We start from the raw sequence: 55609 nt of genomic DNA on the forward strand, positions 1-55609 counted from the left end.
CCTTCGCCAGCGACGTCTTGCCCTTCGGCCCGAACCCGCCGCCGACCTTTTTCGAGCATTTGCCGCAAACCAGAACCGTCGCTTCCCAGTCCGCCTTGGCGCGACGGATCATTCGGGCTTCCAGCTGCGCCGCTCCTCGGCGGCGCGCAGAACCTCATAGGCCGCCTGCACCTGCTGGAACTTGGTCGCCGCATCCGGATCGTTGGGGCGGATATCGGGATGGTTCGCCTTGGCCAGGCCACGCCAAGTCGCGCGAATCAGGTCGAACTCGGCATCCGGCTCCAACCCCAGTGCGTCGAGCGCGCGCATCTCGTCGCGCGATCGGCTGCCGTCGCCCGGCCCGGCCCAGGCTTGGTGCTTGGACTGGGCATAGCCTGCGCTGGTCTGCCGTTCCGAGGCTTCGCGCGCGGCGGCTTCCTCCGCGCTCAGGCCCTGAAAATAATCCCAGCCGCGATTATACTCGGCCGCATGCGCCTCGCAGAAATACCAGCGGTCGGGGCTGTTGGGGGACTTGGGGGCCGGGCAATTGCCCGGTTGGTCGCAACCATGCCGGTCACAGATACGCACCGGCTCGGCCTCCCGCGACGCGCCATAGCTGCGCCAGCGGGGGAAGCCCCAGTCGTTGGATCGGGTAGAAGAACGCGCCACGCCGGCCGATTTAAGCGACTTGCGCGCCGGTGCAAGCGTCCGCACCGCGCTTTGCGGGACAGAGCCTTCAAATGCCCGCTGAATCGCTTGACCGACAATGGTTCCCTCGGTCATGAATTATCCGTCATCATATATTCATGTCCGTACCGGGCATATGCGGACGCCCAGTTTTGACAGGAGCCAGCGTGGCCCAAAGTCGTTCCTTCCTGGCCACCGCAAGAGCGGACATACCGGCCTCCATCGTGGTGGCGCTGGTCGCCCTGCCCCTCTGCCTCGGTGTCGCGGTCGCGTCGGGCGCCCCGCCCTTTGCGGGCATGATCGCCGGAATCGCGGGCGGTCTGGTCGTCGGCTTCCTCTCCAAATCGCCTTTATCGGTCGCGGGTCCTGCCGCCGGTCTGACCGTCATCGTGTTCGAGGCGATCGAGCGGCTGCCCAGTTTCCAGGTCTTCCTGCTGGCCGTGATGCTGGCGGGCATCCTCCAGCTGGCTTTCTCCTTCACCCGCGCGGGCGTGCTGGCAGAGTTCGTCCCTTCTTCAGTCATCACCGGCATGCTGGCAGCGATCGGCCTGATCCTGATCCTCAAGCAGATCCCCCATGCCATCGGCTATGACGGCGATTTCGAGGGCAGCTTCGAATATGCCAACCGGGCGGGCGGCAACACCTTCACCGACCTGTGGACCAGCGTCAGCAACGATATCGCGCCGGGCGCGGTGCTGATCGGCGCGGTGTCGCTGGCCTTCCTGTTCTGGTGGGATCACGCCAAGCCCAAGCAGGGCCCGCTGCGGCTGCTGCCCGGGCCGCTGGTCGTCGTCGTCATCGGCGTGGTCGGCAACATGATCCTGGGCGCGACGCGGCCCGACTGGCAGCTGGCGGGCGCGCATCTGGTCCGCGTGCCGGTCGCTGGCAGCGCATCGCAGTTCCTCGGCCAGTTCCAGCTTCCCGACTTTTCGGCGATCGGCATGGGCGCGGTATGGACCACCGCGATCACGCTCGCCATCGTCGCCAGCCTGGAATCGCTGCTGAGCGTCAAGGCGGTCGACGAGCTCGATCCGCGCCGCCGCACCACCGACAAGAATTGGGAGCTGATGGCGCAGGGCGGCGGCAATATCGTCTCCGGTCTGCTCGGCGGCCTGCCCGTCACCTCGGTGATCGTGCGGTCTTCGGCCAATGTCGATGCGGGCGCGGAGAGCAAGCTGTCGACCATGCTGCACGCCACCTGGCTGCTGATCTCGGTCGCGCTGATCCCGGTCGTGCTGAACCAGATCCCGCTGGCCGCGCTGGCGGCCGTGCTGATCGCCACCGGCTACAAGCTGTGCAAGCCCAAGCTGTTCACCGAGCGGTACAAGCAGGGGTGGAGCCAGTTCATCCCCTTCATCGTCACCATCCTGGCGATCCTGCGCACCGACCTGCTGATCGGCATCCTGGTCGGGCTGGTCGTGGGCTTCGTCTTCGTCGTGGCGCGCAATTTCCGCCCCGCGCTGACCTATGCCTATGACGATGGCGACTGCCTGATCCGGGCGCGGCGCAACCTGTACTTCATCCACAAGTACGAATTGCAGAAGTCGCTCGCCAAGGTGCCGGACGGTGCCAATCTGCTGATCGACCTGTCCTCGACCTCCTATGTCGACCTGGACAATGTCGACATCATCAACGCCTTCATCAAGGGCGCCGACTTCCGGGGCATCAGTGTGATCGTGCGCGGCGACATCGCCGAGCGGACTGCCCCGCTCATCAATGCCCCATCGACGGGAGTGCGCTACGCATGAGGGAATATAAGCAGCTCCTGCTCGCCAATAAGGCATGGGCCACCGAACTCCTCGAGGAGAAGACCGACTTTTTTCAGCGGCAGACGGTGGGGCAGAAGCCCGACTTTCTGTGGATCGGTTGCTCCGACAGCCGGGTGACGCCCGAGCAGATGACCATGACGCCGCCGGGCGGCATGTTCCTGCACCGCAACATCGCCAATCTGGTGCATGACGATGACCTGAACCTGTTGTCGGTCGTGCAATATGCGGTCGACGTACTGAAGGTCCGCCACGTCATCCTGTGCGGCCATCATGGCTGCGGCGGCGTGCTGGCGACGCTGGAGGGCGGCACGCAGGGAGCGGTCGACCAGTGGCTGGGCAATGCCCGCGACGTGCTGCACCGCCACCGGGACGAGATCGACGCCCAGCCGGACCAGGCGTCGAAGGTCAACCGGCTGGTCGAGGTGAACGTGATGGAGCAGTTGCGTCACCTCGCCCGGCTCGACACCATCCAGAAGGCGTTTGCCGAGAAGCGCGAGCTATGGCTTCACGGCTGGGTCTATGACATGCGCGACGGGCATATCAAAACCCTGCTGGAGATCGATGCGGACACCGATCTCGACGCACTGGCGCGGCCCGACAAGGTATTGGTGTAGGGTTGATCGACACTACCGCCGGCTCCCTCCTCCCTGGACAGGGGAGAGGGTTGGCGAAGCTTGCCAGCGTGCTGGCCGAAGCGGGATGGCATGGATCACCCCACCCCTCCCCTTCAGGGGAGGGGCCGGGGATGGGGCGCTTCCGCAAGCGCGGCGCTCGCGGAAAGGCCCCACCCCAACCCCTCCCCTGAAGGGGAGGGGCTCATGTTGACTCAATGCAATGTCATATCGCTCTAGCGCAGCTCCAGTGAGGGATTGAACAAACCGAAAGCCCGCGCTGTGCTCGAGAGGGCGAGGGAAGAACAGAACTTCCGATCGCCCTCAGCCCAATCACTTCGGCAATTGGAACCGGATACCGCTCACGCTGGCCCCACAACCCAGCCCGCCGTCGGGGCGGTAGGTCTTTTCATAGCGCATCGTGGTGAATGTCTTCTCGGCGGCCTGTGAGAAGATGAAGGGCGGATAGCTGACCAGCGTGCGGACATTGGCGACCCGGCCATCGGCACCGATGTCGAACTGGTTGCGGGCCCAGCCCTCGAACCCCCAGCGCTGCGCCTCCTGCGGAAAGGCACTGCTACCGGGAGAAGATACCGCCTTGGGCGTCGCATCCAGCGTCGCGCATTGCGAGGCGGCCAGTCCGCTCTTCTCGAAGGTCTGGCGCGCCAGGGCCAGATCGCCCTGCCGCTTGGCCGCCGAGGCCAGCCGGATCAGCGCACCCACGCGCAGCGGATCGCGCGGGTCCAGGCCCTTGTCGTCGGCGACCTGTTGCAGATAGGGCCCCGCATATTTCTCGCCGGTCCGGTCCGCGATCCACAAACGCAGCGCTGCGCGTGCCTGCGGGTCTTCGGCAAAGGGCTTTTGCGCGAGCAGCGGGCTCATGACGGCGGCATAACGCCCTGCCCCGCGCCAGTCGCGGTTGCGCCCCTCCTGCGCCGGAATGGCAAAGACCAGTTGCGCGATGGCGGGCATGTCCGATGCGGCGGCCAGCGGCTGGGCCTTCGCGATCAGGGCGGCGCGGTCATCGCTGCCCAGCGTCGGGTTTTCGAGCATCTGCGCGGCGGCGGCCAGGATGGCGGGCGCCTGCCCCTGGGCCTCGGCCGCGGCGAGCACGGCGCGCTGTCGGGTCAGCGCATCGGCACCGACCGCACCGGACTTTGCCGGGGCCGCCACGCCCTTCTTCTCCAACCATTCGGCAAAGCTGGCATTGACCGCATCGCCGATCGCGGGACGGCTATAGGCGGTCGAACAGCGCATTTCCAACCGGACATTGTACCGGAAGAAGGGCGGCAATTCCTTCAACTCCTCGGGCAACCAGAACCATTCCCGGACCGCGCGGGCAAAGGCCAGTCCCTTGGCACCACCGCCGGAGGAATAGATGGGCTCGACGCCGAACACCGTTCCGTCGTCACCGACGCTGAACTGGATCACGGCGACGTCTTCGGGCTTCAGGTCGGTCTCGCCGCCGCATTCGGGCGGGGCCATCATGCTGGCGGCCCTGAAGCTGCCCTTGGTCGAGCGACCCGCGCCCGTATAGGCCATATATTCGCGGGCGCTGTCCTCGTGATGGGTCAGCAGCGCGGCGATGGCAGCATCCGAACGGGCGGCGACGTCGCGGAGGTCGACCTTGTTCAGCGTCATGCCACCCAGCAGCGTCACGATCTTGGGCGCCATCCTGTTGGCTTCGTCCAGCCGCCCGGTATTCATCGCCAGACGCAGACGTGCCTGCTCCAGCGCGGCCTGGTCGCCCTTGCTGAGCGTGAGCTTCGGCGCCAGCGCATCGGCCTGGGCAAGCGTGGCCTGCGCCTCGCCCGGATCGGTGAAGGTCTGGGTGCGTACGGTCGCCAGCAGCGCGGCCATCCGCCCGATATCGTCGGGGGACTCCGCCGCCGCCTTGCGATACTCGGCCGTGGCATCGGCATAGTCGAGCGATGCGGTCGCGATGCCGCCCAGCTTCATGTGTGCGGCGAACCGGTCCTCGGCCAGCGAGGGGTCCTTGGCAGGCAGCACGGCCAGACCGGCGCGAATCGCCGCCGCCGCGTCGTCGATCTGCCCCAACCGGAACTGCGCGCCGCCCTTGCGGACCATCGCGATCGCCCAGGTCCGGCTGCCCGGCTTGACCTGCGCGACGATGCGGTTCCAGGCGGCCAGCGCCGCCGCCGGGTCCTGGCCCGCGTCCAAGGCGGTCGCGGCGTCATATTGCTGCTGCATGGTCTGGGCCGGAGCCGGAGCCGGAGCCGGAGCCGCCTGCTGCGCCATGGCGGCGGCGCCCGTCGCGACGATCAGTCCCGCCAACGTGGCCGTTACAAAATTCGTGCTAGTCTTCATGTCCCCGCGCCCTCCCAAGCCGAGTTTCGCGGGACGCTGCCCGAATTCGCGGGCGAAAGCCAGAGGGCCTGTAAGCCGGGTTCTGTCCACCGGCCGAAGCCGGATGGGCGACCATTCTTCTAGGACGATGCTTGCACATCGCCTCAAGCAACCAACCCGGATAGCGGGCGGGAACGCGCCCCGACGCCTTGCGGCGTCATGCCATCCCTATTCGGTCTTGCTCCCGGTGGGGTTTGCCATGCCGTTTCCGTTACCGGACCCGCGGTGCGCTTTTACCGCACCCTTTCACCCTGACCTGGCCGAAGCCGTGGCCGTCTGCTCTCTGTGGCACTGTCCCTGGGGTCGCCCCCGCCGGGCGTTACCCGGCACCGTTATTCCGTGGAGCCCGGACTTTCCTCGCCCCCGGTTACCCGAGGCCGCGGCCGCCCGGCCCTCTGACTGGGGGTGCGTGTAGCGGGAATGGGCGGGAGGGCAAGGGGTTTGTGGTTGAGGTCACGGCGTGGCCTTCGACTTCGCTCAGGCGGAACGGAGGTTGGGGATCAGCCCCATTTCCCCGCCCCGTTCGGGCCGAGCGAAGTCGAAGCCCACGCCCCTCCCCCTCAATCATCCCCCTGCGGACGCGGCAGCAGCAGCGCCAGCAGGATCATCCGGCACTCCGCATCGATCTCGCCATCGATCAACTCGGGCCGGAACCGCCGCTGGAACGCCATGATCGCCGCCATCCGGTCGGTCACGTCATAGCCGAACCGCTCCAGTGCCAGACAGAAGCCCGCCTCGGTCCACATCGGGTCCATCAGGTTCTTGGTCGGGCGGGGCAGCGCCAGACGCCGCCGGGCCAGCGTCCCCCAGGGGAACAGTTCGCCCGGATCGCGCTTGCGGGCGGGCGCGATGTCGGAATGGCCGACGATGTTGCCGCGCGTGATGCCGTGCCGCTTCTGGATATCGGCGACCAGTTCCATCACCGCCGCGATCTGTTCATCGGGAAACGGACGATAGCCCCAGTCATGGCCGGGATTGACGATCTCGATCCCGATGCTCGCGGAATTCACATCCTCGATCGACCGCCAGTGCGACCGGCCCGCATGCCAGGCCCGCTCCGCCTCGTCGACCATGCGCAGCACGGTGCCGTCCTCGGCGACGAGATAATGGCATGATACCTTGGCCTCCGGATCGCGCAGTCGGGCGATAGCCGACTCCGCATCCTGCATCCCCGTATAGTGCAATACGATCATGCTGATCGGCAGGCTACGCGCGTCGAAATTGGGTGACGGCGTGTCGACGATCGTCATGCAACCTCCTGAACGACCCCGGTTCGTCCGCCCCTATTAGCGGCAAGCCTCGCTCAAGGATATGGATTCATGCACCGATCGGCGGATCCGTTACGTCGCTTTTCTGATAGACACCGCGCCCGACCGAGGCGAGCTGGAACAGGTCGGTCTGGCCGATTACCGTTTCACCAGCGCCCAGGACCAGCAGGCCGGTGGGCCGCATCGCGGATGCGATGGTGCGAAAGGCGCGCTTTTTCGGCTCGGCCGCGAAATAGAGCATGACGTTGCGGCACAGCACCAGGTCGAACGATCCGCAGGGCGCCGGATCGACCGTCAGGTTCATCTGGCGGAACGAGATGTGGCGCAGCAGCTCCGACCGCACCACCCATTCGTTGTTCGGACGCCCGTCGAACCAGCGGACCATCTGGCGGATGGGCAGGCCGCGCTGCACCTCGAACTGGGTGTAGCAGCCGCTGCGCGCGCGGGCGATGGCGGCTTCGGATACGTCGGTCGCGATGATCTCGGGCACCGGCGTGCCTTGCGCCTGTTGCCGCTCGGCGAACATCATCGCCAGCGACAAGGGCTCCTGCCCGGTCGAGCAGCCCGCGCTCCAGATGCGGGCGCGGCGCCCGTCGCGCTCCACCTCGGCGACCGTTTCGAGGATATGCTCGAAGACATGCGGATCGCGGAAGAACGAGGTTTCGCCATTTACCAGCGCGTCGATCACGCGGCCCGCCAGCTGGGGATCGCGCCCGTCGAGGACGGCACAGACCAGCTGGTCCAGCGTTTCCATGCGCCGTTCGCGCATTAGGGGCAGGAGTACCGTGTCGACACGGGTCGACCGATGGCTGGCGATCTGCTGGCCGGTCCGGGCCTCCAGCAGCGCACTGAGGACGGCGAGCGACTGGCCCGACATGGGGGACTGCGCCATCGCCATGCTCCCGGGTCGGACGGGGGGCGCAGGCGTCCAGCTTGAGGCCAGGACCATCAGCAGGATCCTCCCGCCGCGATCATCGCGCCGACCGCGTCCGGGGTCATCACCAGATCGGCCAGACCGTCGGTGACGATCGCGCCGGGCATGCCCCAGACGACGGCGCTGTCCCGATCCTGTGCAACGATAGTCCCCCCTGCGGCCTTCAACATCCTGGCTCCCTCCAGTCCGTCACGCCCCATGCCCGTCAGCACGATACCCCAGGCCCGCTCGCCCCATAGCTCGGCCATCGAGGCGAACATCGGATCGACCGAAGGCAGGCAGCCGCTGCGTGCGCGCTCATGCTTCAGCCGAATCGCCGCGCTGCCATCGGTCAGCCGGACGAAGGTGACGTGTGCATCGCCGGGAGCGACGAGGATTTCGCCGGGCCGCACGCGCATCCGGTCCTGCGCCATGATGCACGGACGGTGCGCGACGGCGGTCAGCTGCGCCGCAAAAAAGGGGATGAAGGTGGCGGGCAGATGCTGCGTCACCACGATCGGCACCGTCATCGTTGCCGGAATGGGCGCCAGCAGCTTGGCGAGCGCATGGATACCGCCGGTCGAGGCACCGATGCCGATAATGTCGGGCAAGGAACGCTGGACGGCCGGGCGCGTCCGGCTGCCCAGCGGCGAAACCGGCGCGGGGGCGGCTTGCACGGGGCGGTCCATCGATTGGGCAAGCCCGTCGAGCTTCTGCAACAGGATGTCGCCGAACTCGGCCAGTCCCTGCGGCCGGGGCTTGTCGAGCGTATCGGCCGCGCCGTGCGCCAGCGCCTGCACCGCCGCCGCGCCCCCCGCCGGAGTCGACGCCGAGACGATGATGACGCGGGCGCCGCGCCCCGCCGTGATCAGTCGGGGCAGCGCGGTGATACCGTCGACCCCCGGCATCTCGACGTCGAGCAGGATGATATCGGCCGCATGGTCGTTCAGAAAGGTAAGGGCCGCCTCGACATGGGTGACGGCGCCGATCACACGAAACCGCTCATGCGGCTCGATCTGGCGCGCGATCAACGCCCGGGCGACCGCCGAATCGTCGACGATCAGCACCCGCGTCGGCCCATCCTGCTCATGGGTGGACGGCGAGGCCTGAAGGGCAGTCAAGGGATTGGAGCTCATGGCGCGGTCCCAGGCGCAGGTCCTGCCGGATCAGATCATGCCGACGAGCTGGAGCTTGCTTTCCAGCGTGTCGCGGTCGAACGGCTTCATGATATATTCGTCGGCCCCGGCATCGATCGCCGCGCGGATATGGGCCATGCCGTTTTCGGTGGTGCAGAAGACGATCCGTGGCCGCCGCGCCAGATTGGCGTCGCGCAGCGCCCGCAGGAAATCCATGCCGCTCATCACCGGCATGTTCCAGTCGAGCAGGATGACATCGGGAACCTCCTCCAGACACGCCTCCAGCGCCTCGCGGCCGTCCCCCGCCTCGCGAACCTGCAGGTCTAGCGTTTCCAATATGTGGCGCGCCACCTTGCGGATCACCTTGGAGTCATCGACGACGAGACAGGTTTTCATTCGGTACGCCCTATTCCTACCCGGATCCCAGCGGGACCTGACGTCCGAAATAGCCCCGATAAGTAACGGCCGGGTTAACTGGTCAGGCGACCAGCGCGACCGGCTGCGGCACGAGCTTCGCCAGGTCGAGGACCAGCAGAGGCTCTCCGTTGCGAAACACCATGCCGTTGGCGGCGCGGGACCAGCGCCCGTCCTTGGGCGCGACATGCGGCATCGGGCGCATGTCGAACGTCTCGATATCCTCCAGCGCGTCGACCAGCATGGCATAATAATGCCCGTCCTGCCGGGTGATGACGGCGCGGCGGACATGCGAAGCGGTCGGCTCCAGCCCCAGCGCCCGGCGGGTATCGACGACGGTGATGACCCGGCTGCGCAGCGCGGTCAGCCCGCGCACCGACGGCTCGGCGCGCGGCACGGCCACGACCTCGCCGATATCGACGACCGAATCGACCTGGTCGGCGTCGAAGACCACGCCCTGCCCGGCGATACAGGCGATCAGGAACAACGGCATCAGCGGCCTCCCCGACGTGCATGACCCGCCAGCGCCGCGATCAGGGCGGAGCGGTCATAACGATAGATGCTGTCGGGATCGGCCAACCCCTCCCGGTCGCGGCGCAGGCGCACCACGGGCGCCCCCGACGGCACGGCGGCGACGGCATCCTCCTCCATCATCAGGCGGACGGACGGGGCCTCCTCGCCATCCGGGCTGAGGGTGCAGCGATAGCCGTGCGCCTCCAGCACGGGGCGCAGGAACCGGTCCATCCACGCCGCGCCCGCACCGTCGAGCAGACAGAGCGGCGCGACCGGGCCGGTATCCGCGACGCCGGAGTCGAGGAAGAAGACCAGCGGGTCGAGGATCTCCAGCGCGCGGCCTTCCCATACGGCGATGCCCAGCACCGGGCCGCTGGTGGCGGGCGCGATCTCGGCGGGCAGATGGATGATCTCCAGCGCGCCGCCGATCGCATAGGCGCATTCGGTCTCGCCATCGGTCAGGCGCAGCACCTCGACCTCGCCATGCGCCAGCGCGTCATCGAGCGCGGCCGACTCGACATGATGAAGCGGCATGGTCGCGCCGTCGACGATCAGACGCGTGCGACCGCCCGAGCGGTGGACGGCCTCGGCCGTCGCCTTTTCGACGCGGTCGATCGCGCCCAGAGGGATGGCGCGGCGCGCGCCGTCCAGATCGTCGAACAACAGCGCGGGATTGGCGGTTTCCTGTGCGGCAGTTTCATCGGCGGCGATGATATCACGCTGGAAGCGAAGCCCGGCCGCCTGCGCCAGGCCGCCGCTGTCAAGCAGCAGCATCGGCAGGCCGCTGTCGGGCAGCGTCTGTCCGGCATAGAGGCCGGAACCCATCACCGCCGGTGCGGCGGGCTTGACCACCACTTCCTCGGTGTCGAGTACATCGTCGACCCCCAGAGCGTAATCCCCGTCCCGCGTGGATACGATCACCAGCGTCGACGGATCGCCCTGCCCGATCTCCAGGAACGACCCGAGCGGCAGCATCGGCAAGCGACGGCCGCGAACGGTCGCGACCCGGATGTCACCGACCGGATCGATGCGCACCTGTTCGCCGCGCACCTTGACGATCTCTTCGATCGCCTGGCGGGCGATGGCGAAACGCTGATCGGCGACCGCAACGATCAAGGTCGACATGATCGACAGGGTCAGCGGAACCTGGATGGTAATGACAAGGCCCCGGCCCGGCCGGTTGTCCAGTGCGATGCGGCCACCGACATGCTCGATATTGGCGCGCACCACGTCCATGCCGACGCCGCGTCCCGACACCGCCGACACCGTGTCACGGCTCGACAGGCCGGGCTCGAACACCAGCTTCAACTTTTCGGCGGGGCTCATGCCGGCGACTTCGGCGACGGAGCGGACGTCGTTCTCGATCGCCTTGGCGGCGATGCGTGCGACATCGATGCCCGCGCCGTCATCCTCGATCTCGATCAGGATCTGGTTGCCCGACTGGCGCGCGGTGACGCAGATCTGCCCGGTCGGCGGCTTGCCCAGGCTGCGGCGCCGGGCGGGTGATTCGATGCCATGGTCGATCGCGTTGCGGATGATGTGGACCAGCGGGTCGCGCATCATCTCGATCATCTCGCGGTCGAGGTCGACGTCCGATCCCTCGATACGCAGGCTGACCGCCTTGCCCAGTTCGGCCGCCGTGTCGCGAACCATGCGGGGCAGCGCGGAGAACAGCCCGTCGATCTTCTGCATCCGCGTCCGCGTCACCGTGTCGCGCATATCGGCAACCGTCAGCGACAGCTGGTCGAGCGCGGCCTCGACACGCGGGTCGAGCACATCGTCGCGCAGCCGCCGGGCCAGCTCGTTGCGGGCCAGCACCATGTCGGACATGCCGCTCATCATCCGGTCGAGCAGATCGACGTTCAGCCGGATACTGCGCGGCGCGGCGCGAGGGGCGACCGCGACGCGGGCCGCCGGAGCGGGGACGGCCACCTCTTCCACACGGGTCAGCGCGGCGATCAGTGCGTCGTCATCCGAATCATCGACCACGACGTCGGCCGCAATCCCCTCGACCACCGCGCCGATCCGGTCGACGATGGCCAGCACCGCATCGACGAGCGCGGTGTCGGGCATCCGCTTGCCGTCGCGCGCGGCGGCCAGCACATCCTCGGCGGCGTGGCTCAGCTTGGCGAGGCGCGGCAGGTCCAGAAAGCCGCAGCTGCCCTTGACGGTGTGAACGAAGCGAAAAATCGCATCCAGCCGCGCACGGTCGCCGGGCGCCGCTTCCCACGCGACGATCTCGCTGGACAAAGCCTCCAGCGTTTCGCGTGTCTCGGCAATGAATTCCTGTAGCAGGTCGTCCATAAATCCCCGAGGGAGCCCCCAGCTTCCCCGCTGAAGTCCGCTCCCTCTTGCCGCCACAAGATTAAAAGGGTGTTTACCCCGCGCGGATCGCCGCGCCCAGGATCATGGTGTTGGGCGCGGGCTCCGTCACCAGCGTCATGCCGCCCAGCTCGGTGGTCAGGGTGTGGATCAGGAAGGCAGGCGCGGTCCGCGACGCCAGCGGCTCGGTGCCTTGCCCCTCCATCAGGGTGCGGCGGATTTCGGGATCGAGCAGGATGCGCGGCCCCTCGATCCGGATCGCGATCTCGATCGCCTCCCGGCCCGCCTCGGCACCGATGTCGATCGTGCCGCCGCGCGCCAGCGCCTCGGTCGCGATCAGCGCCAGGTTCATCAGGATGCGCACCGCGGGCTTGGGCAGCGCAGGCGATTCGACCAGCCAGCCCAGCGTGGTGCGGCGATTGTCGACCAGCAGCCCCTCGATCGCGGCCTTCGCCTCGCTCATGTCCACCCGGTCGGCAAAGCCGCCGCCCGCGCCGAACGCCAGGCGAAAGAATTTCAGCTTGTTGGCCGAGGCGCGCGCGCTGTCCGCCAGCAATTCCATGCACCGCTCACGCATCGCCGGGTCGGTTTCGTCGGCCAGCAGCTCCAGCCCGTTATTGAGCGCCCCCACCGGCGACAGGAGATCGTGGCACAATCGCGAACACAACAGGCTCGCGAAATCCACCGGGCTGATGGTCATGAAAAATCCCTCGACAAACTAGCCCTTTCTGACGCGGGCGTGCCTTCTGTGCAAGCAAGGCGAAGCGGATCGAAGCGCCCATGACGCTCACCCGCCGCCACCGCGCGCCAGGCGGTGACCGCTCCACCCCCGGCGATCAGCCAGATATTGCCGTCGGGCGCGGCGTCGGCGGCGTCGCGCGGCGAGGGTTCGGCAAGCCCCGTGGGATGCGAATGATAATGGCCGATCACCGCCGGGCCGCCATTCCGCGCGGCCCGGTGCGCGGCGATCAGCACGGCGGGATCGATCTCGAAACGATGGCTCGGTTCGGTCGCGACATTGGCGCAGGGGACCGCTTGCGCAACGTGATCGTCCTGCCCCAGCAACAATCCGCACACCTCATAATCGGGTGAAGCGGCCGCGCTTTTGCAAATCAGGTCCAGCGCATCGCTTGAAATCGTTACGGTCATGCCCAATTACCTAAGCTATGGACCGGGGGGTTTCCATCATCGATGCGCGGATCGCGCCCACAGCGGACGGCTGGCGGTTGGACCGCGCGCTGGCCGATGCGGTGCCGACTCTGTCGCGCGAACGGCTGAAGGTGTTGATCGCCAGCGGCGCGGTGACGCGCGACGGCGTGATGGCGCGCGACCCCGCCAAGCGGGCGGCTGGCGGCGATCTGTTCCAGGTCGCCGTGCCCGCCCCCCTGCCCGCGCATAACGAGCCGCAGGATATCCCGCTCGTCATCGCCTATGAGGACGAGCATCTGATCGTGCTCGACAAGCCCGCCGGGCTGGTCGTGCATCCGGCGGCCGGGAATTTCGACGGGACTTTGGTCAACGCGCTGCTCCATCATTGCGGCGGGTCGCTGTCGGGCATCGGCGGCGTCGCGCGGCCGGGGATCGTCCACCGGATCGACAAGGACACGTCGGGCCTGATGGTCGCGGCGAAGACCGACCGCACGCATGAGGGGCTGGCCAAGCAGTTCGCGGCGCACTCGATCGACCGCCGCTATCGCGCGATCACCGGCGGCATCCCGCGCCCTGCCGACGGCACGGTCGACGCGCCCCTCGCGCGCAGCCCGCAGAACCGCAAGAAGGTGGCGATCGTGCAGGGCGGTAAGCGGGCCGTGACGCATTACCGCACCATCGAAAAGCTGAACAACGCCGCGCTGGTCGAATGCCGTCTGGAGACGGGGCGCACGCATCAGGTGCGCGTGCATATGCAATCGCTGGGTCACGCCTTGCTGGGCGACCCGGTTTATGGTAGAACAAAGGGTGCTCAAAAAGCCCTGCTCGATGAACTCGATTTCCGGCGCCAAGCCCTGCACGCGGCGCATCTGGGCTTTATTCATCCCATAAGCGGCAACGCTTTGGCGTTTGAGAGCCCGATGCCGCCCGACATGCAGGAACTGTTCAGTCGGCTTCACGTATAGCAGAAGACCGCCTCGCGCCCGCGATGGGCCGGACGGAATGACGCTCCAGAAAGGGAGATAAGGATCATGGCAAAAGGCAGCAACGTCCCGGCGACGATTCCTGCACTGGGCGGGGAGCAGTCGCTCAACCGCTACCTCGCCGAGATCAAGAAATTCCCGATCCTTGCCCCGGAGCAGGAATATATGCTCGCCAAGCGCTTTCAGGAGCATGGCGACCCCGAGGCGGCGGCCCAGCTCGTCACCTCGCACCTGCGTCTCGTGGCGAAGATCGCGATGGGTTATCGCGGCTATGGCCTGCCCACCTCCGAACTGATCTCGGAGGGCAATATCGGCCTGATGCAGGGCGTGAAGAAGTTCGAGCCGGATCGCGGCTTCCGCCTGGCGACCTATGCGATGTGGTGGATCCGCGCCTCGATCCAGGAATATATCCTGCGTTCGTGGAGCCTAGTGAAGATGGGCACCACCGCAGCCCAGAAGAAGCTGTTCTTCAACCTGCGCCGGATGAAGTCGAAGCTCGACGCGTTCGAGGACGGCGACCTGCGGCCCGAGGACGTGACCAAGATCGCCACCGATCTGGGCGTCAACGAGGACGAGGTCATCAGCATGAACCGCCGCATGGCGATGGGGGGCGACACGTCGCTCAACGTCTCGATGCGCGAGGATGGCGAGGGCCAGTGGCAGGACTGGCTGGCCGATGACGCACCGCTCCAGGACAGTGTCGTCGCCGAGCAGCAGGAGGCGGACGTCCGCCATGATATGCTGGTCAGCGCGATGGACGATCTGAACGATCGCGAGAAGCATATCCTGACCGAGCGTCGCCTGACCGACGATCCCAAGACGCTGGAAGAGCTGAGCCAGGTCTACGGCGTCAGCCGCGAGCGCGTCCGCCAGATCGAGGTGCGCGCGTTCGAGAAGCTGCAAAAGGCGATGATGCGCATCGCCGGTGAAAAGCGGCTGTTGGCGGCCGCCTGAGCATGACCGGCCGCACCGTCGTCATCGGCGGCGGCGCGGCCGGGATCGCGGCGGCGCGCACGCTGCATGACGCGGGGCGAGAGGTCCTGCTGATCGAAGCGGCGGACCGGCTGGGTGGGCGGGCGCATAGTGTGCGTTTGCCGACTGGCCATGTCGTCGACCATGGCTGCGGGTGGCTCCACTCGGCAAAGCGCAACCCCTGGACCCGCATCGGCGAGCAAGCGGGCTTTACCATCGATCGCCGCCGACCCAATTGGGACGGCCAATGGCGCGATCTCGGCTTTCCACCGGAAGATCAAGAAGCCGCCGATGCCGCCTTCGCCGGGTTCGAGACGGCGGCACTGGCGGCGGTTGACGGCCCCGACCGGCCGCTCTCCGATTTCGTGGAGGCGAACAATCACTGGCGACCGATGATCGAGGCGGTTTCCGGCTATGTAAACGGTGCAGCGCTCGACCAAGTGTCGCTGCATGACTGGGCCGCTTACGAACAGACCGCGACCGACGACAATTGGGCCGTGGTCGAGGGTTATGGCACGGTCATCGTGAACCATGCCGCCGGACTGGTCGTGCGCACCGGCATAACGGCGAACCGAATCGATCATCGCGGGGGCGTCCTTCGCATCGACACCTCGGACGGCACGATCGAGTGCGACCATGTCGTCATCGCCGTGCCTACGAGTGTGTTGGCGGCGGGTAAGCTGATCTTCGATCCCCCGCTCCCCGCCAAAACGGATGCCGCCGCCGCACTACCGCTTGGTATCGCCGACAAGGTCTTCCTATTGGTCGAGGGACCAGTGCCCTGGCCCGCCCATCAGCATATGACCGGCAACCCTCACGACAGCTGCACTGCCAGCCACCGCCTCTCCCCCTTTGGCTGGCCAATCATCGAAAGTTTCTTCGGCGGCCCCTGCGCCGAGGCGCTGGAGGAAGACGGCGCGGCGGCGGCCTTCGCCATCGACGAACTGGTGGCGCTGTTGGGCAGCGACTGGCGGCGACGCTTCACGCCACTGGACGCGACGCGCTGGCGGCATGTGCCGCTGATCGGCGGCAGCTACAGCCACGCGAGGGTCGGCCACGCCAGTGCGCGCCAGACGCTGGCCGAGCCCGTCGAAAATCGAATTCTCTTCGCGGGCGAGGCCTGCTCGCGCGAGGATTTCTCGACCGCGCATGGGGCTTATCAAACGGGTGTCGACGCTGCACAATGGATCATGCAGCCGACACCCGTGAGTTGACGCCGCTACCTCGCCCGGAATTTCAACCGATAGGGCGTCGCTGGAACACCGTCTTCGCTCATGAAATTTCTGTAGGCCGAACTGTTCAGCAAGACTTCGTATCTTTGGCCGGACCGTACCGAACAGGCCAGCGTAAAGGTCCGTCCATCCGCCGACTGAACCGGCATATTGTCGCCGCATTCGGGATAGGTGTCGGGCGAGGCATAGACGAAGGAATAGCTTGCGTGCCGCATCGGGCGGTCAAAAGTGACGGTCAGGCTTACTGGCCCGGCTGGCACCACCGAGACCGCAGCCGGACGTGTCGACACCACATGCGGCGCATCGACAGGTTTTGTGGCCGAGCCTGAGCCGATATGTGCCACCGCCAGGATCGCTACCGTCGTCATCGCAGAAATCATCACTGGTGCTCCCCATCGGCCCCAGAAGCGGGGGCCATCCGACGCCCCGTGGCGGGGCTGAGCCGAGGCATGATCGACGATCGGGACCATCGGCACCCCGGATTTTGGAGGTCCTGAAAAATTGGGAGCGGCCGCTTCGGTCAGAAGACGCGCTGCGCCGCGGCTGCTGCTCGCGCCAGTCTTGCGTCGCGCCTCGCGAAGACGCTCATGAACGGTGTGGACCGACAGGCCGAGTTCGACCGCCGCACTCTTCACGTCATGCCCCCGTGCCAGCAGGTGCAGGACAACGACTTCCTTCTCGGTCAGGTCATATGGCGTATCGGGCATAACGACATCATGTCCCAGCCGCCCCATACAAAAAAGGCCCCGGCTTTCGCCGAGGCCCTTTTCCATTCCGTATTCCCGCAAACTCACCGGATCGGCGAGTTCGGGTCCAGGCGCATATCCAGATACCGGTCCACCGATCCCATCAGCTCGGGCATTTCATGCTCGAAGAAGTGGTTGGCCTTGGGGATGGTGTCGTGATGGATGGTGATGTGCTTCTGGGTGCGCAGCTTGTCGACCAGCTTCTGGGTCGCCGCCGGGGTCGCGACCTCGTCGGCCTCGCCCTGGATGATGATACCCGAGGAGGGGCACGGCGCCAGGAAGGTGAAGTCGTACATGTTGGCGGGCGGCGCGACCGAGATGAAGCCGCGAATTTCCGGGCGGCGCATCAGCAACTGCATGCCGATCCACGCACCGAAGCTGACGCCCGCGATCCAGGTGGTCGAGGCCTCGGGGTGGAAGCTCTGCACCCAGTCCAGCGCCGAGGCGGCGTCGGACAGTTCGCCGATGCCGTTGTCGAACACGCCCTGGCTCTTGCCCACGCCGCGAAAGTTGAAGCGCAACGTGGCGAAGCCGCGCCGCTGGAAGGTCTTGTAGAGTTCCTGCACGATCCGGTTGTTCATCGTGCCGCCCGCATTGGGATGCGGGTGCAGGATCATGGCGACGGGCGCGCGCGGACGCGGAGCGGGAGCGAAACGGCCTTCGAGGCGGCCTTCGGGGCCAGGAAAAATGACTTCAGGCATCAAAACTCGCCGATCTGGATCGCGCTGGTGGAGCGCCGGGAACGTTGCGCTATATAGGCCGACACGCCATTTTCGCAATTGTTCGATCATTTCAGCGACGGAACAAGCCCTGCCCCCGCTTATGCAACGCCTCTATCTGGACCACGCCGCCACGACCCCGATGACCGAGGCGGCACGCGCGGCACTGACCCAGGCTTGCGCGATCTGGGCCAACCCCTCCTCCCCGCATGCTGAGGGGCGCGCCGCCAGGCGCGCGCTGGAGGATGCCCGCGCCGCCGTCGCCCGGTCGCTCGGCTGGAGCCACGAGGTCCTGTTCACCAGTGGGGCCAGCGAATCGCTGTCTATCGCACTGACCCGCGCCATGGCCGAGCGACGCTTCGTCGGGGCCATCGACCATGACGCGGTCCTGCGCGCGGCACCCGACGCCATCGTGATGCCGGTCGGGCCGGACGGCGTGCTGCGCCTGCCCGATCTGACCGGCGGCCGCGCGATCGTCACGGTGCAATGGGCGAACAGCGAAACGGGCGTGCGCCAGCCGATCGCGCAACTGGCCGAGGCCATTCATGCCGCCGGGCATATCATGCTGGTCGACGCAGCGCAGATGCCCGCTGGCGCCGATCCGGAGGTGATCGAGCATGCCGATCTGGTCGCCCTGTCGGCGCATAAGCGCGGCGGGCCGCCGGGGATCGGTGCGCTGCTCGTCCGCGATCTCGCACTGCTGGAGCCCACCGGCGGGCAGGAGCGCGGCTATCGCCCCGGCACCGAGAATATGCCAGGCGTGCTCGCCTATGCCGCTGCGCTGGCGGAACCGGAACCGGACCATGAAGAGCTTCGCGCGCATCTGGACGATGCGATCCGCCGCTCGGGCGGAACAGTGGTGGCAGACGAAAGCCGCCGCCACCCGGCCATCGCCAGCTATCGCATGCCCGGCAAGCCCTCCGCCGCGCAGTTGATCCAATTCGACCTCGCGCAGATTTCGGTTTCGGCGGGCAGCGCCTGCGCCAGCGGCAGCCTGAAGCCCAGCCATGTGCTGGCCGCTCTCGGCTGGGACGTGGAGGCGGGTCGCGAGGTGGTGCGGGTCAGTTTCGGCCGGACGACGACGCGCGAGGATGTCGACCGCTTCGTCACCGCCTGGCGGGCGATCGCACGGGGGGGGCGGGTCGCATGATCTATCTGGATTATCAGGCGACGACCCCGCTCGCGCCCGAGGCGTTGAAAGCGATGCTCCCCTGGCTGGAGCAGGGCCATGCCAACCCCCATTCCCCCCACCGCGCCGGGCGACAGGCGCGCGCGGCCGTCGAAGTGGCGCGCGATCAGATTGCGGCGCTGCTGCCCTCCGGCGGGCGGGTGGTGTTCACCAGCGGCGCGACCGAAGCGCTGAACTGGGCGATCAAGGGCACCGGCGGCGGCATCGTCACGACCGCGATCGAACATGCCGCCGTGCTCGACACCGCCGCCGCGACGGGGCGACCGCTGACCCTATTGCCGGTCGACGGCGAGGGTCTGGTTGCAGCAGGCCCTGACAACATCGACAAGCCCCTCCCCTCCAGGGGAGGGGTTGGGGTGGGGCCTCGCCACGGGCCTCACGCTTGTGGAGGCGCCCCACCTCTAAAGGAGAGGGGTGAGCACAACTCCTGTCATCGTGCTATAAACTTTCTCCAGAAAGGCACGGGCCTGGTTGCCGCGATGCTGGTCAACAATGAGGTGGGCACGATCCAGCCCATCGCCGCGCTGGCCGAGCGGGCCCATCAAGCAGACGCGCTGATCCTGTGCGATGCCGTGCAGGGTTATGGCCGGGTCGCCATTCCCGATACGGTCGATCTGGTCGCCATCTCGGCCCACAAGATCCACGGCCCCAAGGGCGTGGGGGCGCTGTGGATCCGCGACGGCATCACCCTGCCCCCGCTGCTGCATGGCGGCGATCAGGAGGGCGGGCGTTCGGGTACGCTCAGCCCCGCGCTATGCGCTGGGTTCGGGGCGGCGGCGCGACTGATGGCGGTGCGAGCCGAAGAGGATAGCGCGCATGTCGAACGGCTCTGGTCGCTCACCGTCGAAAGACTGGGTCGCGGATGGTCGATCAACGGATCGGTGGAGCAGCGCTATCACGGCAACCTCAATGTCCGCCGCGAGGGGCTGGACGTCGCGCGGCTGATATCCGACTGCCGCGACATCGCCTTCTCGGCGGGAAGCGCCTGCGCCAGCGGATCGGGGCGACCGAGCCATGTGCTCACCGCACTGGGACTGAGCGACCGCGGCGCCAAATCCTCGATCCGCATCGGCTTCGGCCGCTACACTACCGAGGCGGAACTGGTTGAAGCGATCGACCGGATCAACACCGCCACCAAGGCGCAGGGCCTATGATGACGCTGACCTTTCAAGCCCCCGACGGCAGCACGACCTTGGCCGACGCCCAGCCGGGCGAGACGCTGCTCCGCGTCGGGCAGCGTGCCGGGCAACCACTGGAAGGCACGTGCGGCGGGCAGATGGCCTGTGCGACGTGCCATGTCCTGATCCCCCCGGAATATCTCGCTCATCTCCCCGCGCCATCGGCGGAAGAGGAAGACATGCTCGATCTGGTCCCCGACGCCACCCGCTCCAGCCGCCTCGCCTGCCAGATTGTTGTGACCGAGAAGCTGGCCGATATGGCAGTCCGGCTTCCCTGAACCGTTGATAACAAAGGGGTTCAGGGATCGATCATCGGCGATTCGCCAATCTTCTCCCATGCTCGCCGACAGGCGGGATTACCGGGAGTAAAGCGTTATGAAACTTCTTGCTGTCTTGGGCGCCGGTCTGATCGCTGTATCGGGTGTCGCCGCTGCCGCCCCTGCCGAAGCCGCTCCGCACGATCGCTGGGGCCGGGGTCCGGGTTGGGATCGCGGGCCGGGTTGGCATCATCGCGGTCCGGGTTGGGACCGTGGTCCCGGCTGGCATCGCGGCGGTCCCCGCTGGGATCGTGGTCCCGGCTGGCGCGGTCCGCGCGGTCCCCGTTACGCCTATGGCTATGACCGTCCGCGCGTGACCTGCCGCTGGGTGCGCACCTGGAACGGGCCGCAGCGCCAGTGCTTCAACACCTATCGCTGAACGAAAAGTTCGTCACGGATGGGGCCGGTGGGATAAGGACTTGATCCCCCGGCCCCGTTTCGCCATATGCGCGGCGGGAGTCGGGCGGACGTAGTCGTCGCCAACCCGGTCAGGTCCTGACGGAAGCAGCCGTAACGATTTCGCTGCGGGTCGTTCCGGCTCCCACCCTCCGCACATTTTGGCTATCCAAAGCACAGCTGGCATGGCCCGCATGTGTGTCGCCTATCACACGATTATACCTGACGGCGCGCGCCCGAGCCCCTATGTTGCTCCGCGATGATTTCCCTCACCCCGACCATCCAGACCCGTCATGGCTGATTCGTTCGACCTGGGCGAACCGCCCCAACCTTCCCAGACGCCTGCAAAAGCCGAGGCCTACCGCGTCCTTGCACGCAAATACCGGCCGCAGACCTTCGAGGCGCTGATCGGGCAGGACGCCATGGTCCAGACGCTGGGCAATGCGATCAAGCGCGACCGGCTGGCCCATGCGTTCCTGATGACCGGCGTGCGCGGGGTCGGCAAGACGTCGACCGCGCGGCTGATCGCCAAGGCGCTGAACTGTATCGGTCCCGACGGCAATGGCGGTCCGACCATCAGCCCGTGCGGGCAATGCGAACCTTGCCGCGCCATCGCCGAGGGCCGCCATATTGACGTGATCGAGATGGACGCCGCCAGCCATACCGGCGTCGACGACGTGCGTGAGATCATCGAGGCGTCGCGCTATGCCGCCGTCTCGGCGCGCTTCAAGATCTACATCGTCGACGAAGTGCACATGCTCTCCAAGAACGCCTTCAACGCGCTGTTGAAGACGCTGGAGGAGCCACCCGCCCATGTGAAGTTCCTGTTCGCCACCACGGAAGTGAACAAGGTCCCGATCACCGTCCTGTCGCGCTGCCAGCGCTTCGACCTGCGGCGGATTACCGCGGACAAGCTGGCCGCCCATTTCGCCGATATCTGCGTCAAGGAAGGCGTGACCGCCGAGGACGAGGCGCTGATGCTGGTCGCCCGCGCGGCGGAAGGTTCCGCGCGCGACGGCCTTTCGATCCTGGACCAGGCGATCGCCCATGCCGATCTGGAGGGTGGCGGCGTCACCGCTGGCGCGGTGCGCGAGATGCTGGGCCTGTCGGATCGCGGCGCGGTGCGTGACCTGCTTGGCCTGATCCTGAACGGCGATGGCGCGGGGGCGCTGGCCTCGCTGCGGCGGCAATATGATTATGGCGTCGATCCGCAATCGGTGCTCCGCTCGCTTCTGGAAACGGTGCACGGCATCACCCTGACCAAGGTCGGCACGCCGCCCGACGCCGCACAGCCGCTGGAGGAGCGCGCCGCGCGCGAGGAATGGGCGGGTTCGCTCAGTTTTCCCGCGCTGCACCGGCTGTGGCAGCTGTTCCTGAAGGGCCATGACGAGGTCGCACGCGCCGCCTTGCCTATCGAGGCGGCCGAAATGGCGCTGCTCCGCGCGATCCATGCCTCTAGCCTGCCCGATCCGGGAGAGCTGGCACGGCAGATTCGCGACGGCGGCGTGTCGGCACCTAGCGCTCCGGCGGTGACGCATCAGGCGGCCCCCATGGCCGCCCCGGTCGCCATCGCCCCGCCCCCTCCGCCCGCCGAGCCCGAACCGCCCAAGCTGCCCGACAGCTTCGTCGCGATGATCGACCGGCTGGACGATATGGGGCAACTCGCCTTGGCGGCCCGAATGCGCCACGGCGCGCGTCTCGTGCGTTATGCCCCACCGGAGATGGTGTTCAGCGGATCGCGCCCGATCGCGGCCGATACGCTGAGCGAGCTGATCGCAGCGCTGAAGACGGCGACGGGCCAGAACTGGCGCGTCACGCTGGAAGACGTCCCCGGCCAGCCGACCCTGCACGAGCAGCAGGTCGCCGCCGAGGAAGCGATCAAGACCGCCGCGTGGGAATCGGACATGGTCCGCGCCGCGCGAGAGGCTTTCCCCGAGGCCGAATTGATGGAATGGCCCGGCAAACGCAGTGTGAACGGAGCATGATGTGAAGAATCTCGACGAAATCCTGGCGATGGCCCAGAACGTCCAGAACGAACTGGAAAAGGCGCAGGCCAATCTCGACAATATCGAGGTCGAAGGAGTCTCGGGCGGCGGCCTGGTCAAGGTAAAGGCCTCGGCCAAGGGCCGGATCATCGGCATCACCATCGACGATTCGCTGATGCAGCCGTCGGAAAAGGGCATGCTGGAAGACCTGCTGGCCGCCGCGATCAACGACGCGCGGACCAAGGCGGATGCCGCCTCTGGCAGTGAAATGTCCAAGATGACCAGCGGCCTGCCGCTGCCGCCGGGCTTCAAGCTGCCCTTCTGATCTGGGCTCGTTCGTTTCGGGAACGGTATGTCGGCTTTGGCGTTGCTTCCTCCGTCAAAATAGGAGGGAATGTCATGGCCGACGAACGCGTTACCGAGACTTATGGCAATCAGCAGCCGCACACCACGGTGATCGAGCGCCGCAGCGGTGGCGGCGGCGGCATGGCGATCGCCATCGTCCTGCTGATCGCCGTGCTGGTCGGCGGCTTCTATCTCTTCAGCCGAGGTGGCGCGGAAAACCGTCGCGACGCGGCCGTGACCTCGGCCGCCAAGAGCGTCGGCGACACCGCCAAGAAGGCGGGCGACGCGATTTCCGGCGACGCCAAGTAAGGCGATCCGCTACCGGCCGGGCTGCTTTGGCTCGGCCGGCGGCATTGCTGGTGGATCGATCTCGGCTTCCGGATCGGTCAGGCGCTTGAGGATTTTTGCCCCAAAGGTCAGAGGGTCGCGTCCACCGCCATAACCGGCTTCACGCGCCTCGCTATGCGAACAGCGCCTCTGATCGGCAAACATGCCGCAAGGCCCAACTCCCCCAAGGACCTGGGTGCCGCTCAGGCCATTGCCTGCGCCATCTGCTTCCGTGTCCATGCTGCGGACCGATGGCGGTATGCGATAACGATCGGACGCACCACGACGTCCGCATACGACCACCTCGTCCCGGCTCATCGAACAGTCTGCTCGTGGGGTGATGCGCGGTAGCGACAAGTCCGGTGGCGCGGCTTGCACCATCATGATCAGGACCATGGCTGCACTCATCCCCGGGTTCCCGCCTACCATGATTGAAGGGTGTTGCGAGATCGTGGCTTTTGAGAGGCAATCTTTTCGAAGGGCATCGTGCGTGGTGGCTACCCTCCCCCATCCCCTCCCGCCTGCGGGAGGGGCGTGTTCCTGTCAGGCGACACAAACCATCAAAGACGTTGTGGCATGGGCGGGCGGCCCCGTGCACGCCCCTCCCGCAAGCGGGAGGGGATGGGGGAGGGAAAGGTGTCTCACCGAGACTCCCACCCTTATGAAATACAGCTATCCAGCCCCTGCCGCCGCACCACGCCCACATAACGCGCGATCACATTGCCATGTTTGCGCACGAACCCGGTCGGCGCCACCGCAGCACGCTTCTTCGGCAGCGGCAGGACGGCGGCGATCCGTGCGGCCTCGGTCGGTGAGAGGTGCGAGGCGTCATGCCCGAAATAGCGCATCGCCCCGGCATTGGCGCCGTACGTCCCGATGCCCGTCTCGGCGATGTTGAGATACACTTCCATGATCCGCCGCTTGCCCCACAGCGTCTCGATCAGGAAGGTGAACCACGCCTCGAACGCCTTGCGGACGTACCCGCCATTCTGGAACAGGAAGGCGTTCTTCGCGGTCTGCTGGCTGATCGTCGAGCCGCCGCGGATGCGACCGCCCTTGGCGTTGCGATAGGCCGCGCTCGCCATCGCCTTGAAGTCGAAGCCGTTATGGGAACAAAAACGCGCATCCTCGCCCGCGATCGCGGCGCGCGCCATGTCCGGGTCCATCTCGGACAGCGGCATCCAGTCCTTGGTCACGCCATGCCCGCCGATCACGTCCCCCAACATGGTGAAGGTGATCGGCGGCGGCACGAAGCGGTAGATGCCGACCCAGACGACACTGACGATCACAAAGGCGAGCATGGCCTTCAGGGCCCAGCGAGCGATGCGCAACATGGGCGGGGTCCTTAGCGGGGTTTGGCGCACGCGTCACTCGCTCCGCACCCCACGCCGGTTCAGGATTTCAGGGTCTGCGCGATCCAGCGGTCGAACAGCTCGGGCCAGAGCCGGGCAGGCGCGCCTTCCGGAGCGCTCATCGCGCCGAAGCCATGGCCGCCCTTTTCGAAGAAATGCGCCTCGACCGGCACCTTCGCCGCCCGCGCCTGGGTCAGCACGTCGATCGACTGGTCGAGCGGGACCAGGCCGTCATCGACGGCGTGGACCAGGAACAGCGGCGGCGTGCTCGCAGAAATCCGGCGCGGCGTGTCGTAGCGCGCCTTGGTCGCGGGATCGGGATTGGGGCCGAGCAGATTGTCGCGCGACCCCGGATGGGTGTTCGGTGTCGACAGGCTCGCCACCGGATAGACGAGGCCCGAAAAGCGTGGGCGGGCCGATTGCCGGTCGGCGGCGTCGACTGGGTTATAGACCTTGTCGTCATATCCGACGGTCAGCGATGCGGCGAGATGCCCGCCCGCCGAAAAACCGACAATGCCCAGCTTGGCCGCATCGATGCCATAGCGCGCGGCATTGGCGCGGATCAGCCGCATCGCGCGCTGCGCATCTTGAAGCGGCACGTTCGCCTGATCGTCCCACCCTTCCGACGGCAGGCGATAGGATAGTGCGAAGACGGTGATGCCGTGCGGGTTCAACGTCTTGGCGACATCAACCCCCTCATTCTGGATCGACACGAAACCATAGCCGCCGCCCGGGATGGTCAGCACCGCACGGCCATCGGGGCGTTCGGGGCGGAAGACGGCGACGATCGGATTGGCGGTGCCGCGCAGCCACAATTCCTGCCGCCCGGCCGGGCCGTTCATCGACGGATTGGGCTTGGGCAGGGTCGCGCGCGCGCCGGGCGGTCGACCGGGCCAGAGCGGGAAATGCTCGGCGGGGGGCCAGGGCGTCATACCCGGTGCGGCGGGAGCGGTCTGGGCCGCCACGCGGCTGGCCAGCGGCACGGTGGCCATGGCCCCGATCAGAGAGCGTCGGTCGATCATTGGCATCCCCTCATCCTCCGCGCCTGATAGCGCTATATGGGCATCAGGGTGCCGGGGCCGCACGCGCCGATCAAGTGAAAAGGGCGCAAAGAAAAAGGGGCGGAAAGCTTTCGCCTCCGCCCCCCTGTCTCAATCTCGTCTCAATGACCGTATTTCTTGATCCCCCGCCTGCGCAGCTTTTCGCGCTTGCGCCGACGGCTGTACGGGATCGCGAACGCCAACCCGGCAACCAGAACGATGCCGATGATCACATAGGCCAGCTGTTCGCGTTCAAGAAATTCCAGCATTAGTCGAAAATCGCCCCCCAACGACGCTTAACACGCTCCCGCCAGTGACCGCGATGATAGGCGTCCGACGCGAGCAGCGGCATGACCGAACCCGCTTCCGCGAACACCATCTGTTCGAGCGCGGTATCGACCTTGCCCCAGCTAGCCGCTTCCTTGAGCGTCGAGGACGAGCAGGCACCGTCACGAACATCGGCCACCGTGATCTGCACGGCGTACTTGTGCATCTCGACGTCTTCATGGCCCAGGATCTCGGCGCAAACAACCGTGTCCTGAATGAAATTCTTCGGAACGCCGCCGCCGATCATCAGCAGGCCGGTGGTGCCCGCCTTGATCTTTATGTCGGTCAGTTCGCGGAAGTCGGCAATGGCGTCGAGCACCATGTAGGGCTTGCCTTCCTTGGCACGCTCGACCTGATGCTTCACCAGACCGAAACCGGCCGACGAATCAACGAACGCCGGGCAGAAGATCGGCACGTCATGCTCATAGGCGAGCTTGACGAGGCTGTTTTCCTTCTTGCCGTGCTCGACCAGATACTTGCCCATCTCGCGGATGAAGGCGCGGCTCGAATAGGCCTTGGGCTCCAGCGAGTCCGCGATCTTGCCGATCGTGTGGTCGCAGTCCTGCAGCTGCTCTTCGTCGATATAGGTGTCGTAGATGCGGTCGATGTACAGCGAACGCAGCGTGTTATCGTCGGGGATTTCCAGCGCCTGATAATGCTTGTGGCCCAGGCCCTCGAAGAAATCCATGTCGACGATCGACGCGCCGGTGGCGACGATGCCGTCGATCATGTTCGAGCGCAGCAGCTCGGCATAAAGGTCCATGCAGCCGCCCGCCGAGGTCGAACCGGCGATCACCAGGAAGATCGAGCAGTCCTTGTCGGCCAGCATCTGGTTGTAGATGCCGGTCGCGCGCGCCAGGTCGCGGCTGGTGAAGCTCATCTTGCCCATCGAATCGATGATCGGGCGGGCGTCGAACGAAGTGATGTCGATATGCTCGACCACGCTGGAGAGCAGCTCGGCCTTACGGTTGTCGTTGATCGTGTCGGTCATGATGGTTCCATCATCATCGAGAAGCCGTCGTCGTTATTGGGGACGCGGTAACCCGGCTGGCCCGGCTCTGCGCGGGGGCAGTGCCGGTATGCGAAGGGGCCTTATCGCGGTCGAAACCGCAATGCCACCCCATTCCCCTCCCGCCGAAGCGGAAGGGGATAAAGGAGGTGCTAAAGTCGCCGGGTTACAGCTTGACGACGTTCGCCGGACGGGCCTGCTCGACCTCGTCGCGATAGACCGAGAACATCGGCTCGTCGTCGGTCACGACGAACTCGTGACAGGTAAAGCCGTTGAACTGGGTGCGCATGGCCTGGCCGTAAGCCCCCAGCATCCCGATCTCAAAATAATCGCCGGTGTTCGTGTCCGCAGGCAGCGGGAACGGACCCTGCATGAAGTCCAGGTCGTCGCAGGTCGGGCCCCAGAAGCTGAAGTCCATGTCGCGCGCGTCGGAATCCGGCTCGCGCAGCAGCTGGACCGGATATTTCCACCCGATATGCGCCGCATCGAACAGCGCGCCGTACGCGCCGTCATTGATGTACAGCTCGTTGCCCCGGCGACGCTCGACGCGCACCACAACCGACGAGTATTCCGCGCACAGCGCCCGGCCCGGCTCGGCCCAGAGTTCAGCCGAGTAGGACACCGGCAGGCTCTCGAACGCGCGGTGGATCGTCTCGAAGAAACGCTCCAGCGGCGGCGGGGTCATGCCCGGATAGGCCGAGGGGAAGCCGCCGCCGACATCGATCACGTCGACCGTGACGGCCGCCGCGACGATCGCCGCGCGCACCCGCTCCATCGCCGCCGAATAGGCGTCGGGGGTCATGGTCTGGCTGCCGACATGGAAGCAGATGCCCAGCGCGTCGGCGACCTGACGGGTCGCGATCAGCAGGTCCTTCGACTCTTCCAGGCTGACGCCGAACTTCGACCCCAGGCTGAGCTTGGCGTATTCGGACGACACGCGCATCCGGACGCACAGGGTCAGGTCGGTCGCGCCGTTCGTGGCACGGACGATCTTCTCCAGCTCTTCCATGCTGTCGAGCGAATAGGTGCGGACGCCGTGGGTGAAATAGGCTTCGGCAATCGCCTCTTCCGACTTCACCGGATGCATGAAGCAGCAGACGGCCTGCGGGGCGACCGACTTCACCAGACGAACTTCCGCGATCGAAGCGGTGTCGAAATGGGTGATGCCATTGTCCCACAGGATCTGGATCAGATCCGCAGACGGGTTCGCCTTCACCGCGTACATCGAGCGGCCCGGAAACTTCTCGACGAAGAATCGGGCGGCGCGCGCAGCAGCGTGCGGGCGAAGCAGCGTGACCGGATCAGCCGGACGACGCTTGGCGATGTCGATGCCGCGCTCCAGATTGGAGGGGACGGCGGTCGAGTGGGCAGCTAGCCCCAGCGCGCGATGATTCTGGTGCAACTCAAGGGACCTCCAATTGCCGGACGGCATACGGTGACAAAAAGCTGCCTTGCGGTTGGAAGTCCCATGGGGCAGCGGAGGCGCGAAATAGGGTCGGCGTTTTCGAATGTAAAGCGGTAGAAAGCCCGTCGGAGATAAAAAGTGACAATCTTAAGACAACCGACAAAAGCAGGGGTGCGCGACGCCGCAGAGAAGATCGCCCGCATCCTGCCCCCTTCACCAATATTTCCCTTTATTATCAAAGGGAAGATGGTGGTTTTCAAGGCGGAAAACTTGCAACCTGTCGGCGCGTTCAAGCTGCGCGGCGCATGGCACCGGTTAACCGCGTTGGACGCGGATTCGCGGGCGCGGGGCGTCGTCGCCTTCTCGTCCGGCAACCACGCACAGGGAATCGCCTGGGCCGCGCGGCGGCTGGGGATCGCGGCGACGATCGTGATGCCCGCCGATGCACCCGCGTCGAAGCGCGAAGGCACGCTGGCGCTGGGCGCGGAGATCGTCGATTACGACCGGGCGACCGAAAGCCGCGAGAAGATCGCCCGGAGGCTGGCCGAGGCGCGTGGTGCGACGCTGGTGCCCAGCTTCGACGATCCCTGGGTGATCGAGGGACAGGGCTCGGCGGGCATCGAGGCGGCGGCGCAGATGGCCGCGCTGGGCCTGCCCTCGCCCGTCCATGTCGTATCGCCCTGTGGCGGCGGCGGGCTGGCGGCGGGATTGACGCTGGCCCTGCCCGAGGCGCGGATCACGGTGGTCGAGCCCGAGGGCTGGGACGATATGCGGCGCTCGCTGGAGGCCGGGTGGATCGAGCCGGTCGGCGACAACCCGCCGCCGACCGCGTGCGACTCGCTTCAGACGACGCGCGTCTCGCCTCTGACCTTCGAAGTGCTGGCCCGGCGGGGCGCGGAGGGCGTCGCGGTCAGCGAGGCCGAGGTCGCGGCGGCACAACGTTTCGCGGCCGAGCGGCTAAGGCTGGTGGTCGAGCCGGGCGGCGCGGTGGCGCTGGCCGCGCTGCTGGCGGGCAAGTTCACGCCGGCGGACGGGATGCTGATCCTGCTGTCGGGCGGCAATGTCGACCGTGCGGCCTATGCGCGCGTACTGGCGGGCTGATGGAGGGCATTGCGAACGCCGCGCCGGGGCTGGCGATGATCGCCGCCTTCGCCTGTGTGGCGGGCGGTGTCGTCACCATCCGGCGCGGGGATCGGCGGAAAGGCGTGCTGATGCTGGTGATGGGGGTGGTGCTGGTCGGGAATGTGCTGATCTGGACGATGTGAAGGGCGGCAGAGAAAAGCCCCTCCCCTTCAGGGGAGGGGTTGGGGTGGGGCTTTTCCAAGGGCGTGGCATGTGAGGAAGCGCCCCACCCCCTGCCCCTCCCCTGAAGGGGAGGGGTGAAACCTTTAAGCGAACAGCCGCGCCAGGCTGCGCTCAAGCATCAGCATCTGCCACAGCGTCCGGCCATGTTCCGCACGCCCCGCGCGGTGATCGGCCGCCAGCCGCCCCAGTTCGGTCAGGTCGAACCAGCCGGTCTCGCGCAGCAGCCCGGATTTCTCCAACCGCGCCGCCTCGTCCGCCAGCGCGCCGCGGAACCACGCGCTGATCGGCGTCACGAAGCCCATCTTGGGCCGATAGAGGATGTCGCGCGGCAGATAAGGCTCCAGCACCTTCTTCATCAGCCATTTGCCCTGCCCGCCCCGCAACCGCATCGAGACGGGCAGGCGCGCGGCATATTCGACCAGCCGGTGATCGAGCAGCGGCTCGCGCGCTTCCAGCCCGACCGCCATCGACATGCGATCCGTCTTGGTCAGGATATCGCCGGGCAGCCATATCTTCATATCGGCATATTGCACCCGGTCCATCGCATCGCGTGCGGGCGCGTCGCGCATCGCGGCGATATAGCGATCCTCCGCCCGGTGCCCCCCGAGCGCCGCCTTCGCCTCGGCGGAGAACAGCCGCGCGCGCGCCTCCGGCCCCGTCACGCCGACCGCACGGGCATAGGCCTCCGCTCCGTCCATCCCCAGGGCCTGCAACGTCGTCTTGGCGCGCAGGGGACGCGGGGCCCAATCGGCCTTGGGGTAGAGGCGGCCCAGCGTCCCGAACACGTTGCGGCGGAATTCCGCCGGGAACAGGCCGCGTACCCGCTCCTCGCCCGCGTGGAAAATGTGGCGGCGATAGCCCATCAGGATTTCGTCCGCGCCGTCGCCCGCCAGCGCCACCGTGACATGCTGCCGCGCCATCTCGCACAGCCGATAGGTGGCCAGTGCCGAGGCATCGGCAAAGGGCTCGTCGAACTGCGCGACCAGCGTGTCGATCAGCGCGAAATCGTCCGGCTGGACGACCCGCTCGGCATGGTCGGTGGCGAAGCGCTGGGCGATGATGCGGGCATGGCTGCGTTCGTCCAGGCCCGCCTCGTCGAAGCCGATGGTGCAGGTCCGCACGGCGCGCGGGGACGCCTCCGCCATCAGCGCGACCACGCCCGAGCTGTCGACGCCGCCCGACAGGAACGCGCCCAGCGGCACATCGGCGACCATGCGGCTGACCACGCCCTCGCGCATCCGGGCGATCAGCCCCTCGCCCAGTTGCGCCACCGATCCGCTTTCGCGGTTCGAGAAATCGACGTCCCACCATTGGCGCGGCCGGGGGATGGCGCGGCCACGCTCGATCAGCAGGAAATGACCGGCGGGCAGCTTGTGGACGCCTGCGACCATGCTGGCATCGTCGGGTACATAGCCAAAGGCCAGATAATCCTCGACCGCGCAGATATCGGGGCGGCGGCGGAACAGCGGATGCGCCAGCACCCCCTTCATCTCCGAGGCGAAGGCGACCGCGCCATCGGGCAGTTCGGCCCAGTGGAGCGGCTTCACCCCCAGCCGGTCACGCGCCAGGAACAGCGCCCCCGCCTTTGCGTCATGCACGGCAAAGGCGAACATGCCGACCAACCGGTCGAGCATCGACGGACCCCAGTGTCGCCAGCCGTGCAACAGCACCTCGGTATCGCCATCGGTGTGGAACACCGCGCCCTTGCCGCGCAATTCCTCGCGCAGCTCGCGATAATTATAGATTTCGCCGTTGAAGCAGACCGCGACCTCGCCATCCACCATCGGCTGGGGCGATCCCGCCACGTCGATGATCGACAGCCGGGCATGGGCAAAGCCGACGCCGGGCGCGGTCCAGATCCCCTGCCCGTCCGGCCCGCGATGCGCCTGCGCGCCGATCATCGCCCGCAGCCGGGCGGGATCGACCGGCTTGGGCGTGGCGGGATGAAAGAGACCGGCGATACCGCACATGGGGGTTCAGCGCCGCCCCGTCAGGCGGTCGGCAAAGCCATCGACCGGGCCCAGCGCGCGGACGAACGCTTGAATCGCGCGGGGGTCGTCGCCCTCGCTCGACACATGCACCGCCACCGCCGTCTGGCGTTGCCCCAACAGCCGGGCCTTCATCGTTTCCAGTTTCACGCGCCGCATATCCGGGGTCAGCCTATCGCCGATCCGGTACCATGTCGCAACGTCGCGCTCGACCGACTGGCCGGTCGGCCCCGTCGTGGTCAGGCGCATGGCGTCGCCGCCCGCGATCCGGCCCAGGTCGGCAACGCGGATCCAGCGATCATCCTCGTGCAGCACGCCCGTCCCGAACGCGCCCAGCTTACCGCCCTCGCGCTGACGGGAGAAGACGCCGACCGCCAGATCGACCTGATGCCCCTGCCCGTCGCGATAGCTGCGCAACAGCACCGCATCGGCGCCCGGATAATGGGGGCTCCACGGTGTCCCCTGCTGCGCCGGGGCCCAGCCGGGCACGTCGAGCAAGGTCATGCTGGCGGGCAGCACCGCCGCGCGCGATCCGGCAAAACCGCTCCAGCTGGGAAAGACCGCCGCGATCGCCACCACCAGCAGCGCGGCGAGCAGCGGGTCGATACGGTGGCGGGGCATGGCCGACAGCCGCGCCGGATCGAAGGCGGGATCATCGGGCGAACGGTCGAAGAATTGCCACCCGATCGCCAGCACCGCCGCCATGACGATCGCAAAGAACACCCAGCCGAAAATGATATGATCAACCCCGCCCGCCACCTCGATCGAGGTCTTGTCGGCGGCGAAGATCGTCCCCCAGGCGCGCACGCCATTGGCAAGGACCGGCACGATCAGCGACACGATCATGAAGACCGCCCGCCGCCAGGGCGAGCGGAAACACAGATTGGCGACCAAAGCGGCAAACGCCACCATGGCCAGGACGAACTTCGACCCCGAACAGGCCTCCGCCACCTCGAACCAATAGCGCCCCGCATGGATCAGCACCCCGTCGGCCGAGGCGGGAATGCCGCTCCAGTCGAGCAGCGGCATCACGATCGAGACCGTGATCTGCTGGAGCGGCTTTTCCAGCTCCGCGCCGAACGGCACCAGGAACCAGGCATAGGCGAGCGGGAACAGCATGCCCCGCGCGACCATCGGGCCGAGCAGGGTCAGGACCGCGCCCTCCAGCATCGCGACCAACCCCAGCTGGCGGACCAGCGCGACCGTGGCCGACTCGCCCAGCAGCCATAACACCCCGCCGCCCGCCACCACGAACAGTCCCGGCCACCAGGCGGCCGGGGTCAGTCGCGCCAGTTCGGCGCGCCGCTGCCAGATCAGCCAGCCGACGACCGGCCCGATGAACAGGCAATGGCCATAGGTCGTGCTGGTCCACCAGATGTCGACCAGATGCGCGACATCGGCGCGGAACAGCAGCAACAGGGCCAGCGCCGTCCCGGCCAGCAGCGCGAGGGGATAGGTCCAGCGCCCCGGCCTCGCCCGTTCGCCCCCTTTGGCCATATCCCCGGCGGTCACGCGGCCATGGCCCCCAGCAATCGGTCGAGCGGCGCCAGCCGCGCCGTCCAGTCATAGCGCGCCAGCACCTGCGCGCGCGCCGCCGGATTGTCGGCGGGGCCGTTCAGCGCGGCGATGACCCGCTCGGCAAAGTCGCGGTCGTCGCCCGCCACCGCGATCGTGCCGCCATGGTCGATCCCCTCCGCCGCCGCCACGGACGCGACGATCGGCCGGGCCATGGCCATCGCCTCCAGAAGTTTGTTCTGAATCCCCCGCGCCAGATCGAGCGGGGCGACGCAGACGGCGGCGCGCACCAGCCAGATCCGGGTGTCGGGCACTTCGCCGGTGACGATCACCGCCTCGCTTGCCAGCCGCCGGACTGCCGGGGTCGGCGCGCGGCCGACAATGGCGAAACGCGCCGCCGGGCAGGCCGCACGGACCAACGGCAGGATATACTCGGCAAAGCGTGTCACCGCGTCGATATTGGGGCGGTAGTCCATCTGCCCAGTGAAGACGATCAGCGGGCCGTCGGACGCCCCGGGGTCGATAGCGGCGGGGTCATAATGGCTGGCGTCGATCCCGTTCTCGACCGCAAGGACATTCCCCTGCCCCCCGCCGGAGCGGAACAGCGCGGCTTCCGCCTCGCTGACGAACAGGGTCGCGGCGACGGATTGCGCGACTTGGCGTTCGTAGCGGCCGAGCAGACGGCCCTCGCGTTTCAGAACGGACCGCATCCCCGGCTTGGCCGACTTAGCGAGGCTGGCAAACTTGACGGAATCGACATCGACCATATCCATGATCGTCGGCTCGTCCCCGCGATACTGGGCCATCTGGCCGGAAAAGATATAGGTCGCGCCGATGGGGCGGCGCGCCCGTACGTCCGCCACCGCGCGCATCATGCCGGGATGGGCGAAGGCGGTCAGCGAGATGGGTTTGCCGGTCCCCAGCGCCTGCACCGCCGCCACCGGCATCGGCTTGGTCCGGCGCAGGATATGATGGCTGGCAAGTTCGGCGCGCAGTTCGGGCGGCAGTTCCTCTTCCCCCGCCTGCTCGGCAAAGGCGCAGAGATGGACGCGCCAGTCGCGCGCCAGATGGCGCAGCACATGATAGCTGCGGATCTTGTCGCCGCGATCGGGCGGAAAGGGCGCGCGGTGCGCGAGGAACAGCAGGTCCTTCAACCCAGGCCCCGCGCGATGGGCGGCCCGACGATCTGCGCGACACGGACCGGCAGGCGCTTCCACACCGCGATCATCAGCGCATATTTGGGGTTGAGCGGGTTGATCGCGCGCGGGCCGTGGACGCTGCGGCTGGCATAGACCAGCGTTTGCCCCTCGAACCCCCAATTCTTCTTGAACGCCGCCGCCCCCGTCCCGACCTTCGACCGGCCGAAGTCGAAGCTGTGGCAGCCGCGCTGCCGGGCGTGGCGCATCAGCGCGAAATACATCAGGTCGTTGGCGCGCAGCCCCCGTGCCGCCTGCGTTCCCCCGCCCCAATAGGGATAGACGGTGCCGCCATGATAGAGGTTGAGCACGCTCGCCACCGCCCGCCCGCCATGGCGCACGGTCAGCACATCGGCGTCGAGCCGCGCCACCGCCTCGCGGAACAGCTTCGCCGGGAAGACGGGCGTGCCGAGATTGCGGACCGACTCGGCATAGACGCGGTAATGCTCGGCGAGCATCCGGGGATCACGGCCGGTGACGACCTCCAGATCCTGCGACAGCGCCTTGCGAAGCTCGGCCCGCTGCTTGCGAGGGATGGCCTTCATCTCGGCCTCGTCATCCGACGCAATGGAACGGACGAAGCCCAGATAGCTGTCCGCATCCGCCGTCCAGCCGTTCGGCACCGGACCGCCACGCAGCTCGACCGACTCGATGCCCTTATCTGCCGCCAAGGCCCAGGCCGCATCGGCCAGCGCCTCGACACCCTCGCCCAGCACGCCGCCATCGACGCCGAAGCCGGTCGACACCATCGCGGCGCCGAACAGGGGCGAGCGGATTTCGCTGAGCGGCAAAACGCCGACAATCGCACCGTCAGCCCCTTCGGCCACCAGATAATGCGCCGTCTGGCCGCAGCCCTTCGCCCCCGCCTTCAGCCAGCCGGTCAGGTGAAAGGGCGTCCCCTCCGCCTGTGCGCCGACAAAGGCATCGATCCGCGCGCACTCCGCCTCGCTCGCCAGATCGGCGACGCGGATCGTCGGCGCGGACGCGCTCATGCTAGCCGCGCCGCTTCCTCGGCCGCGACCTGATCGACGCGGCCCCAGTCGTGACGACCAAGCAGCCCGCGCAGCTTGCCCGCCATCGCGCCCAAACGGCTGTAATGACGCACACGCGAGCGCAGCGGCGCATGGGCGACGCGTGGCTGGTCGGGGTCGACCTCCCAGGGGTGAAAATAGAAGATCGCGCCGTGGCGGTCGCGATTGACCTGCCCGACCGCGATATCGGTCAACTTGGCGGGCAGCATCCGGAAGAAGCCGCCGCCGGTCGCCAGCCGTTTGCTGCCCCACTGCGCCACCGTCACGGGCAGTTCGATCAGCCCGGAGTCCGCCAGCGGCCGCCAGGCATAGCGCGGCGATTCCGCCCAGCCATAATGGTCGTGGCGCAGCGGCGCGACGCTGGAGGAATACAGATACCCCGCCTCGGCCAGCACGGGATGCGCCCAGGGGGTACGCGTATCGATCGAGAAGCTCGGGGCGCGGTATCCGGTGACGGCCTGCCCGCCCGCATCCTCGATCGCCGCCTTGGCGCGGGCCAGATCGGCGCGGAACTGGTCGGCGGTCATGGTGAAGACGCGCTGATGGTCCCAGCCATGGCTGGCCATCTCATGCCCCGCCGCCACGATGCGGCGGATCAGCCCGGGATGGCGATGCGCCACCCAGCCGAGCGTGAAGAAGGTCGCACGCGTGCCCGCCTCGGCGAACAGCGACAGGACGGCGTCGGTATTGGCCTCGACCCGGCTGTCCAGCCGGTCCCAGTCGCCCTTGTCGATCGTGCGCTCGAACGCGCCGACCTGAAACCATTCCTCGACATCGACCGACATGCCGTTGAGCGGCAAGGATTTTACTCCAAGCTCAGGCGGCATGGCCCCAGGCTCCCGGTCGGATCGTGGCTCCGGCTTCGCGACGGTCCTCGCCGCGATTGTCGATCTCGGACCAGTCGACCAGCAAGGTCAGGACCCGGCGCAGCGCCGCCTCCTGCTGCTCCAGCCGCGCTTCGAGTTGCGCGATGCGGCTTTCCAGCGCGGCATCGGTCGAGGGCTTGGCCGCGGGCACCGGCTCCTCCGCCGCAACGGGCGGCGGCGCGGCGGGGGTGGGCATCGGACGCAGGGAAACCGGCTCGGGTGCGGGCGGCGGGGCGACGACGCGGTGCGTGCTGCGCGGGGCCGGCTGGCTCTCGGGCATCACGCGGGTGATCGGATCGACTCGCGTCGGGGCGACCGTCGCATGACCGTTCAGGCCCAGCCCGGTGCGCAGCGTGCCCGCCGAGAATAGCGGATCGCCCAACCGCGCCGCGCTGTCGAAGATCGGGGCCACGGGCTCAGGCTCGGGCGCGATCGGCATCGGGGCCTCGCGCCCTGCGCCCATATCGGCGGCCATGTCGGCGGCGACGCTCTCGACCGTCTGGCGGCCGATCAGTTCGACACCCTCGATCGCGGCCTGCAGCAGGACACGGCCCGCCAGCACGTTCAACCGGCGCGGAACCCCGCCCGAGGCATCGTACAGCGCGTCGAAGGCGTCGGCGGCGAAATCGGGACGGCCCGTCCAGCCCGCGACCGCCAGGCGATGCGCAATGTAATCGGGGACCTCCTCGGGCTCCATCGGATCGAGGTGATGGATAGCGATGACGCGCTGGCGCAGCTGCTCGACGGCGGCCGAGCCCAGCAGGCGTTCGCGAAATTCGGGCTGCCCGACCAGCAGGATCTGGAGCAGCGCATGGCCGCCCGCCTGGAAGTTGGACAGCATGCGGAGTTCTTCGAGCGAGGCGAGCGGCAGCGCCTGCGCCTCGTCGACGATCAGCAGGATGCGGCGGCCCTCACGCGCCACGCCGTTCAGCGCGCGTTCGATCGCGGCGAGCAGCGCGGCCTTGGTCAGCCCCTGTGCATCGACGCCCAGTTGCCCAGCCACGACGCGCAACAGGTCCTGCGGCTCGACGGCGGTGGACACGATGTGCAGGACGCGCAGACGCTTGGTATCCAGCGTTTCGACAAGATGGCCGACCAGCGTGGTCTTGCCCGCACCGACATCGCCGGTGATGACGATAAAGCCCTCACCCTGCGCCAGCCCATAGCCCAGATAGGCCATCGCCTTGCCATGGGTCGCCGTCTGGAACCAGAAACGCGGGTCCGGCGTCAGTTGAAACGGGCGTTCGCCCAGACCGAAATGGGTCTCGTACATCATCGTGCCTTTCGGCCGGTCAGAATTGATACCGTGCGGCGATCAGGGCCTGTGCCGACAGGGCACTGGACAGGTCGCCGACCTGGAAGTGGTACAATCCAACCGACGCGGTTGTTCCGAGCCGACCGAAGTTGCGGTAATAGCTGGCGGTCGACCCCAGCGATACCACGTCCTCGGCCCCCGCCAACCTAGAGACGTAATAGTTAACGAAGCCATTCACGTTAAGCCCCGAATTGGGACCGAAGGCACGGCCGAGGAAAATCTGGCCGTAATAGCTGTCGTCCTGCACGCCCGAGACGATCAGGCCCGGCGCCCCGTCCGGCGCGAACAGGCGTCGGCTGGTATAGCCCAGCCCCGCCCCCAGCGTGGAGCGTCCCCGCTGATAGGACACCGCCATGTCCAGCCCGCGCGCGCGGTAGACGGCGGTCTGCACCGATTGCAGCGCGTCGTTCAGGCACCCGCCCGGCGACGCCCCCCCCGCCGAGAAGGTGCAGCCGTTGAACTGCTGCGCAAAGACGTCGCGCGTCTCGACGAAATTGGTCGGCAGGTTGGACAGCCCGTTGCGCAGCTGGCGGCCGAATGTCTGGATGCCGTCATACACCGCCGCCTGGAACACGATGTCGCGTGCTGCTTGATAGCGCGCCATGCCGGTGACGCTGAGCGAGCCGTAACGCTCGCCGACATGTGCCTCGACCGAGGTACGGCGATCGGGTCGCCAGATCACGCCCGCGTCGTAATAGACGCCGTCCGTACGATAGGCGATCCGGCGCGGCCCCGTAGGGTTGGTGATGAAGCGGCCCTGGCTGTCGACCAGCGGGCGTCCGGCGGCATCCACCTCGGGATCGCGCTGGCTCGACTCGATCCGCTCGTAACCGACACCGGCGGTCAGCGCGACATAGGGCGAAATCGGCTTCAGCACGTCGCCGCGCACGAACCAGCCCTCGTAACGCTGCGAAAGTTGCCCGGCATCGTCGCGCTCATAGGCGGCGTTGGCGGACAGGCCGACCGGCGCGATCGACCCCGGCCGCGCCGTGGCGCTGACGGTGGCGACGTGGTTCCAGCTGTCGCGGAAATAGTCGAGTCGAGGCTGATCGGCCGCCACGCTGCCCAGACCCGGCGTCTCGGCACGGGTATAACCCAGCCGGTAATTCGCACCGATCTGCACCGGCCCCGCCCGCGTGGTCAGCGAAGGCCCGGCAAAGACCGAATAGATTTGCGAGATGTTGGCGATATTGCCGACCAGCACGCCGGGCGCCTCGCCGCGAATGTCGGCGCGCGTCCGGGTCGCCAGCGCCCCCGCCTCCAGCCGCAGCTCTGGCGTGATGGCATAGGAGCCTCTCGCCAGCCCGCTATGGATATCCCCGCCCACGGCCCGGTCGCCCCAGCCGATGCGGTGTTCGTAGCGATAGCTGACCTGCCCCTGCGCCCGCGCGGTCTGCACCTCGGCATTCACGCCCGCCGCCAGCGTCGTATAGGTGACGGCATCGCCGCGTGTCAGGTCGGCAACCAGGCCTTGCCCGACCTCGACATAGGGGGCCAGATGCGCGCGGCGACGCTGCGGCACATTGGTACGCGCCCCGCGCCCATTGTCGCCCCGATCGGTGGCGGACGGCTCGGTCGAGCCATCGCCTTGCGCGGTGGAGGCGGCACCACCCGCGACCGGCACGCCCTGAACCTGTGCGGAAAGCGCGCCCGGCCAGGCGGCCAGCACCCAGACCAGACCGACAAGGGCGGGCCGCGTCACCGTCACGGCGCGCCGTCCTTGCCATATTTGCCGTAATAGCCGAACCGGCGGCTGCCCGGCACGAAGGCGACGCTGTTCAGCACCAGCTGGATATGGTCGCACGCATCGAGCAGCGCGATGGCGGCTCCGACTTCGCTTTCGGGCGTACGGTCCGCACGGACGACCATCATCACCTGCCCGGCCAGCATCGCCAACACCGAGGCGGGGGACGCCGCCAGCACAGGCGGCGAGTCGAAGATCACCAGACGACGCGGATTGGCCGACAACAGCCGCTGCACGACCGCGCGGGTGCGGGCCGAGGCGAGCAACTCGGTATCATTGGCGGTCCGGGTGCCGCAGGGCAGCACCGCCAGATGCGGCACATCGGTGCGCATCACCAGCGATTCGACATCGATGCTGCCATCGACCAGCGCATCGAGCAGCCCCGGCCCCTCGCTGAGGCCCAGCCGCCCCAACACATCGGGCTTGGCGACATCGGCGTCGATCAGCAACACCTCGGTATCGCGCTCCGCCGCCAGCGACAGGGCGAGGTTCACCGAGCAGAAGGTCTTGCCGTCCTGCGGCCGGGCCGAACAGACCAGCACGACCCGCGCCTTGTCCTCGTCGCCGCCCTCGACCAGCCGCTGGCTGGTGATGATCAGCTGGCGCTTGACCAGCCGGAACTCCTCGGCCAGCGGGCCGATCGGCGCGCCGGGCACGATCATGCCGTTTTCCGCCAGCATCGCGCGGTCGACCATCGCGACGTCGGAAAAGCCCGGACTATATTCGGTCGCCAGAAACTCGTCGTCGCCCGGCTGCGCCAGGAACTCCGCCGGAATGCCGCTCAACGAGGGATCGAACGGGGGATGGTCGGCATAGGACGGCTCAGGATCGTCATATGCCACCGGGCCGGGCGGCGCAGCGTCGACCGGCAGGGCGTCGATTAGAGGGGCGTCGACCGGCGGGGCGGGCGGCGTCCGTTCCGGTTCCTCGGCCAGCGGTGTGGGCGCGGGCGCGTCGGGCACGTCACGCACCTCGGGCACACGCACATAGGACTGGAAATCATAGACGTTCGCCGCGCGTTCGAGCAGCGACGGTTCCCGGCGGGGTCTGGTGGGTTTCACGTTTTCGTTCACGCGGCCATTCCCCGCTGCAATAGCTCGATAACCAGGACCAGCCCATAGGCCGCGCCCAGCGCCGCCGTCCCGCCGAGGAACAGTTTCAGCCGCTGCGCCCGCGCCGTCGCCTGGCCGCGCGTCACGACCTCGCCGATCGCGCCGATCACCGGCATGCCCATCGTGCGCTGGAGGGATTGCGGGGTGGTGAAGGTCTGGCGCAGCTTGGACAGGGCAAAGGCCGAGCCCACGCCCAGACCCAGCCCGGCGGCGAAGACCCCGGTCAGGAGCAGCAGGCGATTGGGTGCGCTCGGTGCGCGCGGATAGGTCGGCGGATCGATCACGCTGAACCGCATCGAGTCGGTCTGGTTCTGCGCCTGACCGCGCAGGGCCACTTGCTCACGCTGCCGCAGCAACTGGTCGTAACTGTCTTTCAGGACTTGATAATCGCGGTCTATCGCACCTTGCGCAGCGGCCGCCTCGGGATCGGTCGCCAAGCTGGCGTTCAACCGGTCGAGGTCGTTCTGCAACTGGCTCTTGCGGATCTTCAGGCTGGCGAGCTGCGACTGTTTTTCCGCCGCCATCGACTGGAGCGACATGTAGAGCGGATTGGGCTGCCCCCCTGCCACGCCCCCGGCGGGCTCGGCCTTGGCCGCGGCCTGTGCGGCGGCCAGTTGGTTGCGCAGCGCGATCACGTCTGGATGGTTTTCGGTATAGCCGCGCGCGCGGGCATCGGCGAGCTGGCCCTGGAGCGTCGCCAGCCGCGCTCGCGCCGGGCCGACCGCCGCGCCGCCGCCTTCGCTGACCGTGCGCGGGGTGGCGGCCAGCTGACCCTGTACCGCCGCGAAGCTGGACTGCGCCGCCGCCAGATCGCTGTCGACCTGCGCCATCTGCGAACGGGCCAGGCCGATCCGATCGGCGACCGATCCGCTGCCCGGCAGGCCGCCCGCGAACTGGTTCAGATACTGGGCGCGCTTGGCCTCGGCGATCTGGAGCTGTTTCTGCCGTTCGCTCAACTGCTTGTCGAGGAAGGTCAGGCTCTGATTGGTGGTGTTGCGATCGCCGAGCAGGTTCGATTCGACGAAGATGTCGATCAGCTTCTGCGCAACCTGCTGCGCCAGCTTGGGGCTGGACTGGGTGACGGTCAGCTGGAAGATGGTGTCCTGCTGGTTCTCGATCTTGATCGACTGCGCCAGCTGGGCGACCCGCGCGGCGACATCGGCGTCGCTCGACACCGTACTGGCCAGATCGGTGCCGCGCACGACCTTTTGCAGGTTGATCGCCGAGATCAGCGTCTGGCGGACCCGGTCGACCGAATCCATCTGGCTGTTCGGCCCGGTCGACATGCCGTCGGGCAGGATCTGCGAATTCTGGACCGCGATGCGCGCGCGGGATTCATATTTGCTGGGAATCTGGGCGACGAACAGCCACCCCAATATGCACACCGCCCATGCCACCGCCAGCGCCAGCCAGCGGCGTATCCATATCGCATGGAGGGCGATCCGGATCTCGTCCTGAATACTCGACACGCGCCCGCTGCCTCAGAACATCGATTCGGGGATGATGATGACGTCGCCCGGCTCCAGCCGGACATTCGCCGTCGAGTCCCCCTTGCGGAGCAGATCGTTGATCTGGAGCGCATATTCGCGTTGCTTGCCGGTCTCGCGGTCGGTGCGCACCAGCTTGGCCTTGTTGCCCGCCGCGAACTGGTTCAGCCCTCCCACCGCGATCATCGCGTCGAGCAGCGTCATATTGGCGCGGTACGGAATGGAGGCGGGCCGCTCGGTCGCGCCGACGATCCGCACCTGCTGGCTGTAGGTGCCCGAAAAATTCTCGACGATTACCGACACGATCGGGTTGGAGACATATTCGGACAGCGCCTTTTTCAGGTCGTCCTGCAACATGGCGGGCGTCTTGCCGACGGCGGGCATGTCGTTGACCAGCGGCGTGGTGATGCGGCCGTCGGGGCGCACCTGCACCTTGGTCGAAAGGTCCGGGTTGCGCCATACGAAGATGTTCAGGGTATCCAGCGGGCCGATGACATATTCCTCGCCCGGCTGTTCCTTGCGTGCGACATAACCGGCCGAGGGCAGCTCGGTCTTGGTCCCGGCCGTCGAACAGGCGGTCAGCGTCGAGGCGCAAAGGCCTGCGATCAAGAGGGGGCGGGCGAACGATGCCATGCGAATGGTACTCCTGAACCCCTCCTCTCCCAGGATACGGAGACGAAAGGCAAATTGCGCAATGTCGCTATGCCACCCAAGTGGTGAACAGAGCGTTATGCCGGTGCGCCGAGCGTCTCAGCAGCGGGGGGATGGCCAAGAAACGCCGAAGGGCTGGCGGTGGCTCCATAGGCCCCGGCCAGAAACACCGCGACGATATCGCCGACCTGCGCCACCGGGAGCGCGACCCGGTCGCCCAGCCGGTCGAGCGGGGTGCAGAGCGGCCCCACGACCGACACCGTCTCGACCGGCTCGGCCCCCATCGCATGGGCGACCGCCAGCGGATAGTTGCGCCGGACGACGGTACCGAAATTGCCACTGGCCGCCAGCTGGTGGTGCAGCCCGCCGTCGAGGATCAGGAAGGTCTCCCCCCCGCTGTCCTTGCGATCGATCACCCGCGCCAGATAGACGCCGGACTCGGCGACCAGCCAGCGGCCGAGTTCGATCGCGAAACGGCTGTCGCCCAGAATGGCGGGCCGGGTTGCCAGCGCCCGCTCCAGCGCCGCCCCGACCGTCTCCACCGGCAGCGGCTTGTCCCCTGCGAAATAGGGCACGCCGAACCCGCCGCCCAGGTTGACCAGTGGCGGCGTCGCCCCCGCTGCATCCGCCAGCCGCGCGGCGAGCGCGATGGTCGCCCCTTGCGTGTCGATGATCGCCTGCGGATCGAGCGCCTGGCTGCCCGCATAAATGTGGAAACCGCGCCAGTCGGCCCCCGCCACGATCAGCTCGCGGACCAGCGGCGGCACCCGCTCGGCATCGATACCAAAGGGCGAAGGGCGCCCGCCCATCTTCATGCCCGAGCCACGCAGTTCGACATCCGGGTTGACCCGGACCGCCAGACGCGGACGCACGCCCAGCCCCTCCGAGATGGAGAGCGCACGCCGCGCCTCACCCTCCGACTCCAGGTTGACTGTCACGCCCGCGCGGATGGCGGCGGTCAGTTCGGCATCGCGCTTGCCGGGGCCTGCGAAACTGACCGGCTTACCGAGCGGCGCGACCTTGGCCAGCTCGCCCGCCGAAGCGACGTCGAACCCGTCGACCATCGCCGCCATCGCCGCCAGCAACGGCACGAAGGGATTGGCCTTGATCGCGTAGTGAAGGTCGATCGACGGGAATGCCGCGCGAAACCGCGCGACGCGGCTGGCGACGATAGCCGGGTCATAGACGAAGACCGGCCCTTCCCTGCCCTCCATCCACGTCTCGGCGCTCCGCCCGGCGATGGTCAGCGCGCCGGTCTGGGCGGCGAATTCGGGGGGGATCGGCCCCATCGGCTTCATGACGCTCTATCCTTCTCGGCCCAGTCCCGGCGCAGCGCGGCGCGGTCGAGCTTGCCATTGGCGTTGCGGGGCAGCGCGTCGGCCCAGGCGATGTGCGACGGCTGCATGAAATTGGGAAGGTCGCGCTTCAGCCGCGCGCGCAAGCTTGGCTCCTGCACCGGATCACCGGCGAGGATCAGGACGATCGCCTGCCCCTGCGCTTCGTCGGCAATGCCGAACGCCACCGCTTCGCGTGCCTCGTGACCGGCCAGCGCGGCTTCCTCGACCTCCTGCGGGCTGATCCGATTGCCGGAAACCTTGATCATCTCGTCATCGCGCCCGACGAAGCGGAGCAGGCCGTCCGCCCCCTCGACCACCGTATCGCCCGACCAGACCGCGCGCGCATGATCCGGCGTCGGGCGGAAACGCTGCGCCGTCCGCTCGGCATCACGCCAATAGCCCTGTGCGACCAGCGGCCCGGCATGGACCAGCTCGCCCGGCTCGCCCGGTTCGGCCCGGCTGCCATCGGGGCGCAGCACCATCACCTCGGCAAAGGGAATGGCGCGGCCGATCGCATCGGGGTGCGCGTCGATCAATGCGGGATCGAGATAGGTCGAGCGAAACGCCTCGGTCAGGCCGTACATCGCATAGAGATCCGCCGCCGGGAATAAGGCCCGCAGCCCCCGCACCAGTCGCGGCGTCAATGCCCCGCCCGAATTGGTCAGCCGCCGGATCGAGGCGATCGCTTCCTCGGGCCAGTCGATGCCCAGCAACTGCGTCCAGAGCGGCGGCACACCCGCCAGCGTCGTCGCGCCGTAACGCACGACCGCCTTCACCACGTCACGCGGGGTGAGATAGTCGAGCGGCGCCACCGCGCACCCCGCGACCCAGGTCGAGAAAAGCTGGTTCTGGCCATAGTCGAAGCTGAAGGGCAGGACACCCAGCACCCGGTCGTCGGGCGTCAGCTTCAGATACTGCGCGACCGATATCGCGCCATACCAGAGATTGGCATGGCTCAGCATCACCCCCTTGGGCCGCCCGGTCGAGCCGGAGGTATAGAGGATCGCCGCCAGCGAATCCGTCTCCGCCGTCGAACGGGGCAGCGCATCGCCCTGTCCGGCCTCGGTCATCACCGCCACGCCGCCGGGCACATCGCCATCCGCCAGCGTCGCGGCGCGGGGCGCATGGGTCAGCAACATCGCCGCCCCGCTGTCGGACAGGATATGCGCAACCTGTGCGCGTTTCAGCAGCGGGTTGATCGGCACATGCACCAGCCCGGCGCGCGGTGCGGCCAGCGGCATCAGCGCGGATTGCCACGTCTTGGGCAGCCACGTCGCCACCCGTGCGCCGGGGGCAAAGCCCTGTGCCGCCAGCCATCCGGCCAGACGCGCGACCGCCTCCTCCGCCTCGGCAAAGCTCAGTCCGCCCTCACGGCCGAGCAACGCCGGGGCATCGCCCGCCCCGCGCAAGGCATGGTCGATCGGATACGCGGACGGATCGATGGTCATCGCGCCATCTATCAGTGCGGACAAGGCAAAGTCGAGCGGGCGCCCCGCAGTCGAGGATGCAATCAGCGTCGAGAATGAAAACCGGGCGCCAGCCCTCCCCCAACCCCCTCCCGCCTGCGGGAGGGGGCTTTGTCTGGCCGTGCGCTTGGCCCCCAAACCTCTCCCCTCCCGCAGGCGGGAGGGGTCGGGGGAGGGCATGGGTCTCATGCTCTTTCCCCAAATCCCACACCCGAACCGGCCGCAACCAATCAGCGTCAGGAAAGAGAAACCGAGCGCCGCCCCTCCCCCAAACCCCCTCCCGCCTGCGGGAGGGGGCTTTGTCTGGCCGTGCGCTTGGCCCCCACCTCTCCCCTCCCGCAGGCGGGAGGGGCCGGGGGAGGGCTTCGGTCTCATGCTCTTTCCTAAAGCACCACACCCGAACCGGCCGCGACCAACCAGCGTCAGGACAGGAAACCGAGCACCTCCCCTCCCCCAACCCCCTCCCGCCTGCGGGAGGGGGCTTTGCCTGGCCTTACGCTTGCCCCCACCTCTCCCCTCCCGCAGGCGGGAGGGGTCGGGGGAGGGCCTGGGTCTCCGACGCTTGCTCGGACACCAAACGTCACGCCAACACCCGTTGCCCAACGCCCCCCACCGCACTAACGCTGTCGCAAACATTACAAAGAGCAGGGCGACAGGGTTTGGAACTCCAGACAAACGGGCAAGTGGAAGCGGCAGTGCGCGGCGTACTGGCCGATGTGCTGGGTCTGTCGGCCGAGCGCGTGGACGGTTTCGACGCGGACACGCCGCTGTTCGGTGCGCTGCCCGAGCTGGACTCGATGGCGGTCGCGGGCGTGCTGACCGAGTTGGAGGATCGCCTGGGTATCCTGATCGAGGATGACGAGGTCGACGGTGAGATGCTGGAGACGTTCGGCCAGCTGGTCGCCTTCGCGCAATCCAAGGCGGGCGCTTGATCGACTATTATGACTGGCCCGGCGGGCGCGAGGCGATGGTGCGCTTCGGCCCGGCGCAGGGGCCGGTCGTGCTGGTTGCATTGCCCTTCTGGGAGGAAGCGAACCGGACGCGCAGCGTGGCGGTCGCGATGCTGCGGCGGCTGGCCGATCACGGCATCGGCGGCGCGCTGCCCGACTGGCCGGGCACGGGCGAGAGCCTGATCCCCACCGAGAATGCCAGCATCCTGCAATGGCGCGACGCGCATCAGGCGGCGGCGGAGGCGCTGGGCGACCGGCCCTGTTACGCCGTGTCGATCCGGGGCGGCGCACTGGTCGACGGCTTCGCGCTGCTGGCCGGGCGCTGGCACCTGACGCCGATGACGGGCGAAGCGGTGCTGCGCGACGTGATCCGGGTACGCGCGGCGGCGGGGCTGCGCGGCGACGAACATGGCGTGTTCGGCGCGGAGTCGCCGGTCCGGGTCGCGGGCAACCGGGTTTCCCCGCATTTCCTCGCCGGGCTGGCGGGGGCCGAACTCCACGACCAGCCGGGCGTGCCGCGCCGCGTCGTGCGGCTGGGCCATGACCGTGCCCCCGCCGACCGCGTGATCGATGCGGTCCCGCCCTGGCGCCGGGCCGAGCCGCAGGAAGACCCCGCACTCGCCGCCCTGCTGGCCGAGGATATCGCGCAGTGGATCGCGTCATGCGAAGGCTAATCTCCTTCCCCTGCGAGGGGGCGACGCTGATCGGCACGCTGGACGAAGCGGACCGCGACACCGGCCTGATGATCGTCTCCGGCGGCAACGAGCCGCGCATGGGCGCGCATCGGGGGCAGGCGATGCTGGCGGCACGGATCGCGGCCCATGGCTATCCGGTATTCCGCTTCGACCGGCGCGGTGTCGGCGACAGCGAGGGCGCCAATGGCGGCTGGACATCGAGCGGCCCCGATATCGCTGCCGCCGTCGACGCCTTTGCCGATGCCGCGAACCTGAGCCGGATCGTCGGCTTCGGCAATTGCGATGCCGCCGCCGCGCTGGCGATGTTCGGCGCGGACGCCGGGTTCGCCAAGGTCCTGCTCTCCAACCCGTGGTTGTCGGAGGAACCCGACGCGCTGCCCCCCGCCGCCGCAATCCGCCGCCATTATGCGAAGAAGCTGGTCAACCCGGCCGAATGGCTGCGGCTGGCGCGCGGTGCGGTCGATCTGGGCAAGCTGCGCCAGGGGCTGACCAAAATCGCCGCCGCCCCCCCGCCCCTCGACGCAACGGCCGCGCCGCTGATCCGCGCGATCCATGGCTGGGCCGAGGATGCGGCGATCATCGTGGCGCAGGGCGATGCGACCGGGGTCGCCTTCCGCGCCGCCGCACGCGGGCACGGCTTTGCCATCGAGACGCTGGCAACGGACTCGCACAGCTATGCCGATGCGATGGACGCGCTGGAAAAGGTGATCCTCGCCCATCTGGCGCGGGCCGGATCGGACGGAGCGACGCCTTTGCACGACGGGGACACGGAACTCGAAAATACAGATTAACGCGTTTTAAGATCAGGATTTTTTCCGGAACGCCTCCCTGCCCCGCCCATTGGATGGGGCAAGGAGAGACGGTCCATGAACGAACGCCCTACCCCACCCCAGCCCGAACAACAGCAGGACATGCCCGGCCAGACCGAGGCGATGGACCCGCGTCCCGACCATGGCGAACATAGCTATGTCGGCCATGGCAAGCTGACCGACAAGAAGGCGATCATCACCGGCGCGGACAGCGGCATCGGCCGCGCGGTCGCTATCGCCTTTGCCCGCGAGGGCGCGGACGTCGTGATCTCGTACCTGTCCGAAGACGAAGACGCCGCCGAGACCCAGCGGCTGGTCGAACAGGCGGGCCGCAAGGCGCTGCTGATCCCCGGCGATGTCAGCGATCCGGCGCATTGCCGCACCATCGTCGAGCGCGCCGTACAGACGTTCGGCCGCGTCGACATCCTGGTGAACAACGCCGCGCACCAGGCGAGCTTCCAGGCGGTCGAGGACATCAGCGACGAGGAGTGGGAAATCACCTTCGCCACCAACATCCACGCGATGTTCTATCTGGTGAAGGCCGCGCTGCCGCACATGGGCGAAGGCGCGTCGATCATCAACACGACCTCGATCAACGCCGACAAGCCCAATCAGCAGTTGCTCGCCTATGCGACGACCAAGGGCGCGATCCACAATTTCACCGCCGGGCTGGCCCAGATGCTCGCCGAGCGCAACATCCGGGTCAATGCGGTGGCACCAGGCCCGGTCTGGACCCCGCTGATCCCCTCCACCATGCCACCCGAAGCCGTAAAGAGCTTCGGCGAGCAGACGCCGATGGGCCGCGCCGCGCAACCCGCCGAACTCGCGCCCCCTTACGTCCTACTGGCGAGCGGCGAGGCCAGCTACATCAGCGGCGCGACCATCCCCGTCACCGGCGGCACCCCCTTCCTCTGATCCTCAACCCAAGGAGCGATGATCCATGGCTACCCTACCCAATGACGTCGTCGCGGCAGTGTTTGTCGCCGGGCTGAAGAACGCCCATGCCGTCGAGCATCAGGCGCTGGCGCTGATCGACCGGCAACTCGATCACCTGTCCAACTATCCGGATGTCGCCGATCACCTGCGGATGCATCGGGGCGAAACCGAACAGCAGATCGTCCGGCTGGAGGATATTCTCGACGGCTTCAACGAAAGCCGCTCAATGCTGAAGGACGCGGCGCTCAGCTTCTCGGGCAATATGGCGGCGTTGGGCCACACCTTCGCGCCCGACGAGATCCTGAAGAACAGCTTTGCCAACTTCGCCTTCGAGAATTTCGAGGCGGCCAGTTACAAGTCGCTCATCACCATCGCCGATGTCGGCGGCTTCGGCAGCGCCACGCCGCTGCTCACCCAGTCGCTGAACGAAGAACTGTCGATGGCGGCCTGGGTCGACGAGAACAACGCCGCGCTGACCCGCCGCTATCTCGAACGGCGCGCGGCGGGTGAAACCGCCAGCCACTGATTTCCCCCCATCACCGACCCAGCCCCATCTCCGACAAAGCGAGGCCGATCATGTATTATCACGACAAACGCCTGCAATATCCCGTCCGCTGTGAAAGCCCCGACCCCTTGTTCGCGCGTATGCTGCAACAGGCGATCGGCGGCGTGGAGGGCGAGATCCGCGTCTGCATGCAGTATTTCTTCCAGGCCTGGGGCAACCGTGCCCCGACGCCCAAATACCGCGACATGCTGCTCCATACTGCCACCGAGGAGATCGGGCATATCGAGATGCTGGCGACCGCCGTCGCGCTCAACCTCGACAAGGCGCCCGCCTCGCTTCAGGAAGAAGGCGCGGCGGACGGCATCGTCGGCGCGGTCATGGGCGGCGGCAATGCCCGCCACGCGATCGAGGGAACGCTGCACAAGCATATCCTGTCGACCGGACTGGCGGCGCATCCATCGGACTCAGACGGCGTGCCGTTCAACATGAGCCACATCTATGCCAGCGGGAACATTGCCGCCGACATGTATTGCAATGTCGCCGCCGAAAGCACCGGCCGCGTGCTGGCGACCCGCCTCTACAATGCCGCGCATGATCAGGGCATGAAGGACATGCTCCACTTCATGATCGCGCGCGACACCATGCACCAGGAGCAATGGCTGGCCGTGATCGAGGAACTGGGCGAACAGGCGTCGCTACCCATCCCCAACTCCTTCCCACAAGCGAAGGAGAGCCAGGATCACAATTACGACTTCTTCGTCACCTCGGTCGACGGCACCTATCCCGAGGGCCGCTGGACCCAGGGACCGAGCGTCGACGGCAGGGGCGAGTTCACCGTGTTCCGCAACGAACCGATGGGCGAAGAGCCGGTGCTCGGCCCCGCCCGTCCCGACAGCGGCGCCCAGGCCGAACAGATCGGCGAGCGGCCGGTCGCGTAGGCCGGTACATTCCTCCCCCTTGCAGGGGAGGAATAGAAGACCGCCCCGAACCGTTCGGTCCGGGGCGGTTTTCGCGTCAGGCCCCGACCGGTATCGTCTTGCCCGTCGTGCGGTCCAATGCCCGCGCGGTCAGCACGTCAAGCGCGGTGGCAAAGGCCACGAACCCGATCGCACCCCAAACCGCCTTCTCGCGCGGCGAACGACGCGCGGACACCGCCAGCGTCCCCAGATCGAGCAGATCGCCCATCACCCGGTTCCACACCCGCGCCGAATGGGCAGGCGCCTGGACCAGCCCGACCCCGGCGACGATCTCGCGCACGCCATAGGCTTTGACGGCTCCCGCCCCTCCCGGCACCGACAAACGGTCGGCGATGCGGCGGGAGGCAAGCAGTTCGGCGGCTCCCAAGGCGAGCGAGAACAGGCCAAGGCCCAGGCTGACGGATTTGGCGTTCATGATGGTTCCTTCATCGCTGTCATACGTCAAAGGCCAACGTGAACACGCCAGTGGCGGTCCATAAATCCATCCAGATCAATCAGTTGCCGGCACCGATACAGCAGGGCGGAACCGCTTTGCCCGCGAAATCCGGCACTTGCCTGCGCATTGCCACTCGGCCAGTCTGGCGCGATGATCCTCCCGCTTCTGCTCGCCGCCGCGACGCCCGCCGCCGCTCCCTCCCCCTCCCGGCTGAAGGCCGATGTCGAAGCCCTGGTCGGCTTCGGCACGCGCCACACCGCCTCCACCACCACCGATCCCAAGCGTGGCATCGGCGCGGCGCGCGACTGGGCGGCCAGGCAGTTCGAGACGATCGGCCAGGGCTGTAACGGGTGCATCACCGTGGAGCGGATCAACCGCCGCTTTACCGGTCCGCGCGCGCCGAACGGCGTGATGGTCGAGGATGTGCTGGGCATCCAGCGCGGGCGCGACCCGAACCGTGTGGTCATCGTCGGCGCGCATATCGACAGCCGCGTCACCGATGTGATGGACGCGACCTCGGACGCGCCGGGCGCCAATGACGATGCCTCGGGCGTGGCGCTGGTGCTGGAAGCCGCGCGCCATCTGTCGAAACAGCAGTTCGACGCGACCATCGTCTATGCGGTCTTCTCGGGCGAGGAACAGGGGCTGTGGGGCGCAACGCTGCTCGCCGACACGGCCAAGGCGCGGAATTGGCGCGTCTCGGCGATGCTCAACAACGATATCGTCGGCAACACGCTCGGCCAGGGCGGCGTGCGCGAGGCACGCTGGGTCCGCGTCTTTTCCGAGGGTATCCGCGCCTCGGAAGACCTGCCGCAACAAATCCAGCGGCGCGGCAATGGCGGTGAGGATGACGGCCCCAGCCGCGCGCTGGCCAAGGCGATCGACGGGGTGGCCGACAAGCTGGGAGGCCTCGACGTGTTCCTCGACCGGCGGCCCGACCGTTTCGGGCGCGGCGGCGATCACGAACCGTTCCTGAAGCTCGGCTATCCCGCCGTCCGCTTCTCGGTCGCCAACGAGGATTGGGACGCGCAGCACCAGGACCTGCGCAAGGAAGGGGCGGTCGCGTTCGGCGACACCATCGACAAGATGGACTTCCCCTATCTGGCGAAGGTGACCGCCATCAACATCGCCACGCTGGGCCGTCTGGCCGCCGCCCCGGCCGCGCCGGACAAGGTGACGATCAGCGGCGCGCTATCCCGCGATACGCAGGTCGAATGGGCGGCGGTGCCCGGCGCGGTGCGTTACCGCGTCCACTGGCGGCGCAACGACACCGCCCAGTGGAGCGAGTCGCGCGACGTGACAGAGACGAAGACGGTGCTGACCCAAGTGCCGGTCGACGACCATTTCGTCGGCGTCTCGGCAGTGGCGGCGGACGGCGCGGAGAGCCTCGTCACCTTTGGCGGCCGTTGAACGGCGATCGGTCGGATATGAAAAGGATGCCGCCCCGCGGGAGAGTCGGAGCGGCATCCCGTTTTCCAGCCCGGCGTCTCTCGGGCTGAAATCCCCCCTGGGGGAAGGCGTCAGCGACGGACCAGCGTGCTGCGAACGCGCGCGCGTCGCGGGGCAGAACGCACCACTTCGGTCGTGGTGGTCGTCGTCGTGGTAATGACAGGAGCGCCCTGTACCACAATTGTGGTAGCCGTGGGAGCCGGATAATAATAACCGTCCGCAAAATAACCCGCTTGCGGAGAGGGCAGCGCACCCGTCGTGCCCACCGTGGTCGTGGTGGTGACGGTCGTGCCGTCCCGCGTCACCACGCGCCGTCCCATGGCGGGCGGCGGCGGGGGCGGCGCATACGGGTCCTGATAGCTGTAATCGTCATAGCCCGGCTCCATGCGCTGCCCATGATCCTCGGCCCGGTCGATGGCATAGCCCGCCGCCGCACCGACGCCCGCACCGATCAGCGTACCGCCCAGGCGATTTCCGCGCCCGGCGATCAGATTGCCCGCCACGCCGCCCGCAGCCGCACCGATCGCGGCGCCACCCAGCCCGTTATCGCGCCGAACGGGCGGCGGCGGGGGCGCATAGGGTGCGCCGGCATAGTCAGGCATCCCGTCCCAATTCACGCCATATACGCTGTCATAGACCGACCCGCGCTGGTCGATCAGGACCGCATCGTCATAATAACGCGACCAGCGATAGCCGACCGGCGGCTGCGGCAGGGTATAGACCGCCCAATCCTCCACCCCGAAACGTCGATCGGTCCAATAGGAAGGCACGGTCATGCCACGCACCGGGCGGCGATAGGCGGGCCAGCCGCCGGGCGCGTTCGCCCCGCCCCACCAGCGTCCGCCGACCCGGCTGCCCCAGCGATTGCCCCGCGCGGGCGGTACGCCCACCGAGTCGGTCCGAACGACCGGCGCCGGCTCACGCATCGGCGCGGGCGGCCGCTCGGGGGCGAAACCGGGACGCGGGTAGCTCGCCCCCGCCTGTGCCAAGGCGGGCACGCTGGCGACCATGGAAAGGGTCAGGAGGATCAGGCGCGACGAGCTTCGCATGGCAAATATATTCCCCTGTTCAATACGGCGACGCCCCCCTCAACGCCGAAATCGAAACAAGGTTTGATATCAGCGCCCTGCCCCCCTCGATAGCGGCGCCGAAAGTCCCGAAACGGGTCAGTCCGCCATCGCCGCGAGACGCGGGGCGAGCAGCGCCATCAGCGCCTCGCACCCCGTCTGATCCTCTTCGTCGAACCGGCCGGGCTCGGGGCTGTCCAGGTCGAGCACGCCGATCACCGTGCCGTCGAGCAGGACCGGCACGACCAGCTCGGACCGGCTGGCGGCGTCACAGGCGATATGGCCGGGGAAAGCATGGACATCGGCCACGCGCTGCCTCCGCGCTTCCGCGACGGCCGTGCCGCACACGCCCTTGCCGACCGGAATACGGATGCACGCCGCCTTGCCTTGAAACGGCCCGAGCACCAGCTCGCCACCGACCATGCGGTAGAACCCGGCCCAGTTGAGATCGGGCAGATATTGCCAGATGAGCGAAGCGGCATTGGCCATGTTGGCGACCGCATCCCCCTCCCCGGCGGTCAACGCGTCGAGCGCGGCGTGGAGGTCCCGGTAAAGCTCCGCCTTCGATCCGGCGGCGATGTCGAACTGGTACATGGTGCGGGATGTAGGACGGTCCGACCTCCGCGTCATCCCCGCGCGATCACTTTCGATTCAGGGTGAAGACAGCTCATCTCCCCTCCCCTTCGGGGGAGGGGAGATGAGCGATCAGAGCGCCAGATCGGGATGCCGGTTCGGGCTGACCCGCGTGGCTTCGGGGCGCGGCGCTTCCGTGGTCGAGGGTGCGCTGACCGGCGGCGGGGCGAGTGCGAGTTGCAGCGTCTCGGCGGTCGCCGCCCATTCATGCGCCAGCAAATCGCGATCCTCGTTCAGCGCGGTGCCATAGCTGGGCACGATCTCGCGGATCTTGGCCTGCCAGGCCGGGGTCGCGAGGCGATCGGGGAAGACCTTCTTGATCAGGTTGAGCATGATCGACGGCGCGGTCGAGGCGCCCGGCGACGCGCCCAGCAGCGCCGCGATCGAGCCGTCCTTCGACGCGACGATTTCGGTGCCCAGCTTCAGCACGCCGCCCTTTTCGGGATCGCGCTTGATGATCTGCACCCGCTGCCCGGCCTGCCACAGCCGCCAGTCGCCGTCCTTGGCGTTGGGGAAATATTCCCGCAGCGCGTTCATCCGGTCTTCCTGGCTCATCATCAGCTGACCCGCCAGATATTCGACCAGCGAGAACTCGTCCCAGCCGACCGACAGCATCGGGCGGAAATTGTCGAGCGTCACCGACTTGGGCAGGTCGAAATAGGACCCTTCCTTCAGGAACTTGGTCGAGAAGGTCGCAAACGGACCGAACAACAGCACCTGCTTGCCGTTCAGATAGCGGGTGTCGAGATGCGGCACCGACATGGGCGGCGATCCGGTCGAGGCCTTGCCATAGACCTTCGCCATGTGGCGTTTGGCGATGGCGGGGTTCTCGGTGACCAGGAACGATCCGCCGACTGGGAAACCGGCATAGTCGTCGCCCTTGGGAATGCCCGACTTCTGGAGGATGGGGAGCGCGCCGCCGCCCGCGCCCGCAAAGACGAAGCGTGCGGTGATGATCCGCTTTTCGTCGGTCTTGCGATCGCGCGCGGTCACGCGCCAGCTGCCATCGGCATTGCGCTCGAGCGAGCGGACCTCATGACCGGTGGTCAGCGCCACGCCCGGCTGCCCCTGGAGCGCGCGGATATATTGGCGCGTCACCTCACCCCATTCGCAATCGGTGCCCAGCACCGATCGGGTCGCGGCGATTTTCTGCCCCGCCTTGCGCCCCTCGATCATCAGCGGCACCCACTGGGCGATCTGGCGCGGATCGGTGGTGAACTCCATGCCCGAGAAGAGCGGACTGGCGAGCAGCGCGGCATGACGCTTCTGGAGGAAGGCGACATTCTCGTCCCCCCAAACCAGGTTCATGTGCGGGGTCGAGTTGATGAAGCTGCGCGGGTTCTTCAACACGCCGGTGCGCAGCTGGTGGCTGAGGAACTGGCGCGTGACCTGGAACTGTTCGTTGATCTCGATCGCCTTCTTGATCTCGACCTTGCCGTCCGCTTCGTTGACCGGCGTATAGTTCAGCTCGCACAGCGCCGAGTGGCCG

General features: G+C 67.4%; 56 protein-coding genes and 2 other RNA genes (2 of these 58 cut by a window edge). 22 read left to right on the forward strand and 36 right to left on the reverse strand.

The genetic code is table 11. The annotated features are described in order from the left end of the window. Together GGQ89_RS13025 and GGQ89_RS13030 are read right to left on the reverse strand one after the other, a co-directional pair. Nucleotides 1-112 carry the beginning of a (2Fe-2S) ferredoxin domain-containing protein gene (locus GGQ89_RS13025; RefSeq protein WP_184106097.1) on the reverse strand. 182 nt of this gene lie to the left of the window's left edge, so the window shows 112 of its 294 coding nt (coding positions 1-112); it begins with the start codon at nucleotides 110-112; the stop codon falls past the left edge of the window. Continuing rightward, the gene (locus tag GGQ89_RS13030) at nucleotides 109-648 is read right to left on the reverse strand and encodes a DnaJ domain-containing protein (RefSeq protein ID WP_184106098.1); all 540 of its coding nucleotides are present in this window, start codon (nucleotides 646-648) and stop codon (nucleotides 109-111) included. The genes GGQ89_RS13025 and GGQ89_RS13030 overlap by 4 nt, the downstream gene beginning before the upstream one ends. 185 nt (nucleotides 649-833) lie before the next feature. On the opposite strand from GGQ89_RS13030, the gene GGQ89_RS13035 reads away from it, so the two are divergent. Further along, nucleotides 834-2414 (forward strand): SulP family inorganic anion transporter, encoded by a 1581-nt coding sequence (locus GGQ89_RS13035; RefSeq protein ID WP_184106099.1) that lies wholly within the window; start codon nucleotides 834-836, stop codon nucleotides 2412-2414. Further along, nucleotides 2411-3049 carry a carbonic anhydrase gene (locus GGQ89_RS13040; RefSeq protein ID WP_184106100.1) on the forward strand — a complete coding sequence of 213 codons (639 nt, stop codon included), beginning with the start codon at nucleotides 2411-2413 and terminating at the stop codon, nucleotides 3047-3049. The genes GGQ89_RS13035 and GGQ89_RS13040 overlap by 4 nt, the downstream gene beginning before the upstream one ends. A gap of 330 nt (nucleotides 3050-3379) precedes the next feature. Here the strand turns inward: GGQ89_RS13040 and GGQ89_RS13045 are convergent, their stop codons facing one another. The 10 genes from GGQ89_RS13045 to GGQ89_RS13090 all read right to left on the reverse strand — a co-directional run bounded on the left by GGQ89_RS13045 (nucleotide 3380) and on the right by GGQ89_RS13090 (nucleotide 13128). Further along, nucleotides 3380-5374, reverse strand: coding sequence for an energy transducer TonB (locus tag GGQ89_RS13045; RefSeq protein ID WP_184106101.1), 1995 nt, complete (start codon nucleotides 5372-5374; stop codon nucleotides 3380-3382). 55 nt (nucleotides 5375-5429) lie between these two features. Then, an RNA gene (gene rnpB / locus GGQ89_RS13050) (RNase P RNA component class A) lies at nucleotides 5430-5812 on the reverse strand. Nucleotides 5813-5973: 161 nt separating this feature from the next. Next, entirely contained in the window at nucleotides 5974-6663 is a 690-nt protein-coding gene (locus GGQ89_RS13055; RefSeq protein WP_056433966.1) for an N-acetylmuramoyl-L-alanine amidase, read from the reverse strand. A 67-nt stretch (nucleotides 6664-6730) separates the two neighbouring features. Then, the gene (locus tag GGQ89_RS13060; protein ID WP_338112299.1) at nucleotides 6731-7573 is read right to left on the reverse strand and encodes a CheR family methyltransferase; all 843 of its coding nucleotides are present in this window, start codon (nucleotides 7571-7573) and stop codon (nucleotides 6731-6733) included. A 56-nt stretch (nucleotides 7574-7629) separates the two neighbouring features. Next, a complete protein-coding gene (gene cheB / locus GGQ89_RS13065; RefSeq protein ID WP_184106102.1) occupies nucleotides 7630-8730 on the reverse strand; it encodes a chemotaxis-specific protein-glutamate methyltransferase CheB in 1101 nt (366 codons plus the stop codon). A 30-nt stretch (nucleotides 8731-8760) separates the two neighbouring features. After that, nucleotides 8761-9126: a response regulator gene (locus GGQ89_RS13070; protein ID WP_056433970.1), complete on the reverse strand. Its 366-nt coding sequence runs from the start codon at nucleotides 9124-9126 to the stop codon at nucleotides 8761-8763. Nucleotides 9127-9208: 82 nt separating this feature from the next. Continuing rightward, the gene (locus GGQ89_RS13075; RefSeq protein WP_056433972.1) at nucleotides 9209-9637 is read right to left on the reverse strand and encodes a chemotaxis protein CheW; all 429 of its coding nucleotides are present in this window, start codon (nucleotides 9635-9637) and stop codon (nucleotides 9209-9211) included. Continuing rightward, entirely contained in the window at nucleotides 9637-11961 is a 2325-nt protein-coding gene (locus GGQ89_RS13080; RefSeq protein ID WP_056433975.1) for a chemotaxis protein CheA, read from the reverse strand. The genes GGQ89_RS13075 and GGQ89_RS13080 overlap by 1 nt, the downstream gene beginning before the upstream one ends. 73 nt (nucleotides 11962-12034) lie before the next feature. Then, the gene (locus GGQ89_RS13085) at nucleotides 12035-12679 is read right to left on the reverse strand and encodes a histidine phosphotransferase family protein (protein ID WP_076716835.1); all 645 of its coding nucleotides are present in this window, start codon (nucleotides 12677-12679) and stop codon (nucleotides 12035-12037) included. Beyond that, nucleotides 12676-13128 (reverse strand): M67 family metallopeptidase, encoded by a 453-nt coding sequence (locus GGQ89_RS13090; protein ID WP_184106103.1) that lies wholly within the window; start codon nucleotides 13126-13128, stop codon nucleotides 12676-12678. The genes GGQ89_RS13085 and GGQ89_RS13090 overlap by 4 nt, the downstream gene beginning before the upstream one ends. Nucleotides 13129-13145: 17 nt before the next feature. Here GGQ89_RS13090 and GGQ89_RS13095 point away from each other — a divergent pair, with 17 nt between their 5' ends. From GGQ89_RS13095 to GGQ89_RS13105, 3 genes are all read left to right on the forward strand, one after another. Further along, the gene (locus tag GGQ89_RS13095; RefSeq protein ID WP_184106104.1) at nucleotides 13146-14093 is read left to right on the forward strand and encodes an RluA family pseudouridine synthase; all 948 of its coding nucleotides are present in this window, start codon (nucleotides 13146-13148) and stop codon (nucleotides 14091-14093) included. 66 nt (nucleotides 14094-14159) lie between these two features. Further along, nucleotides 14160-15065 carry an RNA polymerase sigma factor RpoH gene (gene rpoH / locus GGQ89_RS13100; RefSeq protein ID WP_007404166.1) on the forward strand — a complete coding sequence of 302 codons (906 nt, stop codon included), beginning with the start codon at nucleotides 14160-14162 and terminating at the stop codon, nucleotides 15063-15065. Nucleotides 15066-15067: 2 nt separating this feature from the next. Continuing rightward, nucleotides 15068-16297 carry a flavin monoamine oxidase family protein gene (locus GGQ89_RS13105; RefSeq protein ID WP_184106105.1) on the forward strand — a complete coding sequence of 410 codons (1230 nt, stop codon included), beginning with the start codon at nucleotides 15068-15070 and terminating at the stop codon, nucleotides 16295-16297. Nucleotides 16298-16302: 5 nt separating this feature from the next. Here the strand turns inward: GGQ89_RS13105 and GGQ89_RS13110 are convergent, their stop codons facing one another. Both GGQ89_RS13110 and GGQ89_RS13115 read right to left on the reverse strand, forming a co-directional pair. Then, nucleotides 16303-17088 carry a LuxR C-terminal-related transcriptional regulator gene (locus GGQ89_RS13110; protein ID WP_420854037.1) on the reverse strand — a complete coding sequence of 262 codons (786 nt, stop codon included), beginning with the start codon at nucleotides 17086-17088 and terminating at the stop codon, nucleotides 16303-16305. Nucleotides 17089-17105: 17 nt separating this feature from the next. Then, the gene (locus GGQ89_RS13115) at nucleotides 17106-17762 is read right to left on the reverse strand and encodes an alpha/beta hydrolase (protein WP_042483786.1); all 657 of its coding nucleotides are present in this window, start codon (nucleotides 17760-17762) and stop codon (nucleotides 17106-17108) included. 121 nt (nucleotides 17763-17883) lie between these two features. Here GGQ89_RS13115 and GGQ89_RS13120 point away from each other — a divergent pair, with 121 nt between their 5' ends. From GGQ89_RS13120 to GGQ89_RS13160, 8 genes are all read left to right on the forward strand, one after another. Continuing rightward, a complete protein-coding gene (locus tag GGQ89_RS13120) occupies nucleotides 17884-18930 on the forward strand; it encodes a cysteine desulfurase family protein (protein WP_184106106.1) in 1047 nt (348 codons plus the stop codon). Continuing rightward, the gene (locus tag GGQ89_RS20050) at nucleotides 18927-20123 is read left to right on the forward strand and encodes a cysteine desulfurase family protein (protein ID WP_240456409.1); all 1197 of its coding nucleotides are present in this window, start codon (nucleotides 18927-18929) and stop codon (nucleotides 20121-20123) included. The genes GGQ89_RS13120 and GGQ89_RS20050 overlap by 4 nt, the downstream gene beginning before the upstream one ends. Then, nucleotides 20120-20425 carry a 2Fe-2S iron-sulfur cluster-binding protein gene (locus GGQ89_RS13135; RefSeq protein ID WP_184106107.1) on the forward strand — a complete coding sequence of 102 codons (306 nt, stop codon included), beginning with the start codon at nucleotides 20120-20122 and terminating at the stop codon, nucleotides 20423-20425. The genes GGQ89_RS20050 and GGQ89_RS13135 overlap by 4 nt, the downstream gene beginning before the upstream one ends. Before the next feature lie 97 nt (nucleotides 20426-20522). Next, nucleotides 20523-20843, forward strand: a complete 321-nt coding sequence (locus tag GGQ89_RS13140) for a hypothetical protein (RefSeq protein WP_201780558.1) — start codon at nucleotides 20523-20525, stop codon at nucleotides 20841-20843. A gap of 72 nt (nucleotides 20844-20915) precedes the next feature. After that, nucleotides 20916-21013: signal recognition particle sRNA small type (gene ffs / locus GGQ89_RS13145), an RNA gene on the forward strand. 140 nt (nucleotides 21014-21153) lie between these two features. Then, the gene (locus GGQ89_RS13150; protein WP_184106108.1) at nucleotides 21154-22845 is read left to right on the forward strand and encodes a DNA polymerase III subunit gamma/tau; all 1692 of its coding nucleotides are present in this window, start codon (nucleotides 21154-21156) and stop codon (nucleotides 22843-22845) included. 1 nt (nucleotide 22846) lies between these two features. Continuing rightward, a complete protein-coding gene (locus GGQ89_RS13155) occupies nucleotides 22847-23170 on the forward strand; it encodes a YbaB/EbfC family nucleoid-associated protein (protein ID WP_058718319.1) in 324 nt (107 codons plus the stop codon). 74 nt (nucleotides 23171-23244) lie between these two features. Continuing rightward, a complete protein-coding gene (locus GGQ89_RS13160; RefSeq protein ID WP_076716850.1) occupies nucleotides 23245-23499 on the forward strand; it encodes a hypothetical protein in 255 nt (84 codons plus the stop codon). Between the two features lie 9 nt (nucleotides 23500-23508). Here the strand turns inward: GGQ89_RS13160 and GGQ89_RS13165 are convergent, their stop codons facing one another. The 6 genes from GGQ89_RS13165 to GGQ89_RS13190 form a co-directional block, all read right to left on the reverse strand. Beyond that, complete coding sequence (locus GGQ89_RS13165; protein ID WP_184106109.1) at nucleotides 23509-23913, reverse strand: hypothetical protein; 405 nt, start codon at nucleotides 23911-23913, stop codon at nucleotides 23509-23511. Between the two features lie 263 nt (nucleotides 23914-24176). After that, on the reverse strand, nucleotides 24177-24851 hold the full coding sequence (mtgA, locus tag GGQ89_RS13170; RefSeq protein WP_184106110.1) for a monofunctional biosynthetic peptidoglycan transglycosylase: 675 nt from the start codon (nucleotides 24849-24851) through the stop codon (nucleotides 24177-24179). A 59-nt stretch (nucleotides 24852-24910) separates the two neighbouring features. After that, on the reverse strand, nucleotides 24911-25891 hold the full coding sequence (locus GGQ89_RS13175; RefSeq protein ID WP_184106111.1) for an alpha/beta hydrolase: 981 nt from the start codon (nucleotides 25889-25891) through the stop codon (nucleotides 24911-24913). Nucleotides 25892-26031: 140 nt separating this feature from the next. Then, complete coding sequence (locus GGQ89_RS13180; RefSeq protein ID WP_167345458.1) at nucleotides 26032-26178, reverse strand: hypothetical protein; 147 nt, start codon at nucleotides 26176-26178, stop codon at nucleotides 26032-26034. Then, the gene (locus GGQ89_RS13185; RefSeq protein ID WP_184106112.1) at nucleotides 26178-27227 is read right to left on the reverse strand and encodes a 1,9-bis(guanidino)-5-aza-nonane synthase; all 1050 of its coding nucleotides are present in this window, start codon (nucleotides 27225-27227) and stop codon (nucleotides 26178-26180) included. Before GGQ89_RS13185 ends, GGQ89_RS13180 begins: the two co-directional genes overlap by 1 nt. A 184-nt stretch (nucleotides 27228-27411) precedes the next feature. Further along, nucleotides 27412-28647: a type III PLP-dependent enzyme domain-containing protein gene (locus GGQ89_RS13190; protein WP_082442148.1), complete on the reverse strand. Its 1236-nt coding sequence runs from the start codon at nucleotides 28645-28647 to the stop codon at nucleotides 27412-27414. A gap of 141 nt (nucleotides 28648-28788) precedes the next feature. Here GGQ89_RS13190 and GGQ89_RS13195 point away from each other — a divergent pair, with 141 nt between their 5' ends. After that, nucleotides 28789-29751 carry a pyridoxal-phosphate dependent enzyme gene (locus GGQ89_RS13195; protein WP_184106113.1) on the forward strand — a complete coding sequence of 321 codons (963 nt, stop codon included), beginning with the start codon at nucleotides 28789-28791 and terminating at the stop codon, nucleotides 29749-29751. After that, the gene (locus GGQ89_RS13200) at nucleotides 29751-29915 is read left to right on the forward strand and encodes a hypothetical protein (protein ID WP_184106114.1); all 165 of its coding nucleotides are present in this window, start codon (nucleotides 29751-29753) and stop codon (nucleotides 29913-29915) included. The genes GGQ89_RS13195 and GGQ89_RS13200 overlap by 1 nt, the downstream gene beginning before the upstream one ends. Before the next feature lie 123 nt (nucleotides 29916-30038). On the opposite strand, the gene GGQ89_RS13205 is transcribed toward GGQ89_RS13200, so the two are convergent. The 12 genes from GGQ89_RS13205 to GGQ89_RS13260 all read right to left on the reverse strand — a co-directional run bounded on the left by GGQ89_RS13205 (nucleotide 30039) and on the right by GGQ89_RS13260 (nucleotide 45645). After that, entirely contained in the window at nucleotides 30039-31925 is a 1887-nt protein-coding gene (locus GGQ89_RS13205) for an XrtA/PEP-CTERM system amidotransferase (RefSeq protein WP_184106115.1), read from the reverse strand. A gap of 6 nt (nucleotides 31926-31931) precedes the next feature. Next, on the reverse strand, nucleotides 31932-33455 hold the full coding sequence (gene xrtA, locus GGQ89_RS13210; protein WP_338112298.1) for an exosortase A: 1524 nt from the start codon (nucleotides 33453-33455) through the stop codon (nucleotides 31932-31934). Then, nucleotides 33452-34612, reverse strand: a complete 1161-nt coding sequence (locus tag GGQ89_RS13215; RefSeq protein ID WP_184106116.1) for a TIGR03087 family PEP-CTERM/XrtA system glycosyltransferase — start codon at nucleotides 34610-34612, stop codon at nucleotides 33452-33454. Before GGQ89_RS13215 ends, xrtA begins: the two co-directional genes overlap by 4 nt. Further along, on the reverse strand, nucleotides 34609-35646 hold the full coding sequence (locus GGQ89_RS13220; protein ID WP_184106117.1) for a FemAB family XrtA/PEP-CTERM system-associated protein: 1038 nt from the start codon (nucleotides 35644-35646) through the stop codon (nucleotides 34609-34611). Before GGQ89_RS13220 ends, GGQ89_RS13215 begins: the two co-directional genes overlap by 4 nt. After that, entirely contained in the window at nucleotides 35643-36512 is an 870-nt protein-coding gene (locus GGQ89_RS13225; protein WP_184106118.1) for an XrtA system polysaccharide deacetylase, read from the reverse strand. The genes GGQ89_RS13220 and GGQ89_RS13225 overlap by 4 nt, the downstream gene beginning before the upstream one ends. Next, complete coding sequence (locus tag GGQ89_RS13230; protein WP_184106119.1) at nucleotides 36502-37824, reverse strand: ExeA family protein; 1323 nt, start codon at nucleotides 37822-37824, stop codon at nucleotides 36502-36504. The genes GGQ89_RS13225 and GGQ89_RS13230 overlap by 11 nt, the downstream gene beginning before the upstream one ends. Nucleotides 37825-37843: 19 nt before the next feature. Then, a complete protein-coding gene (locus GGQ89_RS13235; RefSeq protein WP_184106120.1) occupies nucleotides 37844-39574 on the reverse strand; it encodes a TonB-dependent receptor in 1731 nt (576 codons plus the stop codon). Next, entirely contained in the window at nucleotides 39571-40671 is a 1101-nt protein-coding gene (locus GGQ89_RS13240) for an AAA family ATPase (protein ID WP_184106121.1), read from the reverse strand. The genes GGQ89_RS13235 and GGQ89_RS13240 overlap by 4 nt, the downstream gene beginning before the upstream one ends. 8 nt (nucleotides 40672-40679) lie before the next feature. After that, nucleotides 40680-42191 carry an XrtA system polysaccharide chain length determinant gene (locus GGQ89_RS13245; protein ID WP_184106122.1) on the reverse strand — a complete coding sequence of 504 codons (1512 nt, stop codon included), beginning with the start codon at nucleotides 42189-42191 and terminating at the stop codon, nucleotides 40680-40682. 12 nt (nucleotides 42192-42203) lie between these two features. Then, nucleotides 42204-42848, reverse strand: a complete 645-nt coding sequence (locus GGQ89_RS13250) for an XrtA/PEP-CTERM system exopolysaccharide export protein (protein WP_056434045.1) — start codon at nucleotides 42846-42848, stop codon at nucleotides 42204-42206. A gap of 89 nt (nucleotides 42849-42937) precedes the next feature. Continuing rightward, complete coding sequence (locus GGQ89_RS13255; protein WP_184106123.1) at nucleotides 42938-44158, reverse strand: pyridoxal-dependent decarboxylase, exosortase A system-associated; 1221 nt, start codon at nucleotides 44156-44158, stop codon at nucleotides 42938-42940. After that, nucleotides 44155-45645 carry an AMP-binding protein gene (locus GGQ89_RS13260; protein ID WP_184106149.1) on the reverse strand — a complete coding sequence of 497 codons (1491 nt, stop codon included), beginning with the start codon at nucleotides 45643-45645 and terminating at the stop codon, nucleotides 44155-44157. Before GGQ89_RS13260 ends, GGQ89_RS13255 begins: the two co-directional genes overlap by 4 nt. Nucleotides 45646-46322: 677 nt before the next feature. On the opposite strand from GGQ89_RS13260, the gene GGQ89_RS13265 reads away from it, so the two are divergent. From GGQ89_RS13265 to GGQ89_RS13290, 6 genes are all read left to right on the forward strand, one after another. Continuing rightward, nucleotides 46323-46595 carry an acyl carrier protein gene (locus GGQ89_RS13265; protein WP_184106124.1) on the forward strand — a complete coding sequence of 91 codons (273 nt, stop codon included), beginning with the start codon at nucleotides 46323-46325 and terminating at the stop codon, nucleotides 46593-46595. Further along, a complete protein-coding gene (locus GGQ89_RS13270) occupies nucleotides 46592-47287 on the forward strand; it encodes an alpha/beta hydrolase family protein (protein WP_184106125.1) in 696 nt (231 codons plus the stop codon). Before GGQ89_RS13265 ends, GGQ89_RS13270 begins: the two co-directional genes overlap by 4 nt. Further along, a complete protein-coding gene (locus tag GGQ89_RS13275; protein WP_184106126.1) occupies nucleotides 47275-48099 on the forward strand; it encodes a hydrolase 1, exosortase A system-associated in 825 nt (274 codons plus the stop codon). Before GGQ89_RS13270 ends, GGQ89_RS13275 begins: the two co-directional genes overlap by 13 nt. A gap of 75 nt (nucleotides 48100-48174) precedes the next feature. Then, nucleotides 48175-49032 (forward strand): SDR family oxidoreductase, encoded by an 858-nt coding sequence (locus GGQ89_RS13280; RefSeq protein ID WP_076716881.1) that lies wholly within the window; start codon nucleotides 48175-48177, stop codon nucleotides 49030-49032. A 25-nt stretch (nucleotides 49033-49057) separates the two neighbouring features. Further along, nucleotides 49058-49579: a ferritin-like domain-containing protein gene (locus GGQ89_RS13285; protein WP_056434062.1), complete on the forward strand. Its 522-nt coding sequence runs from the start codon at nucleotides 49058-49060 to the stop codon at nucleotides 49577-49579. Nucleotides 49580-49629: 50 nt separating this feature from the next. Then, on the forward strand, nucleotides 49630-50496 hold the full coding sequence (locus GGQ89_RS13290; protein WP_056434064.1) for a manganese catalase family protein: 867 nt from the start codon (nucleotides 49630-49632) through the stop codon (nucleotides 50494-50496). 76 nt (nucleotides 50497-50572) lie between these two features. Here the strand turns inward: GGQ89_RS13290 and GGQ89_RS13295 are convergent, their stop codons facing one another. After that, nucleotides 50573-50950, reverse strand: coding sequence for a hypothetical protein (locus tag GGQ89_RS13295; protein ID WP_184106127.1), 378 nt, complete (start codon nucleotides 50948-50950; stop codon nucleotides 50573-50575). 171 nt (nucleotides 50951-51121) lie between these two features. On the opposite strand from GGQ89_RS13295, the gene GGQ89_RS13300 reads away from it, so the two are divergent. Then, a complete protein-coding gene (locus tag GGQ89_RS13300) occupies nucleotides 51122-52381 on the forward strand; it encodes a M20/M25/M40 family metallo-hydrolase (protein ID WP_184106128.1) in 1260 nt (419 codons plus the stop codon). Nucleotides 52382-52491: 110 nt separating this feature from the next. On the opposite strand, the gene GGQ89_RS13305 is transcribed toward GGQ89_RS13300, so the two are convergent. The 3 genes from GGQ89_RS13305 to mqo all read right to left on the reverse strand — a co-directional run. Beyond that, on the reverse strand, nucleotides 52492-53469 hold the full coding sequence (locus GGQ89_RS13305; RefSeq protein WP_184106129.1) for an RcnB family protein: 978 nt from the start codon (nucleotides 53467-53469) through the stop codon (nucleotides 52492-52494). 117 nt (nucleotides 53470-53586) lie between these two features. Then, nucleotides 53587-54081 carry a GAF domain-containing protein gene (locus GGQ89_RS13310; protein WP_184106130.1) on the reverse strand — a complete coding sequence of 165 codons (495 nt, stop codon included), beginning with the start codon at nucleotides 54079-54081 and terminating at the stop codon, nucleotides 53587-53589. Between the two features lie 111 nt (nucleotides 54082-54192). Continuing rightward, nucleotides 54193-55609: the 3' portion of a malate dehydrogenase (quinone) gene (gene mqo / locus GGQ89_RS13315; RefSeq protein ID WP_184106131.1), read on the reverse strand. 335 nt of this gene lie beyond the right edge of the window; the window shows 1417 of its 1752 coding nt (coding positions 336-1752); its start codon lies beyond the right edge, outside the window — the gene reads right to left on this strand; it ends in the stop codon at nucleotides 54193-54195.

The sequence above is a fragment of the Sphingomonas yabuuchiae genome (assembly GCF_014199595.1).
GTDB classification, from domain to species: Bacteria; Pseudomonadota; Alphaproteobacteria; order Sphingomonadales; family Sphingomonadaceae; genus Sphingomonas; species Sphingomonas yabuuchiae.

Coding starts and splice junctions, on each gene's coding strand:
- GGQ89_RS13040 (WP_184106100.1), top strand. CDS start 2,411: ATGAGGGAATATAAGCAGCTCCTGCTCGCCAATAAGGCATGGGCCACC.
- GGQ89_RS13045 (WP_184106101.1), bottom strand. CDS start 5,374: ATGAAGACTAGCACGAATTTTGTAACGGCCACGTTGGCGGGACTGATC.
- GGQ89_RS13055 (WP_056433966.1), bottom strand. CDS start 6,663: ATGACGATCGTCGACACGCCGTCACCCAATTTCGACGCGCGTAGCCTG.
- GGQ89_RS13060 (WP_338112299.1), bottom strand. CDS start 7,573: ATGGCGCAGTCCCCCATGTCGGGCCAGTCGCTCGCCGTCCTCAGTGCG.
- cheB (WP_184106102.1), bottom strand. CDS start 8,730: ATGAGCTCCAATCCCTTGACTGCCCTTCAGGCCTCGCCGTCCACCCAT.
- GGQ89_RS13070 (WP_056433970.1), bottom strand. CDS start 9,126: ATGAAAACCTGTCTCGTCGTCGATGACTCCAAGGTGATCCGCAAGGTG.
- GGQ89_RS13075 (WP_056433972.1), bottom strand. CDS start 9,637: ATGCCGTTGTTCCTGATCGCCTGTATCGCCGGGCAGGGCGTGGTCTTC.
- GGQ89_RS13080 (WP_056433975.1), bottom strand. CDS start 11,961: ATGGACGACCTGCTACAGGAATTCATTGCCGAGACACGCGAAACGCTG.
- GGQ89_RS13085 (WP_076716835.1), bottom strand. CDS start 12,679: ATGACCATCAGCCCGGTGGATTTCGCGAGCCTGTTGTGTTCGCGATTG.
- GGQ89_RS13090 (WP_184106103.1), bottom strand. CDS start 13,128: ATGACCGTAACGATTTCAAGCGATGCGCTGGACCTGATTTGCAAAAGC.
- GGQ89_RS13095 (WP_184106104.1), top strand. CDS start 13,146: ATGGACCGGGGGGTTTCCATCATCGATGCGCGGATCGCGCCCACAGCG.
- rpoH (WP_007404166.1), top strand. CDS start 14,160: ATGGCAAAAGGCAGCAACGTCCCGGCGACGATTCCTGCACTGGGCGGG.
- GGQ89_RS13105 (WP_184106105.1), top strand. CDS start 15,068: ATGACCGGCCGCACCGTCGTCATCGGCGGCGGCGCGGCCGGGATCGCG.
- GGQ89_RS13110 (WP_420854037.1), bottom strand. CDS start 17,088: ATGGAAAAGGGCCTCGGCGAAAGCCGGGGCCTTTTTTGTATGGGGCGG.
- GGQ89_RS13115 (WP_042483786.1), bottom strand. CDS start 17,762: ATGCCTGAAGTCATTTTTCCTGGCCCCGAAGGCCGCCTCGAAGGCCGT.
- GGQ89_RS13120 (WP_184106106.1), top strand. CDS start 17,884: ATGCAACGCCTCTATCTGGACCACGCCGCCACGACCCCGATGACCGAG.
- GGQ89_RS20050 (WP_240456409.1), top strand. CDS start 18,927: ATGATCTATCTGGATTATCAGGCGACGACCCCGCTCGCGCCCGAGGCG.
- GGQ89_RS13135 (WP_184106107.1), top strand. CDS start 20,120: ATGATGACGCTGACCTTTCAAGCCCCCGACGGCAGCACGACCTTGGCC.
- GGQ89_RS13140 (WP_201780558.1), top strand. CDS start 20,523: ATGAAACTTCTTGCTGTCTTGGGCGCCGGTCTGATCGCTGTATCGGGT.
- GGQ89_RS13150 (WP_184106108.1), top strand. CDS start 21,154: ATGGCTGATTCGTTCGACCTGGGCGAACCGCCCCAACCTTCCCAGACG.
- GGQ89_RS13160 (WP_076716850.1), top strand. CDS start 23,245: ATGGCCGACGAACGCGTTACCGAGACTTATGGCAATCAGCAGCCGCAC.
- GGQ89_RS13165 (WP_184106109.1), bottom strand. CDS start 23,913: ATGGTCCTGATCATGATGGTGCAAGCCGCGCCACCGGACTTGTCGCTA.
- mtgA (WP_184106110.1), bottom strand. CDS start 24,851: ATGTTGCGCATCGCTCGCTGGGCCCTGAAGGCCATGCTCGCCTTTGTG.
- GGQ89_RS13175 (WP_184106111.1), bottom strand. CDS start 25,891: ATGATCGACCGACGCTCTCTGATCGGGGCCATGGCCACCGTGCCGCTG.
- GGQ89_RS13180 (WP_167345458.1), bottom strand. CDS start 26,178: ATGCTGGAATTTCTTGAACGCGAACAGCTGGCCTATGTGATCATCGGC.
- GGQ89_RS13185 (WP_184106112.1), bottom strand. CDS start 27,227: ATGACCGACACGATCAACGACAACCGTAAGGCCGAGCTGCTCTCCAGC.
- GGQ89_RS13200 (WP_184106114.1), top strand. CDS start 29,751: ATGGAGGGCATTGCGAACGCCGCGCCGGGGCTGGCGATGATCGCCGCC.
- GGQ89_RS13205 (WP_184106115.1), bottom strand. CDS start 31,925: ATGTGCGGTATCGCCGGTCTCTTTCATCCCGCCACGCCCAAGCCGGTC.
- GGQ89_RS13220 (WP_184106117.1), bottom strand. CDS start 35,646: ATGAGCGCGTCCGCGCCGACGATCCGCGTCGCCGATCTGGCGAGCGAG.
- GGQ89_RS13225 (WP_184106118.1), bottom strand. CDS start 36,512: ATGCCGCCTGAGCTTGGAGTAAAATCCTTGCCGCTCAACGGCATGTCG.
- GGQ89_RS13230 (WP_184106119.1), bottom strand. CDS start 37,824: ATGTACGAGACCCATTTCGGTCTGGGCGAACGCCCGTTTCAACTGACG.
- GGQ89_RS13255 (WP_184106123.1), bottom strand. CDS start 44,158: ATGAAGCCGATGGGGCCGATCCCCCCCGAATTCGCCGCCCAGACCGGC.
- GGQ89_RS13260 (WP_184106149.1), bottom strand. CDS start 45,645: ATGACCATCGATCCGTCCGCGTATCCGATCGACCATGCCTTGCGCGGG.
- GGQ89_RS13275 (WP_184106126.1), top strand. CDS start 47,275: ATGCGAAGGCTAATCTCCTTCCCCTGCGAGGGGGCGACGCTGATCGGC.
- GGQ89_RS13280 (WP_076716881.1), top strand. CDS start 48,175: ATGAACGAACGCCCTACCCCACCCCAGCCCGAACAACAGCAGGACATG.
- GGQ89_RS13285 (WP_056434062.1), top strand. CDS start 49,058: ATGGCTACCCTACCCAATGACGTCGTCGCGGCAGTGTTTGTCGCCGGG.
- GGQ89_RS13290 (WP_056434064.1), top strand. CDS start 49,630: ATGTATTATCACGACAAACGCCTGCAATATCCCGTCCGCTGTGAAAGC.
- GGQ89_RS13295 (WP_184106127.1), bottom strand. CDS start 50,950: ATGAACGCCAAATCCGTCAGCCTGGGCCTTGGCCTGTTCTCGCTCGCC.
- GGQ89_RS13300 (WP_184106128.1), top strand. CDS start 51,122: ATGATCCTCCCGCTTCTGCTCGCCGCCGCGACGCCCGCCGCCGCTCCC.
- GGQ89_RS13305 (WP_184106129.1), bottom strand. CDS start 53,469: ATGCGAAGCTCGTCGCGCCTGATCCTCCTGACCCTTTCCATGGTCGCC.
- GGQ89_RS13310 (WP_184106130.1), bottom strand. CDS start 54,081: ATGTACCAGTTCGACATCGCCGCCGGATCGAAGGCGGAGCTTTACCGG.